42 protein-coding genes and 1 pseudogene are annotated in these 57671 nt (G+C 65.6%); 15 read left to right on the forward strand and 28 right to left on the reverse strand.

Features of this window, described 5'->3' with window-relative positions:
* The first annotated feature begins 84 nt into the window (after positions 1-84).
* From Rhe02_RS01705 to Rhe02_RS01715, 3 genes are all read left to right on the forward strand, one after another.
* Positions 85-1221 carry a sensor histidine kinase gene (locus tag Rhe02_RS01705; protein WP_203906188.1) on the forward strand — a complete coding sequence of 379 codons (1137 nt, stop codon included), beginning with the start codon at positions 85-87 and terminating at the stop codon, positions 1219-1221.
* Between the two features lie 137 nt (positions 1222-1358).
* Complete coding sequence (locus Rhe02_RS01710) at positions 1359-2336, forward strand: hypothetical protein (RefSeq protein ID WP_203906189.1); 978 nt, start codon at positions 1359-1361, stop codon at positions 2334-2336.
* Complete coding sequence (locus Rhe02_RS01715; protein ID WP_239123196.1) at positions 2300-2971, forward strand: response regulator transcription factor; 672 nt, start codon at positions 2300-2302, stop codon at positions 2969-2971. The genes Rhe02_RS01710 and Rhe02_RS01715 overlap by 37 nt, the downstream gene beginning before the upstream one ends.
* A 153-nt stretch (positions 2972-3124) precedes the next feature.
* Here the strand turns inward: Rhe02_RS01715 and Rhe02_RS01720 are convergent, their stop codons facing one another.
* Positions 3125-4012 carry a LysR family transcriptional regulator gene (locus tag Rhe02_RS01720; RefSeq protein ID WP_203906190.1) on the reverse strand — a complete coding sequence of 296 codons (888 nt, stop codon included), beginning with the start codon at positions 4010-4012 and terminating at the stop codon, positions 3125-3127.
* 94 nt (positions 4013-4106) lie between these two features.
* On the opposite strand from Rhe02_RS01720, the gene Rhe02_RS01725 reads away from it, so the two are divergent.
* Together Rhe02_RS01725 and Rhe02_RS01730 are read left to right on the forward strand one after the other, a co-directional pair.
* A complete protein-coding gene (locus tag Rhe02_RS01725) occupies positions 4107-4541 on the forward strand; it encodes a VOC family protein (protein WP_239123198.1) in 435 nt (144 codons plus the stop codon).
* Between the two features lie 132 nt (positions 4542-4673).
* Positions 4674-5108, forward strand: coding sequence for a YdeI/OmpD-associated family protein (locus tag Rhe02_RS01730; protein ID WP_203906191.1), 435 nt, complete (start codon positions 4674-4676; stop codon positions 5106-5108).
* 243 nt (positions 5109-5351) lie between these two features.
* Here the strand turns inward: Rhe02_RS01730 and Rhe02_RS01735 are convergent, their stop codons facing one another.
* The 10 genes and pseudogenes from Rhe02_RS01735 to Rhe02_RS01780 form a co-directional block, all read right to left on the reverse strand.
* Positions 5352-9275, reverse strand: coding sequence for an alpha-L-rhamnosidase C-terminal domain-containing protein (locus tag Rhe02_RS01735; protein WP_203906192.1), 3924 nt, complete (start codon positions 9273-9275; stop codon positions 5352-5354).
* 69 nt (positions 9276-9344) lie between these two features.
* On the reverse strand, positions 9345-11747 hold the full coding sequence (locus tag Rhe02_RS01740; RefSeq protein ID WP_203906193.1) for a carbohydrate-binding protein: 2403 nt from the start codon (positions 11745-11747) through the stop codon (positions 9345-9347).
* A 144-nt stretch (positions 11748-11891) separates the two neighbouring features.
* Complete coding sequence (locus Rhe02_RS01745) at positions 11892-14192, reverse strand: beta-glucosidase family protein (protein WP_203906194.1); 2301 nt, start codon at positions 14190-14192, stop codon at positions 11892-11894.
* 591 nt (positions 14193-14783) lie between these two features.
* Positions 14784-14970 (reverse strand): annotated as a pseudogene (locus tag Rhe02_RS49565) (ThuA domain-containing protein); the annotation flags it as partial.
* A 26-nt stretch (positions 14971-14996) separates the two neighbouring features.
* Positions 14997-17027, reverse strand: a complete 2031-nt coding sequence (locus Rhe02_RS01755; protein WP_203906195.1) for a bifunctional aldolase/short-chain dehydrogenase — start codon at positions 17025-17027, stop codon at positions 14997-14999.
* A 4-nt stretch (positions 17028-17031) separates the two neighbouring features.
* Positions 17032-18198: an L-rhamnose isomerase gene (gene rhaI / locus Rhe02_RS01760; RefSeq protein WP_203906196.1), complete on the reverse strand. Its 1167-nt coding sequence runs from the start codon at positions 18196-18198 to the stop codon at positions 17032-17034.
* Positions 18199-18270: 72 nt separating this feature from the next.
* On the reverse strand, positions 18271-19245 hold the full coding sequence (locus Rhe02_RS01765) for a substrate-binding domain-containing protein (RefSeq protein ID WP_203906197.1): 975 nt from the start codon (positions 19243-19245) through the stop codon (positions 18271-18273).
* 91 nt (positions 19246-19336) lie between these two features.
* Positions 19337-20353 (reverse strand): ABC transporter permease, encoded by a 1017-nt coding sequence (locus Rhe02_RS01770; protein WP_203906198.1) that lies wholly within the window; start codon positions 20351-20353, stop codon positions 19337-19339.
* Complete coding sequence (locus tag Rhe02_RS01775; RefSeq protein WP_203906199.1) at positions 20350-21312, reverse strand: ABC transporter permease; 963 nt, start codon at positions 21310-21312, stop codon at positions 20350-20352. Before Rhe02_RS01775 ends, Rhe02_RS01770 begins: the two co-directional genes overlap by 4 nt.
* Positions 21309-22844: a sugar ABC transporter ATP-binding protein gene (locus tag Rhe02_RS01780; RefSeq protein ID WP_203906200.1), complete on the reverse strand. Its 1536-nt coding sequence runs from the start codon at positions 22842-22844 to the stop codon at positions 21309-21311. The genes Rhe02_RS01775 and Rhe02_RS01780 overlap by 4 nt, the downstream gene beginning before the upstream one ends.
* Positions 22845-23082: 238 nt before the next feature.
* On the opposite strand from Rhe02_RS01780, the gene Rhe02_RS01785 reads away from it, so the two are divergent.
* From Rhe02_RS01785 to Rhe02_RS01800, 4 genes are read left to right on the forward strand one after another with little or no spacing between them, the layout of a single operon-like run.
* The gene (locus tag Rhe02_RS01785) at positions 23083-24117 is read left to right on the forward strand and encodes a LacI family DNA-binding transcriptional regulator (protein ID WP_203906201.1); all 1035 of its coding nucleotides are present in this window, start codon (positions 23083-23085) and stop codon (positions 24115-24117) included.
* Between the two features lie 4 nt (positions 24118-24121).
* Positions 24122-24952, forward strand: a complete 831-nt coding sequence (locus Rhe02_RS01790) for a (Fe-S)-binding protein (RefSeq protein ID WP_203906202.1) — start codon at positions 24122-24124, stop codon at positions 24950-24952.
* The gene (locus tag Rhe02_RS01795; protein ID WP_203906203.1) at positions 24949-26415 is read left to right on the forward strand and encodes a LutB/LldF family L-lactate oxidation iron-sulfur protein; all 1467 of its coding nucleotides are present in this window, start codon (positions 24949-24951) and stop codon (positions 26413-26415) included. The genes Rhe02_RS01790 and Rhe02_RS01795 overlap by 4 nt, the downstream gene beginning before the upstream one ends.
* A gap of 52 nt (positions 26416-26467) precedes the next feature.
* Positions 26468-27082, forward strand: coding sequence for a LutC/YkgG family protein (locus Rhe02_RS01800; RefSeq protein WP_239123202.1), 615 nt, complete (start codon positions 26468-26470; stop codon positions 27080-27082).
* Positions 27083-27128: 46 nt separating this feature from the next.
* Here the strand turns inward: Rhe02_RS01800 and Rhe02_RS01805 are convergent, their stop codons facing one another.
* From Rhe02_RS01805 to Rhe02_RS01835, 7 genes are all read right to left on the reverse strand, one after another.
* Positions 27129-28193: a LacI family DNA-binding transcriptional regulator gene (locus tag Rhe02_RS01805; protein ID WP_203906205.1), complete on the reverse strand. Its 1065-nt coding sequence runs from the start codon at positions 28191-28193 to the stop codon at positions 27129-27131.
* On the reverse strand, positions 28190-29413 hold the full coding sequence (locus tag Rhe02_RS01810; RefSeq protein ID WP_239123205.1) for a glycoside hydrolase family 1 protein: 1224 nt from the start codon (positions 29411-29413) through the stop codon (positions 28190-28192). Before Rhe02_RS01810 ends, Rhe02_RS01805 begins: the two co-directional genes overlap by 4 nt.
* A 67-nt stretch (positions 29414-29480) precedes the next feature.
* Positions 29481-32696: an alpha-L-rhamnosidase gene (locus Rhe02_RS01815; protein ID WP_239123207.1), complete on the reverse strand. Its 3216-nt coding sequence runs from the start codon at positions 32694-32696 to the stop codon at positions 29481-29483.
* 142 nt (positions 32697-32838) lie between these two features.
* Positions 32839-34098, reverse strand: coding sequence for an ABC transporter substrate-binding protein (locus Rhe02_RS01820; protein ID WP_203906207.1), 1260 nt, complete (start codon positions 34096-34098; stop codon positions 32839-32841).
* A 36-nt stretch (positions 34099-34134) separates the two neighbouring features.
* Positions 34135-36867: an alpha-L-rhamnosidase gene (locus Rhe02_RS01825; RefSeq protein ID WP_203906208.1), complete on the reverse strand. Its 2733-nt coding sequence runs from the start codon at positions 36865-36867 to the stop codon at positions 34135-34137.
* The gene (locus Rhe02_RS01830; RefSeq protein WP_239123209.1) at positions 36864-37685 is read right to left on the reverse strand and encodes a carbohydrate ABC transporter permease; all 822 of its coding nucleotides are present in this window, start codon (positions 37683-37685) and stop codon (positions 36864-36866) included. The genes Rhe02_RS01825 and Rhe02_RS01830 overlap by 4 nt, the downstream gene beginning before the upstream one ends.
* Complete coding sequence (locus Rhe02_RS01835) at positions 37682-38623, reverse strand: carbohydrate ABC transporter permease (protein WP_239123211.1); 942 nt, start codon at positions 38621-38623, stop codon at positions 37682-37684. Before Rhe02_RS01835 ends, Rhe02_RS01830 begins: the two co-directional genes overlap by 4 nt.
* A 296-nt stretch (positions 38624-38919) precedes the next feature.
* Here Rhe02_RS01835 and Rhe02_RS01840 point away from each other — a divergent pair, with 296 nt between their 5' ends.
* Both Rhe02_RS01840 and Rhe02_RS01845 read left to right on the forward strand, forming a co-directional pair.
* The gene (locus Rhe02_RS01840; RefSeq protein WP_203906210.1) at positions 38920-39954 is read left to right on the forward strand and encodes a LacI family DNA-binding transcriptional regulator; all 1035 of its coding nucleotides are present in this window, start codon (positions 38920-38922) and stop codon (positions 39952-39954) included.
* A 570-nt stretch (positions 39955-40524) separates the two neighbouring features.
* On the forward strand, positions 40525-41430 hold the full coding sequence (locus Rhe02_RS01845; RefSeq protein WP_203906211.1) for a dienelactone hydrolase family protein: 906 nt from the start codon (positions 40525-40527) through the stop codon (positions 41428-41430).
* Between the two features lie 118 nt (positions 41431-41548).
* Here the strand turns inward: Rhe02_RS01845 and Rhe02_RS01850 are convergent, their stop codons facing one another.
* The 4 genes from Rhe02_RS01850 to Rhe02_RS49570 form a co-directional block, all read right to left on the reverse strand.
* Positions 41549-42577: an aldo/keto reductase gene (locus Rhe02_RS01850; RefSeq protein WP_203906265.1), complete on the reverse strand. Its 1029-nt coding sequence runs from the start codon at positions 42575-42577 to the stop codon at positions 41549-41551.
* 132 nt (positions 42578-42709) lie between these two features.
* Positions 42710-43087: a DUF2255 family protein gene (locus Rhe02_RS01855; RefSeq protein WP_203906212.1), complete on the reverse strand. Its 378-nt coding sequence runs from the start codon at positions 43085-43087 to the stop codon at positions 42710-42712.
* Positions 43088-43118: 31 nt separating this feature from the next.
* A complete protein-coding gene (locus tag Rhe02_RS01860; protein WP_203906213.1) occupies positions 43119-43976 on the reverse strand; it encodes an aldo/keto reductase in 858 nt (285 codons plus the stop codon).
* A 14-nt stretch (positions 43977-43990) separates the two neighbouring features.
* A complete protein-coding gene (locus Rhe02_RS49570; protein ID WP_239123213.1) occupies positions 43991-44269 on the reverse strand; it encodes a hypothetical protein in 279 nt (92 codons plus the stop codon).
* Positions 44270-44451: 182 nt separating this feature from the next.
* Here Rhe02_RS49570 and Rhe02_RS01870 point away from each other — a divergent pair, with 182 nt between their 5' ends.
* Complete coding sequence (locus Rhe02_RS01870; RefSeq protein WP_203906214.1) at positions 44452-45327, forward strand: helix-turn-helix transcriptional regulator; 876 nt, start codon at positions 44452-44454, stop codon at positions 45325-45327.
* On the opposite strand, the gene Rhe02_RS01875 is transcribed toward Rhe02_RS01870, so the two are convergent.
* From Rhe02_RS01875 to Rhe02_RS01885, 3 genes are all read right to left on the reverse strand, one after another.
* A complete protein-coding gene (locus tag Rhe02_RS01875) occupies positions 45234-46301 on the reverse strand; it encodes a glucuronyl esterase domain-containing protein (protein WP_239123215.1) in 1068 nt (355 codons plus the stop codon). The two genes, Rhe02_RS01870 and Rhe02_RS01875, sit on opposite strands and share 94 nt — an antisense overlap.
* Before the next feature lie 125 nt (positions 46302-46426).
* A complete protein-coding gene (locus tag Rhe02_RS01880; RefSeq protein ID WP_203906215.1) occupies positions 46427-47440 on the reverse strand; it encodes a GDSL-type esterase/lipase family protein in 1014 nt (337 codons plus the stop codon).
* Positions 47441-48035: 595 nt separating this feature from the next.
* Positions 48036-48971, reverse strand: coding sequence for a LacI family DNA-binding transcriptional regulator (locus tag Rhe02_RS01885; RefSeq protein ID WP_239123219.1), 936 nt, complete (start codon positions 48969-48971; stop codon positions 48036-48038).
* Here Rhe02_RS01885 and Rhe02_RS01890 point away from each other — a divergent pair.
* Positions 48964-49275, forward strand: coding sequence for a hypothetical protein (locus tag Rhe02_RS01890; RefSeq protein ID WP_203906269.1), 312 nt, complete (start codon positions 48964-48966; stop codon positions 49273-49275). The genes Rhe02_RS01885 and Rhe02_RS01890 overlap by 8 nt on opposite strands.
* A 17-nt stretch (positions 49276-49292) precedes the next feature.
* Here Rhe02_RS01890 and Rhe02_RS01895 read toward each other — a convergent pair whose 3' ends face one another.
* Positions 49293-50636 (reverse strand): glycoside hydrolase family 10 protein, encoded by a 1344-nt coding sequence (locus Rhe02_RS01895; RefSeq protein ID WP_203906216.1) that lies wholly within the window; start codon positions 50634-50636, stop codon positions 49293-49295.
* Between the two features lie 1133 nt (positions 50637-51769).
* Here Rhe02_RS01895 and Rhe02_RS01900 point away from each other — a divergent pair.
* A complete protein-coding gene (locus Rhe02_RS01900; RefSeq protein ID WP_239123220.1) occupies positions 51770-53425 on the forward strand; it encodes a glycoside hydrolase family 30 beta sandwich domain-containing protein in 1656 nt (551 codons plus the stop codon).
* Between the two features lie 1683 nt (positions 53426-55108).
* Here the strand turns inward: Rhe02_RS01900 and Rhe02_RS01905 are convergent.
* Together Rhe02_RS01905 and Rhe02_RS01910 are read right to left on the reverse strand one after the other, a co-directional pair.
* Positions 55109-55501, reverse strand: coding sequence for a hypothetical protein (locus tag Rhe02_RS01905; RefSeq protein WP_203906217.1), 393 nt, complete (start codon positions 55499-55501; stop codon positions 55109-55111).
* 468 nt (positions 55502-55969) lie between these two features.
* Entirely contained in the window at positions 55970-56722 is a 753-nt protein-coding gene (locus Rhe02_RS01910) for a matrixin family metalloprotease (RefSeq protein WP_203906218.1), read from the reverse strand.
* Between the two features lie 183 nt (positions 56723-56905).
* Here Rhe02_RS01910 and Rhe02_RS50445 point away from each other — a divergent pair, with 183 nt between their 5' ends.
* Entirely contained in the window at positions 56906-57031 is a 126-nt protein-coding gene (locus Rhe02_RS50445) for a hypothetical protein (RefSeq protein ID WP_275411028.1), read from the forward strand.
* Positions 57032-57671: the final 640 nt, after the last annotated feature.

Here is a 57671-nt window from a genome sequence, read left to right on the forward strand (position 1 = left end):
GAGCGCCCGTTCTGGTATTTGTTTTCATGGCCTGAGCATGGGATCTGTGGATGGTTCAGCGGCAGACACCTCTTTGGGGGTCATGTGAGTGATCAATCGGTCCGGCGCACACCGCTCGAATACACGGCGGCCAGGATCTGCGTGTGGCTGAGGGCGGGCGAGGTTGTCGTCTGCGCTCCGGTGGCACTGATGACTGCCGTCGCACCGGTGAACCAGACCCGGCTGATCACCGCGGTTGTTCTGTTCGCTGGCTGGGTGGGCTGCTATTCATGGCTGGTGCTGCGGCGCGGGCTCACGACGCTGGCGGTGGGTGGGGACGTCGCTGTGACGGTCTTGCTCTGCCTGGCCCAGAAGACGCTGGTGCCACTGCAGATCGTGGACGACGGCTCGGGCTGGGTGTCGGTGGTGGCGTCGCTTTGTGTGGTCAGCCTTCCCGTCGCGCGCAAGCCGCTGTTCGCCGTCCCGGCCGGCCTGACCGTGGTGGCCGCATTCGGCGCGGGCTTCTGGCTCGCCGGCCAGCCGATGAGCAAACACGCCACGCTGATGGTGTTCCAGCTTGCCGCCGCCGTCACCGTCATGATTTTCGTGAGGCGTGCGGCCGGGCACGCCGACAAGGCCTTCGCCGACATGCAGACCGCCGAACGGCAAGCCGCGGTGGAAGCGGCGCGGCGCTTGGACGCCCGGAGGCAGCTGCGGCAGGTCCACGACACCGCGCTGACCACGCTGACTCTGGTCAGTGCGGGTGCCGTAAACGCAGGCACCCCGTCGCTTGTGCGGCAGGCGAGCGCAGATCTGTCTGCTATGGAAGAAATCTCGTCGGCACAGCATCCCGATGACTGGACCGAGACCCGGCTCGACCTGGCCCTGCGGCGAGTTGCGGCCGGCGTCCCGGCAAGCCTCACCACACACGTGGACCTGGCCGCGTGCGCCGCCCCCAACTGGGTCTGCGACGAGCTCGCTGCCGCGGTTGCCGAGCTGATCCGCAATGTGGCGCAGCACGCCAAGACCACGGAAGTGTGGCTGCGTCTGGCTCGGCAGGGGGCCGTTGTGACCGTGACCGTGGCCGACCGCGGCGTCGGTTTCGATGCACAGCACGTGCCTGCGCAACGCCACGGCACACGAGAGTCGGTTTCAGGGCGCATGCGTGAGATCGGCGGCCAGGCCGACCTGCGATCCGCGCCCGGGCAGGGCACCACCTGGACGCTGACATGGCCACAGTAACCGCTGCCGCTTTGGCAAGGGCCCAGCGCTATGCGCGGGGCCCGCTGATCGGTGCAATCGTCGTGGCAGGCGCCTGGCATGTCGGCAACGATCTGCTGGGCATCGCAACCGGCTGGCACACCTACCGGGCGGCGTGGGTGGCGCTGGCGGCCTGGTGGCTGTTCACGATCACCGGAACGTTCGCCTCTGTCCAGCTTCTGCGCGCGGCACCGATGTCGGCTTTGGTGCCTATAGCGGGGACGATGGTTCTGCTGGCAGCAGTGGCCGCGAACGCGGTCGCCATTTCGCCTCAGCAGAACTTCGCTCTGGCCCACTGGGGGTGGGCATCGTTCGCGTGGTTCGCCATGCTGCTTTGGTGGCGCCATCCCCTCCGCTGGCTGGGGGCGGCCATGCTGGCCAATATCGCGGTCACCTTCGCCGCCCTGGTGATTACCCGGGATTTAAGCCGCATCGACGTCGCTCGAATCATTATGGTGTTCTATGGCGCGGGCGCCATTCAGCTCGGGGTCGCCGCTGGCGGCAAAGCGCTCGAAAACACAGCCCGCCGAGCCTCCCAGATTTCGTCTGCTGAGATGGTTTTGGCGACCAATCGCGAAGCGGCGCAGCGGATTCACACCGACCGTAGGCGCCGCTACCGGGACATCGGTCATGATGTGCGCCAACTGCTGGCAGGCCTGGCCGCAAGCACCCTTGACCCAGGCGCAGAACATGTCCAGCAGCGGTGCGGCGTGCAGGCCGCCAGACTGCGCCGTCTCCTGGCCGAACACGACGACAGCCCAAGCCCACTGCTGCATGAGTTGCGGGCCTGTGCCACCAACGCCGAACGTAACGGAGTGGCGGTGACTCTCGAAGCCGTTGGCGTGGAACCCGATCTGCCGGTGAAGGTGCGGCGCGCCCTATGCGAAGTGCCGATCCACCTGCTTGCCGCCACCCGGACACAGGCCAGATTAACTGTCGTGTGTACGCAGGAACCGATCCAGGTCGACATCAGCGTAGTTGCTGACGCAGGTGCGCTGCCGCAGGCTATGCCAGCGCCCGCGGAAATCGAAATGTTCGCCAGTAGAGAGGAGGAATTGTTGTGGGTACGAACCCGCTGGGCGCCGAGGAGCTCGTGACCGTTGCCGTCGTGGATGACCACCAAGTCGTACTCGACGGCATTCGCGCGTGGATTCACCAAGACCAGCCAGCCCGCATCCACGTGCTCGCAGACGGCGGACAGATCGACTCAGTGCTGGCGGGGCCTGGCGGCCGGGCCGACGTTCTGATCCTCGACTTGGGCCTTTTCGGTGGATCGGTGGCGGACAGGGTCGCCGAGCTGGCCGAGCGGCATCGGGTCGTGGTCTTCTCGGCGGAGCGATCCGACGAGACCATCCGTGCAGTCCTCGCAGCAGGTGCCGTTGCCTATCTGACCAAGGACGAGGGCAAGGAACACTTCATCGGCACCGTGCTCGCCGCCGCCGAGGACCGGGCCTACGTCACACCATCGGTGGCGCGTGCCATGCTCGGCGATACGAGCCCGCACCGGCCGCGACTGTCCGATCAGGAACGCCGCGCTTTGCTGCTGTGGTTCCAGCTTCCAAAGAAACAAGCGGTGGCAACGCAGATGGGCATCAGCGTGGAAACAGTAGACCAGTACATAGGGCGTGCCCGCGCCAAGTACCTTGATTCCGGGCGGCAGGCCGGGAACAAGGCCGCCATGGTGGCCCGTGCGATCGAGGACGGATTGATACGGCCCGAAGATGTCCGATGAGATTAAAAGCACCCAAACGGATTTCATTGGCCCTATAGTCCGCCATAAAGGAAGCTCAGACAGTTCAGTTCATTGCCGCAGCGTCACCTATCGCGGCAGCGTGAGGAGACGTTTGCTCGGGCGCCCTCGGACCGACCCGTGTTCGGGTGTAGATCAGGGTCGGCGGGTGGCGTCCTGGGCGGTCTGTTCGAAGGCGCGGATCAGGGGCGATTCGGTGGCTGTCTGCCAGATCGGTGCATATTGGAGGGTGTGCGTGTCCGAGATGGGCACGTAGGTGATGCCGGGCCGGGGGTGTGACGTGATCGCGTGCTGTCCGACGAGTGCAGCGATTTCGCCGCCGGCGATCGCGGTGAGCGCCTCTTCGAGGGTGGCTACGATCTGCCCGCGGTGGATCGGCTGGCCGGTCGGTGTGGTGCGGGGTGTGTGCGCCTCCGTCCAGTAGTCCGGGACCGGGTTCTCTGTCACTGGGACGGTCAGCCCGGCGAGGTCTTCGATCTCGGCCGTGTCCCTGACTGCCAGTGGGTGCGTGGAGGCCACGGCGAGCACGAGCGGCTCGGTGTAGACGACGGCCCCGACCGTGAGATCGGGCTCGCGTACCGGGAGCCAGAGCAGTGCGATGTCGACGTGGCCGGTGCGCAGCGGTCCGAACGGATCGTTGAAGGTGATCTCCCGCATGCGCAGCTCGCACTGTGGATACCGCTGCCGGAACAGGTCGATGACCGGCGCGATCTTTTCACGGTGATTGACGAATGTGCCCAGCGAGAGGGTGCCGGCCGGGCCGCGTGCGGTCGCGGCTGCGGTGTCGATGCCGTTGCGGATGAGTTGGTACGCGGTTTTCAGATCGGCGTGGAGTTGCTGGCCGATCGGGGTTAGCGCCACGTGGTGTGGTGAGCGGTCGAACAGCGGCGCGCCAACGCGGCGCTCCTGCTTCTTGATCGCCTGGCTGACCCGGGCCGGGGTTACCCGCAGCCGCTGGGCGGTACGCCCGAAATGCAGCTCCTCGGCCAGTGTCAGGAAGATCTCGATGTCGCGCAATTCCATGGCCGCCACCACCTCTACGTTTAGCTTCAGGTTAACGCACCTTGCCAAGATCGGCGTTGCCCGGATGCTGGGACTCACCACATGCTTGACAACTATGAATCTTGAAACCCAAAGCATGAAAGCGCACGTCAGCTCGATCCTCCTGGGCGTCCAAGACCTGGACAGGTCAAAGCAGTTCTACACAGAGGGGCTCGGCTGGAAGATCAAGGACGACTTCGGAGTCTCCGTGTTCTTTGAATCGGATGGAAGCTCTCTTGTCGGCTTCTACGGCCGCGAAGGCCTGGCCGGCCTGGCTGGCACGAGCCCTGCAGGCAGCGGCTTCAGCGGGCTTGTCCTCACCTACGTCGTGCGTAGTGAGGCGCGAGTGGACGAGATCATCGCGGTGGCCGAGAAGGCCGGCGCCACGATCCTCAAGCCCGCCGCCGCCCTGCCGTGGGGCGGGTACGGCGGCTCCTTCGCGGACCCGGACGGCTACATCTGGAGTCTGGGCTACAGCGCCCAGGCAGCGGACCAGCCCTACGCCGAGTAACCGCCGAGGGAAGCTGCCGGCGGAAGATCACCACCTGCGCCAGCGGACCCACAGGCCCCACGCACAGTTCCTGGCCTCACCACTGCGGCGAGGCCAGGAACCCTAGAGTTGGCAAGGTGGAGGGAGTACATCATGAAATTTAGGACCCGCGTTGAGCCTCCGGAGCCCATGAGAGGGCTGGAAATTCCGCAAAAGATTGTGGAGGCGCTCGGTGCAGGCGGACGGCCGCCGGTGACGATCACGATCAACGGGCATTCATGGAAGAGCCGAGTCGCTATCATGCGCGGCCGGCACCTGCTCGGCCTGAGCAACGCCAATCGGCAAGCCGCCGGTGTCGTGACCGGCGACGAGGTTGAGGTCGAGATAGAACTTGATACCGAGCCCCGTGTCGTGATCGAGCCCCCGGACTTCGCCCGTGCTCTGGACGCCGACCCGGTCGCCCGGGCCGCCTACGACCGTCTCGCTTACAGCCACAAGCGCGAGCACGTGAGCGCTATCGAACGCGCGAAGAAGCCCGAAACGCGCACACGGCGGATCGAGAAGGCCATCACCACGCTGCGGGACTGACGACCCACATGTTTCGATCCATCCAATTCGGAGCTACACCGTTAGATCCACAGTCCCCGCCGCCGAACCCGGCTCACCCACCGCCCACCCCCTCGCTCTGCTTGCCTCCTGGCCACCACCAACGACACCCCGGCCGGAACAGACCACAACGCGCGGGCAATAGACACACGTTCCACGTAGTGGTCTGACCAAAAGGGTTGGTGGACAGCGTCTACGCCGCCACCAACCCCATGCCGGTTAGCGCTAGCCGGTGCTTCTCAGCGACGCGATGACGGCGTCAGTTTCTCGGACCAGGGCGTCGCGTGCGCCCGCATCCCTGACGACGTGCGGGTCGTTGGCGAGTCGCTTGAAGTCCTCCAGCTGCCTGATGGCTTCTGACTCACGGCCCAGCAGGGCAAGAATCGCCGCTACCGCGATCCGCACCTGCAACTTGACCGAGCCGATGATGCCGATCTTCCCCTGTGCGGTGAAGGCCGCCACGAGCTTGCTGAGCGAAGCGAGCGTCGCCGGCGCGGAGCTGAACTCGAATCGTCCTTCACCGACGCGGTACACGTCATAGTTGCCACTGCGGCGCAGCAAGGTGGCGCTGCCGGCCAGCACCTGGCTGGTGCTGGTGTCGGCGGTGGCCAGCGGCACCCAGACCTCTCCGCTCGTGCCCGACGGCGAGACGACCTGCATGTGGAACTGGCCGTCCGCGACATCTTGAGCCCACTTCACCGACAGGGCGCCATAGCGTGTCGGTACTTGTCCTTGCGCCCAGGCGAGGTCGGTGGGTTGGGGCTTGACTGTCCAGCTCCGGTAGCCCGGATCGACTGCTGTCGAGCCGAGGACAGCCTCGGTGAGGATCTGCGTCGGGCCGGCGCCCCACGCGTGGGCCAGGCTGTCGAACCCGCGGCTGGGCAAGCCGTTGCTCAGGACGAATTCCCAGAAGGTACCGGTGTAATAGCCGCTGTTGGGGTCGACCTGCAAACCCCATAGGCGCCGCAACAGTTCCAGCGCACCGGCCGCGTCGTTGCTGCGGATGCGGGCCATCATCTCCCAGGTGTTGTTCAGGGGTTCGATGGTGTGGCCGAAGGGATCGGTCATGCTGGGCGCCGGCTGGGTGATCTCGCTGCCGTGCGGCTGCCACCGTTCCTTGAAGTAGGTCAGGATGGGGGAAACCTTGTCCGGCGCGGCGACACCCAGCCGGATCGCGTTCATGTTCGCGTCGAGCGGGAAGACGTTGGGCCGGGTGTCGGTGTGCTGGTACAAACCGGCGGTCTGGTTGAACAGCCGCGAGTTGATGGCCTCCTTGAGTGCGGCCGCTTTTTGGGTGTACTCGGCCACCTTCTCCGGTGTGCCGACGTGGCTTTCCAGCCACGTCATCTCCTGGAGCAGCTCGTAGTAGGCGAGGCTGTATTCGGTGACCTCGCCGGTTTGGGTGGTCTGCCAGTAATCGTTGTCGTTGGTAACGATCAGGCCGTTGGCGTTCACTCTCGACCCGTGATAGGCCGTTGCTGCTTCGAGTTTGGGCAGCAGCCCGGCCAGGTATTCGGTGTCGCCGGTGTAGCGGTAGTACTGGACCGCGATGATGGCCGAATAGGCGGAGTAGGTGACCGCGTAATCGAAGGCGCCACAACCTCGGAAGCCGACCGCGCTGGTGAGGCGGCCGGTTGCGGCCTGTAGGTTGACGATGCTGTCGATCGATCCCCTGACATAGGGATGGCTGTTGGAGCCGATCGAGATCATGGCGACCGGGTCGGTGACCATGAGGTCGCCGGACCATACCGCCCGGTCGCGTTTGGCGCCGTCGAAGAAGACCGGCACGGTGAAGCAGGGCGCCACGCCTACCGGCACCATGTCCATCTGCGCGGTGTAGGCGCCCGCGTACCACATCCGGTTGAACTGGTCGTCGCTGGACAGGAACCAGCCCTCGTACTTGTCCGCCGGTGCGCGGTAGGCCTTGAAGTTCAGGCCGGCGCTGGTCAAGGTGACCGTGCCCGGGGTGGTCAGTTCGATCGATTCGAAGCGGAATCCGCCGCGGAGACCGCCGGTGTAGGTCTGCGGGGTGGTGATGGACAGGTTGATCTGCGCGCCGTTGTCGTTGACGTAAGTCCCGGTTCCGGTCAGGGTCGTCCCCGCCGGGTAGGGGTTGGTCAGTGCGGGGGTGAACGAAATCCCTGAGCCTGCACTGGAAACGGTCTCCCCGGTGCGGTGCGCGCCGGTGAGCGCGGGCGTGAAGGTGATGCCGCTGCCTGCGCCGCGGATCGTGGTCCCCGACGCGTGCGCAAGGTCCAGCGCTGGCGAGAAGGTGATACCCGTGCCGGGTGAAGCGAGCGTGCTCAGCGTGGTGTGCGGGTTGGCCAGTGCCGGGGTGAATGTCACGCCTGTCCCTGGTTTGGTCAGATCCAGCACGGCCGCGCCCACGTCGTACACATTGGACAGTGGTGTGGTCAGGGTGAGCCCGGAGCCGGTGGGCCCGGCCGTGCCGACGGTCTGGATGACTTTGGTCTCGCGGCTCGCGCCAGCACCGACCGAAATCGTGTCCCCCACGGCGAATCCCGCCACGCTCGCCACCCTCAGTGTGGTCGGCCCGGGCGGCTCGGTGACGTTGAAGTTCCAGGGCGCGATCCCGTAGGCACCGCTGATCGCCGCCGCGGGCCACGAGGAGTCGTCGAAGCCGGCGGTGTTCCACCCGGCCGGAGGTGTCGCAGGTGTGCCGGCCAGCGCCTTCCACGAGGCGTCGGTGACGATCCGGGTCCCGTCGAGTTCGGCTGCCGCGATGACGCTGCCCGCACCGCCGCTGTTGAACGGCGCGATGGCGATCACGTTGGTACCCGGCACGAGCAGAGACTTGATGTCCGAGATCTGCGAGGTGCGCCAGGCGTTGTTGGCCCCGGCGGAGCTGGACACCTGAACGCCGTTGACGTATGTCGCATGTCCATCGTCGGCGTTGACCCGCAGCACAGCGCTAGCCAGCGCCGCCGGATCGGCAACGTTGAACGTCTTGCGCAGATAGATGGTCCCGGGCGGCGTGACGGTGCTTGCCCCCGCGACGTTCCAGACCCAGTTCGCACCGGCCAGCGCGGGCACCGGCTGTCCGGAGTTGACGTTCTGTGCCGCTACAGTGCTGTTGGTGCCCGCGGTGCCGACCTGGGTGATGGTGACATGGTCTTGGCCCGGCCCGGGATCGATGTCGATCTCGCCGCCCACCGTCAGGCCGCTGACACTCGTCACTTTAACATTCGTGTCACCGACGGCCGCCGCATCGAACAGCTGCGATGTTGTCGCGGCAGTACCGACGCTGCTGACCGTGCGCACTTCAAGCCCGGCACCGGAATCGAGCAGCAGACGCTGACCGGTGGCGAACCCGGCCACGTTTGCCACCTTGAGGTTGGTCGCTCCCCCGGCCACCGGATACACCACGGTGGTCGGAGCGCCTGCGGAGGTGCCCACCGCCGTGATGGTGACCGTCTCGGAGCCAAGGGTCAAAGGACTGCCTATGGTGTACCCGGCAACGCCTGCGACATTGACATTTGTGTCCCCCGGCGAGGCCAGCAGGACCAGCGAGGTGTTGGGCGCGGCGGCGGACCCGACCGCGGTCACGGTCCGGGTCTCGGTGCCGAGCACGATTGGGGAGCCGACGTAGAACGGCGTGGCAGCAGCGACTTTGACGTTCACCGCACCGGCGTTCGCCTCACGCGACAGCGTCGTCGTGGTGTTGGTGTTGAGGAAAGGCAGGGCTTCGCTGGTGGAGATGCGCAGGTTGTTGGTCGTGGCGGGCGGTGCCGGCGTGCTTGCCGAGACAACGGCGAACGGTGTTCCTCCCATCTCCTGGCCGTAGTCCAGGACGATGATGGCGGGCTGCCCGCCGGGTTCCACTGTCATCACCGTCGCGCCACTGCCATCCGTGAGCGCCTGCGCGTTGGTCACGGCGCCATGGGTGCGGACAATTCTGACCGGCTTGACGTCATCGTTGGACGGTCCGGGCACAAGGCGTTGCCAGTCAGGATTTTCCGGCCAAGTAGGCAGACCGCTTGCGTCATGTAGGCCAGAGGTGGGTGCTTGCGAACCGGCCGAGGCCGAGCCCGCGGGAAGCACAGCGACGAGCATTCCGATCAACGCCATGACCGCGGTGCGCCGCCCGTGGCGATCTAAGCGTTCCCATAACATCCCGTGAAGCCGCATGGGATCTCCTTCGTTTGCAAAGGGCGATGGCCGGCCAGGGCGCAGATCCCGCCCCGGCCGGCCGGTGTATCAGGACTTGACGAAGGTGAATTCGTCGACGTCGAACAGGTTGCCGGTACCGGCGAAGGTCAGGTAGACGTTCGCGGTGCCGGCGGGCACGCCGGAAAGCGTTGTGGTGACGTTGGTGTAGGTGTCCCAGCCGCCGGTGGAGGGCACGCTGACCGAGCCGATGATGGTGCCGGTCTGCGACCCGGTGCGCACCTGCAACGTGCCGCCGTTGCCGCCTGAGGAAACCCGCGCCCGCAAGGACACGGCCCCACCGACGTTGACGTTGTTGTAACCCGCCCAGTCCCCCGCGGCGATGTAGCCCAGCCGCGCGCCGCCATTGGCGCCGCTGGCGCTGACGGCCTGCACCCCGCTCTGCGAGCTGAAGGATTCAGCCTGCACGGTCACGTTGGTGCCGGGCTGGCTGGACGGGGACGAGGTGGGCGAGACCGACGGAGACGGCGTCGCTCCCGAAGGCCCGGAGCTGAACGAGAACGTTCCGGCGCCCACCGTGTAGATGTCGTAAAGCCCGCTGCGCCGCACGAAGTTGGCGCCGGCCGTCAGCGCGGAACTGACGCTGCCCGCCGAGGCGAGCGGCACCCACACCTCCCCGCTGGTACCGCTCGGTGAGGTCACCTGGAGGTGGAACTGGCTGGCGGTGTCCTGTGCCCACCTGACGATCAGGGAGCCGTTGGCCGTGGGAACCTGGCCCTGGGCCCAGGCGAGGTTGGCCTGATGCGGCTTTACCTGCCAGGTGGAGTAGCCCGGGTTGACGGCGGTGGCCCCCAGGACCGATTCGGTGAGCACCTGGGTCGGGCCTGCTCCCCAGGCATGCGCGAGACTGTCGAATCCACGGTCGGGCAGTCCGTCGCTCATGACGAATTCCCAGAACGTGCCCGTGTAGAACCCGCTGTTCGGATCGACCTGAAGCCCCCAGAGGCGGCGCATGAGCTCGAGCGCGCCGGCGGTGTCGTCGGCCTGCATCCGCGCCATCATTTCCCAGGTGTTGTTGAGCGGCTCGATGGTGTGCCCATACGGGTCGGTCATGCTGGGAGATGGTTGCGTGATCGGGCTTCCGTGGGCCTGCCAGCGGCTCCTGAAGTAGCTCAGGATGCCCGGCACGCTTGCCGGTGTCGCCACCCCGAGGCGGATGGCGTTCATGTTCGCGTCGAGCGGGAAGACGTTGGTCCGAGTGTTGGTGTGCACGTAGAGGCCGGCGCTCGCGTTCCACAACCGGGAGTTGATCGCGGTCCTGAGCGCGTTGGCCCGGTTGGTGTAGTCGGTGACCCTGGCCGCCGTACCGACCCTGCCCTCCAGCCAGATCATGTTCTGGAGCAGCTCGTAGTAGGCGAGGCTGTACTCGGTGACCTCGCCGCTCTGGCTGGTCTGCCAGTAGTCGTTGTCGTTGGTGACGATCAGGCCGTTGGCGTCGAGCCGGGTCGCGTGATACGCCGTCGCGTTCTCCAGCCTTGGCAACAGCGACGTGATGTACGCGGTGTCGCCGGTGTATCGGTAGTACTGGACCGCGATGATGGCCGAGTAGGCCGAATAGGTGACGGCGTAATCGAAGGCGCCGCATCCCCGGAAGCCGACCGCACTGGTCAGCCGGCCGTTGGACGCCTGCAGGTTCATGATGGCGCTGATGGAGCCCCGAACGTAAGGCCCGCTGTTGGTGCCCAGCGACAGCTGCGCCACCGGATTGGTGATCATGAGGTCGCCGGACCAGATGGCCCGGTCACGCTTGGCGCCGTCGAAGATGACCGGCTGGGTGAAGCAGGAGGCGACACCGGTGGGGACCATGTCCATCTGGGTGGTGTAGGCCCCGGCGTACCACATCCGGTTGAGCTGGTCGTCGCTGGACATGAACCAGCCCTGGTACTGGGCTGGGCCGGCGCGGTAGGCCCGGAAGTTCAACCCGGCCGCGGTCAGGCTGACGGTTCCTGCGGTCCGCAGCTCGATGGCCATGAACCGGAAGCCGCCGCGCAACGCACCGGTGTACCGCTGCGCGCTGGTAACCGTGAAGTTGATTTGCGAGCCGTTGTCGTTGACGAACGCCCCGCTGCTGTTGGTGAGAAATCCGATCGCCTCGCTGGTGGATATCCGGACCGTGTTCGACGCGGGCGTGGACGCCGACACCGTGACGTAAGGCGTTCCGCCCACCTCTTTGCCGAAGTCGAGAACGATCGCGGCGGGCTGGCCTCCGGACGGGACGGTAATGACGGTGGTACCGGTGCCCTGGACCAGCGCCGCGGCGTTGGTCACCGAGCCTTGTGTGCGCACGACGCTCACGGGCCTTACGTCGTCGCTGGACGGCCCCGGCACAAGGCTTTGCCAGTTCGGGTTCGCCGGCCAGGTCGGCAAGGCCGCCACCGAAGGGCTTGCCGGCATCAGAATCGTGACCGCCACGGCCACCACCACACTGACCACGGCGCAGATCAGAGCTTTGGCAGATGTCCGCAAGCGCGGGTGTTGCCTTGAGAATTCGCCATCGTGCATGAGGATCCTCCTGTGTTTCGGCAACTGCAGTGCCGGCTCACCAGGCGTGGGCCGGCCAAGCCACGCAGGCGGGTATTAGCGCGACTGTCGTGGTTGGATTCGTTGGGTCAGATCGGCGATGACCGCATGGTCGATTCCTGTGCCGGGGAAGGCGGCCAGGCTGTCGAGCGGGAAACCACCGATGACCTTGATGAGTTCCTCGTCGGCGAGGATGCCGCGGGGCCGGCCATCTTCGTCGGCGCCGAGCACTTCTTTGATGGCGGCCGCGCCGGCAGGGTCGGCGAGCCACTCGTGCAGGGTGGCCATGCCATCGAGCCGAATGGCAAGCGGTGGCGTGCTGACGTCGACCGCCGTGATAAGACGAAGGTCGCGTGAGGAAGCGCCGATGGCGATCTCGAACACGCCACCTTCGCAGACCCATCGATGACTGGCAGTCGACCAGTAGGACAGGTCACGTGCGTCGAGGTCGAACGTGACGCCGATCGCCTCGCCCGGCGCGAGGCCGACTTTCGTGAAGGCCTTCAGCTCGCGGACCGGCCTGGCCACCTGGGCCTGGGGGTCGCCGACGTAAAGCTGAACGACTTCCGCGCCGGCCCGCTCGCCTGTGTTGGTGACCGTGCAGGTCACCGTCAGAGCGAGATCGCCGTCTTCGGCTTGGCCGCTGACGGTGGCCGACAGATCGGTGTAGTGGAAGGTCGTGTAAGACAGGCCGTGGCCGAAGGGGTAACTGACCTCGCGGTCAAGCGCGTCGAAACCGCGGTAGCCGACGAAGACGCCTTCGCCGTAGCGGACATGGCCGGACTCGCCGGGGAAGTTGAGGTATGAGGGGCTGTCCTGCAAGCGCAGCGGCAGTGTCTCGGCGAGGCGGCCGCTGGGGTTTGCGGTGCCGAAGAGCAGATCGGCGACGGCGCCGCCGGCGGCCTGACCCGACAACCAGCACTCCAGAACCGCCCGGGCGTGATGTTCCCAGTCCGACAGCTGGATCGCCGAGCCGTTGGACAGCACGACGACCAGGTTCGGGTTGACGGCGGCAAGCCGTGGTATCAATGCGGTCTGGTTCGCCGGAAGCTCAATGTGCCGCCGGTCGAAGCCTTCCGACTCCTCGGCCGGGGGCAGGCCGAGAAACACCACGACAGTGCGGGCACGGCTGGCCAAGACGACGGCTTCGGCCGCGAGTTCGCCGTCGTTGACATCGGCGTCGACGCCGAATCCGGCGGCGAAACCTATCTCCACACTGGCTGGCGCCGCCTTGCGCAGCTCGTCCAGCGGTATGTCGAGCGTGGTGGGATTGACCTGGGAGCTTCCGGCTCCCTGATACCGCGGCGTGCGGGCGAACTCGCCGATCACCGCGACGAGCTCACCCGCCTTTGGGCGCAGGGGCAAGATGCCCGCCTCGTTCTTCAGCAGCACCGCGCACTCGGCCGCAGCGGCTCTGGCCAAGGCGTGATGGGCGTCCACGTTCACTCTGTCCGGTGTAGACACTGTGATACGGGCCTTGTCGACGAGTTGCAGGACGCGAAGAACCGCCTGGTCGACCACGCTTTCGTCGAGGGTGCCCGCACGCACCGCGGTCACGATCGCGACGTCACTCACGCCGAAGTTGGGTGGCATCTCCAGATCCAAACCCGCGGCAAGGGCGGCAACCCGATCGCGCACCGCACCCCAGTCGGACATCACCAGGCCGCTGTATCCCCATTCCTGGCGCAGGATCTGATCCAGCAACCACTCGTTCTGCGACGCCCAGACACCGTTGATCTTGTTGTAGGCGCACATCACCGCCCAAGGGCCGGCTTGCGTGACGACGCGTTCGAACGCGGGCAGGTAGATCTCGCGCAGCGTGCGCTCGTCGACCTCCGCGCTGACGCGCAACCGGTCAGTCTCCTGGTTGTTGGCAGCGAAGTGCTTCACCGTGGCCCCAACACCTTGGCTCTGTATGCCCGCCACCACGGCCGCACCCAGTACCCCAGAAAGGAAAGGATCTTCAGAGAAGTATTCGAAGTTGCGGCCGCACAACGGGGAGCGCTTGATGTTGATCCCCGGACCCAGCACCACAGCGACACCTTGGGCGCGCGCTTCCTCACCAATCGCTTGGCCGATACGAAACACCAGCTGCGGATCCCAGGACGACCCCAAAGCGGAGGCGGTCGGGAAACAGGTGGCCGGCAGGCTCCCGGAGATGCCGGCCTGATCCCCCTGATCGGGCTTGCGGCGCAGCCCGTGCGGCCCGTCGGAGACCATGATGGACGCGATGCCAAGCCGCGGCACAGCCGTGGTGTGCCACATGCCCGAGCCGAGACACAGCGCCGCTTTCTCCTCAAGGGTCAGCTCCGCCAGCAGGTCGGCAGCGTCGGCGTGCGCTTCGTGGGCGAAGGTCATTTTGAGTCCATCTCGTTTGAAACGTTTCATTTGTCGGGCGTGCAGCACTAATGGCCAATGCGGCATGAGCAGATCCGCACCAGCCCTGTTGGGCCCACCGTGATCTCCGGAATGGCGCCGCCTTGCACCGGCGGCCGAGCATTTGATACGGGGAACGTTTTCCAAAATGTTGCGACCGACACTAGGAGTTCACGCCAAAGACGTCAAGAGGCGTATCTAGATTCAGAGTCGTGGACCATGGGCAACGTTTCCCGATTTAGTCCGAGATCTCCCGGGAGACGGCCGCCGGGAGTGGGCCAGCACAGCCGCCGACAGGGGTTTCAAGTTGCCGCCCCTGGCCCACTCACGGTCGTCTAGCCGAAAACCCGGCGTGATCCGTGCACAGTGTTTGCTGTCCACGTTGGACAAAATCATCGAGAGAGGGGCGGGCCTCCAAATCCGGGAAGACGATGGAGGCCCGCCCGGCCGGCTACTGCTTCACGAACGTGAAGTCGTCGACGTCGAAGAGACTGCCGGTGCCGGCGAAGGTGAGGTACACATTGGCTGTGCCGGCAGGCACGCCGGTGAGCGTGGTGGTAACCGTGGCGTATGTGAATAGGTCGCTTGAGTGTGGCCCATTCCGGTGTAGAACGACCGGCCGCCCACGTATTCCTTGCACCAGGTGATGGGGTGATCGCCGTTCATCGTGCCGCCGGAGTAGGAGGGACTCGTTGAGCGTGGCGAGGACACGTGCCGTGGAACGCGGGTTGGTGCGGTAGTTGTACCACTCGTCGAACTTGGTGTAGCTGGCCGGAAGGACCATACTCAGCGCAGGAACGCCGCCGCGACGCCGGCGTCGACGGGCACGTGCAAGCCGGTGGTGTGCGACAGTTCCCCGGCCACGAGAGCGAACACGGCGTTGGCCACATGCTCGGGCAGGACTTCTCGCTTGAGCAAGGTGCGCTGCGCGTAGAACGCGCCGAGTTCGGATTCCTCGACACCGTAGACGGCGGCGCGCTGGGCGCCCCAGCCGCCGGCGAAGATGCCCGAGCCACGGACCACACCGTCGGGGTTCACGCCGTTGACGCGGATGCCATGCTCCCCGAGTTCCGCGGCGAGAAGGCGTACCTGATGAGATTGGTCGGCTTTGGCCGCGCTGTAAGCGATGTTGTTGGGGCCGGCGAAAACGGCGTTCTTGCTGGATATGTAGACGATGTCGCCGCCCATGCCCTGGGCGATCATCGACCGAGCGGCTTCGCGTGCGACAAGGAACGACCCCTTGGCCATCACGTCGTGCTGCAGGTCCCAGTCGGCATCCGTGGTATCCAGCAAGGGCTTGGATATCGACAGCCCGGCATTGTTGACGACGAGGTCCACGCCGCCGAAGGCGAGCGCGCAGGCCTCGACCATGGCGGCCACGGCATCGGCGTCGGTGACGTCGGCGCACACCGGCACCGCGACGTCGGTGCCGCCGATCTCCTCGGCGACCCGCGCTGCGGCGGCCTCGTCGCGGTCGGCGACCACGACACATGCGCCTTCGGCGGCAAGGCGATGGGCGATGGCCCGGCCGATGCCCGACCCGCCTCCGGTGACCACCGCGATGCGTGCGGCCAGCGGTGCGGGTTTGGGCATCCGGGCCAGTTTGGCCTCTTCCAAAGCCCAGTATTCGATGCGGAACTTCTCCGCCTCGTCGATCGGGCGGTAGGTGGAAATGGCCTCGGCACCGCGCATCACGTTGATGGCGTTGACGTAGAACTCCCCGGCGACCCGCGCGGTCTGTTTGGTCGCCCCGAACGAGAACATGCCCACCCCGGGTATCAGCACGATCGCGGGATCGGCGCCGCGCATCGGCGGTGATCCCGGCTCGGCATGGCGCGCATAGTAATTCGCATAGTCCTCGCGGTAAGCGCTGTGCAACAGCGCCAGCCGCTCGATGATCTCGCTCAGCTCCGCCGTCGGCGGCAGATCGAGAACCAGCGGCTTCACCTTGGTACGCAGAAAATGGTCTGGGCATGAAGTCCCCAGATCGGCCAGCCGCTGGTGTTTGTCTCTGGACAGGAAGTCCAGCACGACCTCGCTGTCGGTGAAGTGCCCGACCTGGGGCCGGTCGGTGCTGGCCAGCCCACGAATGACGGGTGCCAGCGCGGCGGCCAGTTTTCTGCGCCCAGACTCAGGCAGCGCACCGTATTGCGGCATCACGGCACCAAGGGGTTCGGCGACGCCGCGTTCTTCGATGAACGCTTGCGCCGTCGCGATGATTTCTAGCGTGTTGGCCTCGCACTGGGCACTGGTCGCGCCCCAGGCGGTGATGCCATGCCCGCCCAGGATCACGCCGATGGCCTGCGGGTTCTGGCGTTGCAGCTGGGCGATGTCCATGCCCAGCTGGAATCCGGGCCGCCGCCACGGTGCCCAGAGCACGCGGTCGCCGAAGCACTCCTTGGTCAGCGCTTCCCCGTCGGCGGCGGTGGCAAAAGCGATTCCGGCATCGGGGTGCAGGTGGTCGACGTGCGCGACATCGAGCAGACCGTGCATCGCGGTGTCGATCGACGGGGCCGCGCCGCCGCGGCCGTGCAGGCAGTAGTCAAACGCCGCAACCATTTCGTCTTCGCGTTCGACGCCGGGGTACGTGGCGGCAAGCGCCCGCAGCCGGTCTAGGCGCAGCACCGCGAGGCCGGCAGCGGTCAGCGTGCCCAGGTCACCGCCGGAACCCTTGACCCACAACAGTTCGACGTCCTGCCCGGTCGCCGGGTCAACGTCTGTTCCCTTCGCGGAGGTGTTGCCACCGGCGTAGTTGGTGTTTCGCGGGTCCGCGCCCAGCCGGTTGGATCGCGCGACAAGTTCAGCGGGAGTGTGCATCGGCTCAGGCACCCCATCCGGCCTGGCTGCCGCCCACCCGCTCGGCTTCGATGCGCTGCTGGTATCCGCTGGCGTGGTAGGCGGCTACCGGATCGGGGTCCAGGCCAATCTCCGTGCGCATCTGCGCCAGCAGGGGCCGCACATCGGTGGAGAAGGCGTCGGTCAGCACCGCATGCGCGGCGAGGACGTCTCCGTTGGCCTGCGCCGCCGCCAACGCGTCGGCGTCCACGAAAAGCGCTTTCGCGGTGGCCTCCTGCACATTGAGCACAGATCGGATCAATGCCGGGACCTTCGCCTCCAAGTTGTGGCACTGGTCGAGCATGAACGCCACCTCCGAGCCAGCGCCGATCGCGCCCGTGCGAACCAGCTCGTGCATGATGCGGAACAGCTGGAACGGGTCTGCGGCACCGACCATCAGATCGTCGTCGGCGTAGTTGCGGCTGTTGAAGTGGAAGCCGCCGAGCTTGCCGAAGCGGCGCAGCACGGTGACGAGGAATTCTATGTTGGTACCGGGCGCGTGATGCCCGGTGTCCACCAGCACCTGCGCCCGCTCCCCCAGCGCCACGCAATGCGCATACGAAGTGCCCCAGTCGGGAAGGTCCATGGTGTAGAAGTGGGGCTCGAACAGCTTGTATTCCACCAGCATTCGCTGGTGCGGGCCGAGCCGGTCGTAAACCCGTGCCAGCGCGGCGGCGAGGCGATCCTGCCGGGCGGCAATCGAATCCTGCCCGGCATAGTTCGTGCCGTCGGCGAACCACAGCGACAGGATCGTCGACCCGGTGGCGTCCATGATGTCGACGCACTCCAACAGATGGTCGAGTGCTTTGCGGCGCACCGCCGGATCCGGGTGGCAGACGCTTCCCAGCTTGTAGTCGTTGTCCTGGAACACATTGGGGTTGATCGCGCCGATCGCGATGCCCTGATCCTTGGCGGCGCGGGCCAGATCGGTGTAGTCGTCGACCCGGTCCCACGGAATGTGCAACGCCACGCTGGGCGCGGCCCCGGTGAGGCGGTGCACCATCGCGGCGTCGGCAACCTTCTCGTACGCGTCGCGGGGCACGCCCGGCTGGGTGAACACCTTGAACCTGGTGCCCGAGTTGCCGTACGCCCACGATGGCGTCTCGATGGGCATGGCTCGCAGCGCGGCCTTGATGTCAGCGTGGTCGTTCATATCTTCTCCTGTATTGCCCCATGGCCGAGCGGGGGTGCGAGCGACTGAGCGCCGCTCGCACCCCCGCCGGAATTACTTGATGGTGGCGACGTTGTCCTTGGTCACCAGCAGAACCGGGTTGAAGACCTCCCGCTCGGCCGCGTTGCCGAAGGTGATGGTCTCCTTCTTCAGCGCCTGGTCGGCGAGCTTGACGGTCAGCGCGCCCATCGCGTTGGGGTCCTGCGCGACGGTGGCGGCCAGGCCGCCAGCCTTGATCGCGGTCAGTGCCTCCGGGTCGGCGTTGAAGCCCACGGTCACGATGTCGGTCACCGGGTTCTTGCCGGCGTCCTTGACCGCGTTCGCGGCGGCGACACCCATCGGGTCGTTGCAGGAGAACACCCCGGCGACATCCGGGTTCTTGGCCATGATGTCCTTCATGACCTTGTAGCCCTCTTCGGCCTTGGAGTTGCCCGACAGTTCGGCGACCACCTTGAAGCCCTGCTTCTCGATGGCCTCCTTGAACCCGGCGTTGCGCCGCGCGGCGTAGACCGCCGAGGGCTCACACGTGATCGAGGCGACGTTCTTGCTGGTCTTGCCATTGGCGACGATCTGCTTGGCCATGTAGTCGGCGGCCAGCTTGCCGCCGCCGGCGTTGTCGGAGATGACGATCGCGTCGTAAGGCGCGCCGCCGCCACCGATGTCGTCGACGATGACCGGCACACCTTTGGCCTTGGCCTTGGCGATGATCGGGCCTAGCGCGCTGGGCTTGAACGGGCTGATGATCAGCACGTCGACACCTTGGTCGATGAGCGCCTGGGCGCCGGTCACCATCTCGTTCTCGTCGCTCTTCTCGTCGTGCAGCTTGAACTCCCAGCCCTTGGCGACGGCAGCCTCACGCGTGCCCTTCTCCATCTTCTGGAAGAACTCGTACTGCATGTCGTACACGGAGAAGCCGACGACGACCTTGCCCGACTTGCTCGGGGTGTCGCTGGGCGAGTTGGAGTCCGAACAGCCCGCCATGACCAACGCGCCGACGACGGCGAGAGGGAGGAGACCCTTTCTGAACATACTGATGCCCTTCCATGGGACGCTTGAACCTAGCCGAAGTGAATCGTTTCAAATATGCTGTAGCGCGCATGCGCCACCGGTTGGTGCGTGATTACCGGGCGAGGCCCGTTTTGGGCGTTCTTCCGCCCAGTCCAGTCACCGCTCGCCGCAGAGAACCTGGTGCGGCGAAGCGGGTCCGTAGCCCGTCGATGGTCAGGGCGATGATGAGTACGCCGCCCAGCACGATGCGCTGGTAGGCGGACGGGACACCCTCGCTGACGAGCATGTCGTTGAGCACGCTGACCAGGAGCACGGCGGAAAACGTGCCGATCAGGGTGCCCTTGCCACCCTTGAGGCTGGTGCCCCCAAGGACGACCGCGGCGATCACTTTGAGCTCGAACCCGTCCTGGGCCGAGCCATCTGCGGTCCACACCCGGGTGATGTAGGTCAGCGCGGCGATGCCGACGCTCACCCCCACCAGAGCGAAGACGAAAACCCTGAGCCGGGTAGGCGAGATGCCGCAGAACCGGGCCGCCTCGGGTGAGGAACCGTAGGCCAGGACCCGCCGGCCGGTCGCGGTGCGCCGCATGAGCAGCCAGGCCGCCGCGTACACCGCGAGCATGATGAGGAAAGGCACCGGCAGACCGGCCACGTTCAGCCCACCGATCTTGACGAATGGCGAGCCGATCTGGTCGTAGGGAAGGGTTTTGGGCCCGTCCTTGGTGAGGATGTACGCCACGCCCCGGAACACGAACAGCGTGCCGAGGGTGGCCACGAATGGAGGCACCGCCAGCCTCGTGATCAGGCTGGCATTGACCAGCCCGCACGCCAGCCCGGTGGCCAGGGCGGCGGCCACCGCGAGCACCGTGCCACCCGCGGCGAACCCCATCAGGGAGACCACGCTGCACAGGGCCAGCTGCCCGCCGACCGACAGGTCGAACGCGCCGCTGGCGATGGCGAAGGTCATGCCCGCCGCGACGATGCCGAGATAGGCGCTTTCCCGCAGCACCGACTGGGCGTTGTCCAGACTGAAGAAATCCGGTGTCAGCACTGGCGCTACGGCCAGCAGCAGCAACAAAATCGCGGTGATGCCCCAGGTGTCCCAGAGCCCGCCCAGTGATCGTTTCATCGGGTTGCCTCCGGCACAACGGTTGGGGCCACAGGGATATCGGCTCTACGCAAGCCTTTGATCGCGAGCGCCGCGATGAGCAGCAGCCCGACGCTGACGCGCTGGTAGGCCGGAGGTGTGTTGAGCAGGTTGAGCCCGTTGCGGATCGTCTCGATGAGCAGCGCCCCCAGGACGGTGCCGACGATGGAGGCGCGCCCGCCGAGCAGCGCGGTGCCGCCGATCACGACGACGGTGATCGCGTCCAGCTCGAAGCCCATGCCCAGCTGGCCGTTGCCCTTCTGCAGCTGGCTGGAGATCAGCAGCCCCCAGACTCCGCCCGCGACACCGACCAGCACGTAGACAGCGATGCGGATGCGGTCCACCGGCAGGCCGGAAACGCGTGCCGCTTCACGGTTGGAGCCCACCGAGCAGACCCAGCGGCCGAATCTGGTGCGGTTCATGGCCCACCACGCCACGACGGTCGCGATGACCGCCAGCACGATCGGCATCGGGATGCCCAGCGGGCGTCCGCCGACGAGATACTTCAGCCCGGTGGAGCTGACGATCTGATCGTGCCCGCCCGAGTAAGCCAACGAAATCCCGCGGACGATGACCAGCGTCGCCAGCGTGGCGATGAACGGGGTGACCCCCAGCTTGGTGACCACGAGCCCGTTGGCCAGGCCGATCGCCGCGCCCGCAGCCAGCGCCAACGCCATCGCTACGAACAGCGGCTGCCCGGCGATCAGGGAGCTGCAGCAGATGACGCCGGCCAGGGAAACCGTGGAGCCGATGGAAAGGTCGAACTCCCCCATGGCCAGACAGAACGTCATCGCCAGGCCCGGCAGCGCCACGATGCCCGCGGCCACCAGCACGTTCTCCACATTGCCGCCGGTAAGGAAGCTGTCCGTCGCCAATCCAAGGACGAGAACCACCACAATCAAAGGCAGCATCAGGGGTACGCGGCGCAGCACGGCGGTCATGACGCCGCCTCGGAGAAGATCTTCCGGCCGGTGGTCGCGCACAGCATGACGTTTTCCTCGGTGCGATCGTCGCCGGTCAGGTGGCCCACGATCTGCCCCGAAGCAAAGACATAGACGCGGTCGCTGATGCCGAGCAGCTCCGGCAGGTCGCTAGAAATCATGATCACACCGGCTCCGTCCGCGGTGATCTCATTGATGAGGTGATGGATCTCGACCTTGGCGCCGATGTCGACTCCCCGGGTGGGTTCGTTGAGGATGAGCAGCCGCGCACCCGGGGCCAGCGCCCGTCCAAAAAGGACCTTCTGCTGGTTGCCGCCGGACAGTTGCCCGATGAGCTGGTCCGGGCCGGTGGTGCGGATGGCCAGGCGGGCACGGTAGGTGCTGAATATGTCGAGCTCTGCGCTCGGCGACAGCAGCCGGCCCAGGGCGCCGCGCACCTTGTCCAGCACCGAGATGGTGAGGTTGTGACGCACGGTGAGGTCGGGCAGGATTCCGGCCGTCTTACGGTCCTCGTGCAGGAAGCCGACCCCTGCCTTCATCGCGTCGGCCGGCCCCTTCGGCCGGTAAGCGTTGCCCCCCAAGCGCATTTGCCCTGACTTCAACGGAACAGCACCGAAGATCACCTGGGACAGTTCCGGTTGTCCCGCCCCGGCCACGCCGCCGATCCCGACTATTTCCCCGGCTCGCACGGTCATTGACACCTCGCGCAGCTGACGGCCGGCGCTGACCCGGTCGAGCTCGAGCACGACGTCGCCGTCGGCTACGTCGTCGCGGTGAAACATCGAGGCGATGTCGCGGCCGACCATCAACCGCACAAGCTCATCGGTGCTGGTGCCGGCCAATGGGCTGGTACGCACATGCTTTCCGTCTCGCAGCACGGTCACGCGGTCGGCGACGGCGAAGACCTCATCGAGGCGATGGCTGACGTAAATGACGCTGCGCCCCTCAGCCCGCAGGCGGCGCACCACATCCAGGAGCCGGGCCACCTCGTCTGCCGACAGGGCCGCCGTCGGCTCGTCCATGACGATGATCCGGCCGTTGACCGACAACGCTTTGGCTATCTCCACGAGCTGCTGCTCGGAAACAGTCAGGCTGTTTACCGCAGCGGCGGGATCGATGCTCACGCCGAGGGTGGCGAAAAGGGCGGCAGCGCGGCTATTGATCTCGGCGTACCGGATGCCGCGGCTGAACCGGTGAAAGGGTTCGCGCCCGGAAAAGACGTTCTCTGCCACCGACAGGTCGGGATAGAGATTGAATTCCTGGTAGATGACAGCGATCCCGGCGTGCATCGCATCGGACGGCCGCCGCGGACGGTAGGCGTTGCCGCCCAGCCGGATCGCACCCGCGCTGGGCCGGTGCAGCCCGCCGAGGACCTTCAGCAGCGTGGACTTGCCTGCGCCGTTTTCGCCGACGAGGGCGTGAACTTCGCCGGCCGCAACGTCGAAGTGCACGTTGTCGAGGGCGCGTACGCCGGGGAACTCGACCGTCAGCCCTTCAACCTCGAGCAATGCCCGCCTCCCGCTGTTTGCCATCCACCTCCCCCTTCCCGCGATCCACGTCCTAGATCAAATTGAATCGTTTTACATCCTGAGTGAGACGTACGCTACGATCTCGCTGCGAGCCTGTCAACAGATTGGCACTCCACCTGGTGGACCTGCACTTCAACACATACGGTTGGTCGCTGAAATGTTTGACACGATTCATTTCCGGCGTAATCTGAATCCGCCGCGGCCCCCAGGGCTGCACCCATTTGCCACACCGCGAGGAGCCATGGCGACCGTCAGCATCAAGGAGGTTGCCCACCGGGCAGGGGTCTCGGTCGGGACGGTGAGCAATGTGCTCAACCATCCCGACACCGTCGCGATTGCCACCCGGCGCAGAGTGCTCAGTGTCATCACCGAGCTCGGCTATGTGCGCAACGACTCCGCGCGCCAGTTGCGCGCCGGCCGGAGCCAGACAGTCGCGATGGTGGCGCTTGATCTGGCCAACCCCTTCTTCACCGATGTCATGCGCGGCGCCGAGATCGCCGCCGAGGCCGGCGGTGTCAACGTCATGATTTTCAACAGCGGCGAGGACACGGCTAGAGAGCGACGTCATCTCGACATGCTTGGCGGGCAACGGGTTCTCGGCGTCCTGATCACCCCGGTGGACGAGACCAACAATGCGCGCCTGGACAGGCTGGTCGAGCGTGGCATCCCCGTTGTTCTGGTCGACCGTGGAAGCGGAAGCCACGAACGCTGCTCGGTGGCCGTCGACGATGTCCTCGGCGGACAGCTTGCCGGACAACACCTTCGTGAGCAGGGCCACCACCGGATCGCTTTCGTCGGCGGCCCTTTCTCCATCCGCCAGGTCTCCGACCGCCATACCGGGTTCACCGCCGCACTCAACGATGGGCCGGACGTTCGGCTCTTCAGCACCTCGAACCTCACCGTTGCCGCCGGCCGCGAGGCCGGGCAAACGATCGCGGAACTGCCTGCTGCCAAACGACCCACAGCGGTGTTCTGCGCCAACGATCTGCTCGCGCTGGGCGTCCTGCAAGAAATGACCACCCATGGGGTAAGCGTTCCGCGCGACATGGCCATCGTCGGCTACGACGACATCGAGTTCGCCGCCGCAGCAGCCGTGCCATTGTCCTCGGTGCGCCAGCCGCGCGAGCAGCTCGGCCGCGCGGCCACCCAGCTTTTGCTGGAGGAAGTCAACGAGCCCCAGTCGCACGAACACCGCCACGTGGTGTTCCGGCCCGACCTCGTCGTGCGCGAATCCAGCGCCACCAAGGTCACGGCGTCCGCGAAGCGCGGGAAGTGACGCGATGCGTGTCGCGCTTTTCGTCACCTGCCTGGCCGACACGCTGTTCCCGCGCGTGGGGCAGGCCACCACCAGGTTGCTGGAACGCCTTGGGCACGAGGTTGTTTTCCCGCCGGCTCAGACCTGCTGCGGCCAGATGCACATCAACACCGGCTATCAACGCCAGGCCCTGCCCCTGGTTCAGCATTTCGCCGACGTTTTCGAAGCTGCCGAGGCGATCGTGGCCCCGTCCGGTTCCTGTGTCGGGTCGGTGCGCCATCAGCACGCTTCACTCGCGCGCCGCCTCGGTCACCCGCGGCTGGCCGAGCGTTCGGCCGCGCTGGCCGCCAAGACCTTCGAGCTGTGCGAGTTCCTGGTCGATGTCCTCGGCGTCACCGACGTGGGCGCCTACTTCCCGCACCGCGTGACCTATCACCCGACCTGCCACTCGCTGCGGATGCTGCGGGTGGCCGACAAACCGTTGCGGCTGTTGCGAAATGTTCGAGGGCTGGAGCTGACACCGCTGCCGGATGCCGAACAATGCTGCGGTTTCGGCGGAACGTTCGCGCTGAAGAACAGCGACACTTCCACCGCCATGCTCGCCGACAAGATGGGCCACGTGCTCTCCACCCGCGCCGAGGTGCTCACCGCCGGGGATGCGTCGTGCCTGATGCACATCGGCGGCGGCCTCACCCGTCTATCGGCCGGCACCCGCACGCTGCACATCGCCGAAATTCTCGCTTCCACCGAATCCGGCCCAGGCGGCGCCGTGCCGCTCGCCGTTACGGCTGAAAAGCAAGGCCGCGTAGCGCCGTCCGCCAGGAACGCAGGCGCGGATAGGGAGGCCGGGTCATGAGCAAAGTGTTTGTGGGGATGCCCGCGCATGCCCCGGCGGGAGTCGGGGCCTTGCACGCCTCGGAGTCGTTCCCCGCCGCCGCCCGCACCGCGCTGGCCGACACCCAGCTGCGCCGCAACCTTGGCGCCGCCACCACCACCATCCGCGCCAAACGCGAAGCCGTGGTTGGCGAGCTGGCCGACTGGGAGCAGCTGCGCCTGGCCGGTCAGGCGATCAAGGCCGCCACCATGGCCCGCTTGGACGAACATTTGATACGGCTGGAAGAGGAAGTCACCAAGCGCGGCGGCGTCGTGCACTGGGCACGCGACGCCGCTGAAGCCAATCGGATCGTCACCGGCCTGATCCAGGCCACCGGCGCAGACGAAGTCATCAAGGTCAAGTCCATGGTCACCCAGGAGATCGGCCTCAACGAGGCGCTGGCGGAGGCCGGCATAGCCGCGTGGGAAACCGACCTGGCCGAGCTGATTGTCCAACTTGGACACGACAAGCCGTCGCATATCCTCGTCCCCGCCATCCACCGCAACCGGGCCGAGATCCGCGAGATCTTCCTGCGTGAGATGCCCGGTGTCGAGGCTAGTCTGGCCGACGAACCCCAAGAGCTCGCCATGGCGGCCCGAGCCCACCTGCGGCGCAAGTTCCTCACCGCGAAGGTGGCAGTCTCCGGCGCGAACTTCGCCATCGCCGAGACCGGCACGCTCGTCGTGGTCGAGTCGGAGGGCAACGGCAGAATGTGCCTGACCCTGCCCGACACGCTGATCACGGTCATGGGCATCGAGAAGGTCATCCCGTCCTGGACCGATCTCGAGGTCTTCCTGCAGCTGCTGCCGCGCTCGTCCACCGGCGAGCGGATGAACCCTTACACGTCAATGTGGGCGGGCATCACCGAAGGCGACGGGCCGCAGGAGTTTCATCTGGTGCTGCTCGACAACGGGCGCACCGCTGTCCTGGCCGACGAAGTGGGGCGCGAAGCATTGCACTGCATCCGGTGCAGCGCCTGCCTGAACGTCTGCCCGGTCTACGAGCGCACAGGCGGCCACGCCTACGGGTCGGTCTACCCCGGCCCCATCGGGGCGGTGCTCACTCCGCTGCTGACCGGCGTGCTGGAAAACCCTTCGCTGCCATACGCCTCCACCTTGTGCGGCGCGTGCTTCGACGCCTGCCCGGTGCGCATCGACATCCCCTCAATCCTGGTGCACCTGCGTGCCCGCAGCACGGAGCAAACACGGAAACCGCCTTCAGCCGAGGCGATCGCGATGACCCTCGCCTCCTGGGTAATGTCGTCTCCCCGCCTGTTCGGCTGGGCAGGCCGGGCCATGCGGGCCGGGAGGCTGCTTGCCCGCCGCGGCCGCATTCGCAGGCTGCCGCCGCCGCTGTCCGCGTGGACCGCCGCCCGGGACGCGCCCTCACCGCCGAGGCAGACTTTCCGCCAGTGGTGGCGGCACCGCGATGGAGGCACGCCGTGACGGCGCGCGCTTTCGGCCAGTGGCGGCGGCGGCACCGCGATCGAGGCACGTCGTGACGGCGCGCGATGAGGTGCTGGCCAGAATCCGCTACGCCTTGTCGGCCCCGGCGGATCCGGTCGACCCGCCGCGCGACTACCGGCGCACCGGTGAGCATGCGCCCGGCGCACCACAACTGTTGCAGTTACTGACCGAAAGGCTCACCGACTACAAGGCGACCGTCCACTCGGCAACGCCGCAGACGCTCGGCTCTGTCCTGGCAACCGCGCTGCACGGCACCCACCGGGTCGTCGTTCCGCCTGGCCTACCCGAGGAATGGATGCCGGCATCCGCCGTGGTCGATGACGGCGATCTGTCCTATGCAGACCTCGATACCGTCGACGCTGTCCTGACCGCGTGTGTGGCCGCAGCCGCCGATACCGGAACCATCGTCCTGGACGCTGCGGCCGACCAGGGCCGCCGCGCGATCACGCTCATCCCCGATCGGCATGTGTGCGTGGTGCGCGCCGCCCAGGTGGTGCAGTCCGTCCCCGAGCTGCTGACACGGGCCGACCCCCGCAGGCCGCTCACGTTCATCAGTGGCCCGTCGGCCACCAGCGATATCGAACTGCAACGAGTGGAGGGGGTTCACGGCCCCCGGAACCTCATCGTGGTAATCCTCAACGATTAGCGAAGAAGGGGAAACGAAAAGCGGCTCCCCGAACCGGACATGGCGATCAGCGCTGCGGGCGGATCACCCGATGAGCCGATCTGACCGGATCCGGCGCTGTCGTGGAGGAGGCGCGCACAACAAGTTTGGGAGGAAACTGGATGTGCTGGTGATTGTGGTCAGAGCCCGCCTCCGCCTCCATGAGAAGCAGTCTCGCGGCACTGCGCCCGATACTTAACCGGGGTTGGCTGACCGACGTCAGCGGGACAGCCGCCGCGGCGGCGAACTCGATGTCGTCGTAGCCCACGATCGCCATCTGGTCGGGGACGGCAATGCCCCGGCTGGTCATCTGCTGCAGCACTCCCAGTGCCAGCAGGTCGTTGGCACATACCGTCGCGCTAGGACGACGGTTTACCGGCAACCCGCCAAGCCACTCACCGGCCCGGCGGCCCTCGGCGACGTTCGGAGCATCCGTGATCACATTGACGAGCGTTTCCTCGGCAAGCCCGAGACGGGCGATGCCGCGCCTGCAACCGAGCAGGCGGTCAGACACTTGGGTGATGGATAACGGCCCGCCGACGAAGGCGATGCGACGATGTCCCTGTTTGAGCAGGTGGGTGATGGCCAGGTCGCCACCCTGGACATCGTCGACGCCTACGCTGCACCAGTCGGCGGACTCCTGCGGTGCCCGGTCGACCAGCACGACCGGCACCCCGAGTGCCCGCAGCGCCAGCAACTTGGGGTTGGCGTAGTCCACCGCGGTGATGAGAGCCCCGTGCACCCGGTGCTGCAGCAGCTGATCGAGATACTCTTCCTCCCGTGCTGGGTCCTGGTCGCTGTTGCACAGGAACAGCGCGAAGCCCGCGTCGCGGGCGACCTCGTCGATGCCCCGGGCGACATCGGTGAAGAACGGGTTGCCCGCGTCGAGCACCACGTAGGCGAGCATGCGGCTGCCGCCTGAGCGCAGCTGGCGCGCGGACTCGTTGCGCACGAAGCCGAGCTCGTCGATCGCGGCCAGCACCTTGGCCCGGGTTTCCGGCCGCACGAGTTCGGGCCGGTTCAGGACATTGGAGGTGGTGCCGACCGAGACGCCCGCCCGCCGTGCGACGTCTTTGATACTCGCCCCGCTCATGCGGTCGCCCGGCCATGGCCGAACAGGTCGAGGCGTCCTGTGGTGGCGACGTTGGCGAAGGCGTAAGCGCTGGGCTTTGGCACGCGCCTGAAGTCGTTGTCGTGCTCGACGGCGATCAGCCCAAATTTGGGACCGTATCCTTCGCTCCACTCGAAGTTGTCGAACGCCGACCAGTGCAGGTAGCCGCGCACATCAACGCCTTCGGCTCGGGCCTGGGCCAGCGCGGCGAGGTGGGTGTGCAGGTAGTCAAGTCGTTCGGTGTCGTCTTCGGTGGCGATTCCGTTCTCGGTAACGTAAAGCGGCAGACCGGTTGCGCTGGCCCGGTGCAGAATCTGGCGCAGGCCGTCGGGGTGCACGGCCCAGCCCATCTGGGTCAGCTGCGAGCCTTCCGGTGGGTCCGCGAATATCGTGGGCGATGCCGGATCCACCCATTGCTTGCGGTAGTACTGCACCCCGAGCCAGTCCCCGCGATCGGGTCCGATGAGGCCCTCCAGGTACAGGTCGACGATTTCGTGTTGCATGACGCGGTGAAGCGCATGGCAGGCCTCGTCGTCGCGGATGGGGGCCAACAGGGGCAGCTGCAGCGCCAGTCCCACCGATGAGCTGCCGGATGCGCTGCGAATCGCTTGCACCGCAGCATGATGCGCCTGCAGCAGGACCCGGCCGACTCGCTTCCACAGGGTGGGGTTAGTGATCCCGGGCGGGTGGTAACCCTCCAGATAGCCGTGCAACGCGACCATTTGCGGTTCGTTGATGGTGCACACGAACGGCATCAGGTCACCCAGCTCCGCGGCGACGTGGTGACAGTAGCGGGCGAACAACGCGACGGCTTGCGGGCCGAGCCAGCCGCCCTGGGCGGCGAACCAGCGCGGCAGGGTGAAGTGGTGCAGGGTAACGAATCCGGTCAGTCCCGCGTCGGCAAGCGCGGCGAGCACCCGCCGGTAGTGCGCCATTGCGCCGCGGCTGAACTCACCCGGCGCGGGCTCGATGCGCGACCACTCCAGCGAAAGCCGGTGGGTATTATGGCCCAGCGCTTTGAGCAAAGCGAAGTCTTCCCGGTACCGGGAAAAATGATCGATAGCGTCCAAAGACGACTCACGGGCCGCGGAGCCCGGATCGTGTTCGAAATCCCACCAGTCGTTGTTGACGTTGCCGCCCTCCACCTGATGCGCGGAAGTGGCCGCCCCCCACAGGAAGTCGGCCGGAAAGTCGCGATCCACCAATGACTCCAATACGGCATGTGCTTGGTCTCCACGTAGCCACCCCGTGGAGACCAAGCACATTCCCTTAGCTCGGAACGGATACGAAGGTGAATGATCCGGGCGGCACTCGGTACACGGCGTAGTCACCGTCGAGCCGCACGAACTCGGCCCGGCGAGGCTCACGCACGACGCGCCCGCCTTGGCGCGGAACCCATATCTCGGCGGTGGTGTTGGGGGGCACGGACACCGAAAGCTCGAACCGGTTCGGCCCCTTGCTCCACTCTGAACGCACGATGCCTTGTGGCGTCTGATAGCTGCCCTTCACCGACGTCAGGTCGCCGACAATCTTCGGCTGGATGACAAGTGCCCGGTAGGCGATGGAGCCGCTCGCTTCGCGGATGCCGGCCAGGCCGGTGTGGAACCATTCCTCGATCTGCGCCAAGATCATGTGGTTCTTGGAGTCACCGAGGTTCCAGCGTTCGCCCATCGTGGTCAGACCGTTGGGGTTGGCGGTGGTCGATGCCATGAAGAACCCGTAGCTGGGCTGCTCATCTTCCTGTATCAGGTCCCACAGCACATCGTCGCGCCCACCGGCGGCAAGGGCCCGGATGGTCGGGGCCATGCCGATGGTGCCGCCGCTGAAGTGCGGGCCGTCGCCGGAGGGATGGAAGGCGTACACGAGCTCGACGAGCGCGTCGAGGACGGCCTGGCGTTCGGTGTCGGGCACCAGCCCGGAGTCGAGCGCGAGCGCCTGCGCCGCCTGGGTGGCGCCGGTGGTTCCCGCGTCGCCGTCGGTGGTGTAGCGGCGCAGGGTGGTGTTGTAGAAGTGCGCGTGGAACGCGGCCTTGATCTCCTGCGCCAGCGCCTGGTAGCGCTGGGCGTCGGCCTGGTGGCCGGTCAGCTGCGCCATCGTGGCCAGCTTGCTGATCATGATGTAGTAGCCCCAGGTACCGGTGATGCGGCCCGACGTCTGGTCGGCGGAGACCCAGTCGGCCAGGGCGGCGTCGACGATGTGGGCGTCGGCGCCCGTCCCCACCTTTTGACGCTGGACGTAATCCGCGAAGTCGATCATCTGGTCGTAATAGCGGCTCATCGTTTCGGTATCACCGTAAAGCTCATAGAGCATCGACGGCACGAGAATGATCGCGTTGCCCCAGTTGATCTCATCGCCGAAGCGGCCGGTGTAACCCCAGTCGTAAACGGGGGTTTTGAGCGCCACGTTGCCCGCCATGGGGCTGTCGGCGATGGACTGTCCCTCGACCAGATGATGGATAGTGGTTTTCAGGTAGGCCGCGAGGTCGTAGTTGCGGTGGATGGAGCCCATGGGCATCGTGTAGTCGGCCGGGTAGGACAGTTTCTCGCGCCCGGGGCAGTCGGTGAACGTCGACATGATGTTGCTCGCGAACGAGTACCGGGCCATGGTGTGGATGCGGTTGATGCGCGCGTTGGAAGTGGTGACCGTGCCGGCCGTGGGCGTTGCCGCCTGCAAGCGCAGGCCCTTGATGGTGTCCTTGGTGGGCACGTAGCCCTCGGGCAGCCCGGTCAGCTGGATCCACTGCATGCCGAAGTAGTTGAAGTCTGGCGTCCAAACCTCCCCGTCGACCAGTCCCGCGGTGGTGTAGGTGTTGAACAGATCCACCCCACGGCGCCCGCCGCCGCCCATCAGCGACTCCTGGTTCACGGTGCCGTCGGCGTTGAGCGACTCGGCCGGCGAAATCCGGATCGCGGTGCCGCCGGGAACCCCGCGGCCCAGACGCAGTTGCGGCCAACCAACGATGTTTTGCCCGAAGTCGAACACCCACGTGCCGGGCACCGGGTTCGTTACCGAAACGGGTGTGAACGTCTCCACCACTTTGACTGGTTCGGCGTTGCGGGCAACGAGCTTGGTGGCGAGGTTCGGCGGCGGGGCGATGCCCGCGTCGATCCAGCCCATGGCGGAGCCGTCGCGCCGTGTCGCCGTGGCCGAAAGGTCGGCGCGTGGCGCGTCCCAGCCGACTTGCTCGCGGCGCGCGTCGTAGTCGGCACCGGAATACCAGCCGTCGGTGACCAGAGCGCCCAGCGCGCTGCGCCAGCTGCGATCGGAGACGATGACCTCGCTGGACCCGTTGCTGTAGGCGATTTCCAGCCGCGCGATCAGGCGCGGGGTGACCGCCGCGCCTGCGCTCGGGTCGGAAGCGGCGATGTTGTTGCCCGAGCCGGTCACCGAGGCGCCGGCCGTGTGCGGCTTGGCCAGGCCGGGGGTGAACGTGATGCCGGTTCCGTCCGCGCCGGCCGTGCCGATCACCGTGATGGTCCGCGATTCGAGGCTGTCGCCGCCATTGCCCGTGTCGACGTTAATGGTGCCGCCGACGTGATAGTCGGCGACGCTGTCGAGTTTCACAGTCGTGGCGTTGGCCTCCGCGTCAGCGGCCAGGACGCCGTTTCCCTTGGGCTGGCTTTGCCACCAGGAATAGGGCGACGTCCGGCCGACGGCCGGGTTGGTGACGCTGCGGCGAACATAGGCGGTGCCGTTTCCCAGCTGGACGCCGAAAGTGTTGTCGCCCTTGCGAAGCTTGCCGGTGATGTCGTAGGTCCGGTACTCGCTGGACAGCTGGTAGTTGGAGTTTCCCGGGGCGAGCACCTCGTCGGTGAGTTTCCTGCCGTTGAGGGTCGGCAGCTGCAGGCCGACACCGGACAGGTACAGGCGGGCGTTGCTGACCTGTTTACGCGGGTCGATGCTGAACTGGCGCGCGAAGATCGGCATGGGCTGGGTCTCGGTCCGCCCCGGATACTCGATCCAGCGCGCCGCCCCCCAGTCGCTTTGCTTGAGCAGCCCCATTTCCCACGACGACGACTCGCTCCAATCAGATGCTTTGTGGTCAGCGTCCCAGACCCGCACCTGCCAGACCACCCGCTGGCGGGAAGCCAGCTGTGGCCCGCCGTAGCGGACACCCGACTGGATCGCCGAGGCGACCTTGCCGGAGTCCCAGATCAGCCTGCCCTTTCTCAGGTTCGCTTCGCTGGTCGCGGCCTGGATCTGATAGGCGGTCTGCCGGTCGCCCGGGCAGGCCGCTCGCGAAAACGGCCGATAGCAGGGGTGAGCCGCGGCATGCCTCGTCTCAGCCATCTGCCATCCCAGCAAGGGATTGGTGTTGTCGATGCCCAGCGCCCTGCCGTGCCTGCCGTCAACCCGAAGGTTGACGACTTCGACATGGGGTTGGCCTCCGACGGCGGCGGCCGGGGTGGCGTTGAGTGCTTGCGACATGACCAGGGTCAATGACATCCCCAGCCCGGCGAGCACGCGATGCGTGGCTGTCGACACGGTGACTCCTTCCTCGCCCGGCGCAATCAGCCGGGCGAGTAATCGGATTTCAGTGTTTTCTGGCCGGACAGCGGGGTCACCGGTCATTCAGGGCGACCTGGTGACCCCGCCCGGCCACGGAGACCGGCCGCGGGCGTGGCGGTCAGGCTCCGGCCTTGTAGTTGGTGTCCATGGCGGCGAGGACCTTGTCCGGTGTGGACTGTCCACTAAAGATTTCCTGCAGACCGCTGAGCATGGTCTGCTGCACCTTGGCGTTAGGCCACAGCTGGTCCATGAACGGGACAGTGCGGCCGTCGTTGATGAACTTCGCTACCTCGGCCAGCGAGGGATCGATGGTGTAGCCGGTGTTCGGCAGGGCCGGCAAGCTGCCCTGCTTCTTGTTGAACACGGACATGCCTTCCGGCGACATGATGTAGCTGATGAACTTGAGCGCGAGTTCCTTGTTCTTGGCCTTGGCGTTGACGCCATATCCGGCGCCTGCCGCGCCGGGGATGAAGAACTTGGCCGGATCGTCGGTGGCGGGCAACGCCTTGAGCACGAACGTGCCCGCGGGGTTCTTGCCCTTGAGCAGGGCGACCACCCAGTTGCCCTGGATGATGCCCAGCGTCTTGCCGGTCGCCGCGAGGTCCTGGCTGGCCTCATAACTGGTGCCCAGCCCGTTGGCCTGGAAGCAGCCGGTCTTTTCCATCTCGATGTACTTGGCCATCGCGGTGCGCCATTCCGAGTTGGCGAAGGTGGCCTGGCCCGCCTGCATCTTCGTGTCGAAGTCCTTGTCGGCGGAGTAGACGGTGGTGGCCACCAGGGCGTACAACGCGATCTGCGTCACCCAGTTGTCCTGGTTGCCCAGAGCGAAGGCCGGCGTTCCCTTGGCCGCAGCGGCCTTGCAGAAGGCCAGAAGTTCGGTCCAGGTGGTGGGCGCGGTCAGCCCGGCCTTGCTTAACGCCTCCTGGTTGTAGATGGCGCCGATCCCGTTGAGCCCGAAGACGGCGTTGTAGGTCTTTCCGTCGTACTGGGTTACTCCCTTGACGCCCGCGGGCAGCTTGGAGGCCCACGGCTGGCTCGACAGGTCGAGCAGGTAGCCCGGTTTGGCCAGAACGTAGGTGGCGCCAGGGTTTCCGTTGCCCGGCCAGACCGACATCACGTCGGGCGCGGTTCCGGAGGCCAGCTGAGTGCGGATCTGCTGCTGGTACTGGTCTGCGCCACCCGTGGTGAAGTTGACCTTCACACCGGGGTTGGCCGCCTCGAACGCCTTAACGACGTCTTCGATAGAACCTTGATCCACCGACGCCAGGGTCAGCACCTTGGAGTCGCCACTTTCGGCATCGGGGCCACCGCTACAACCGGTCAATACGGTGGCGGCTGTCAACGCCGCCAAGACGGCCGAGGGGATGCGTATGTTCATATTGTCTCCTGCGAGGAAAGAGAACGGTTTCAATCACTAATCGGTGAAGGTGCCGCCAGGCGCGACGGCGGTGAGGGTGTAGCGGCCGGACGTCAGCCGCAGGATTGCCCCCGCGGCTGACGCCTCGACCCCGAGAACCCCGGGCTGGTCCGCCGCGACCGCGTCGCTTTCGCGCACGCTGCCCGGCTCGGGTGTGGGGATCTCCAGTGATGCTGTGCTGCCGGGCGGCACGGTGACCGTCACCGTGATCCGGCCATCCGCGATCGACCATCCGCAGGCGACCTGCCCCCGCACGGTCTCCTGCTCTGCGCGGGCCCAAGTCAGCTTGCCGCCGGGCAGTGGCCGCAGCAGCAGCTCGCGATAGGCCACCGACCCGGACGCCTGGTCGATGCCGGCGACCCGGCCGAAAAGCCAGTCTCCGACGCTGCCGAGGCTGTAATGGTTGAAGGAGTTCATGGTGGCCGATTGGAATCCGCTGTGGTCGGTCCAGCCGTCCCAGCGCTCCCAGATCGTCGTGGCACCGTGGCGGATCGAGTACCCCCACCCAGGGAACTCCGTCTGGTGCAGCAGGGCGTAGGCCAGATCGGCCCTTCCGTGGTCGGCCAGGACCGGGCACAGCAGCGCCACCCCGACGAATCCGGTGGTGAGTTTGTTGCCCCGTTTCTCGATGTCGGCGGCCAGATGTTCGACCGCCTTCGGCACCAGTTCCTGCGGCAGGAGCCCGAAAGCCAGCGCCAGCAAATATCCGGTCTGGGTGCCGCCTTCGACCGTTCCGTCGTCACCGACGTAGGACTCGATGAATGCGGCGCGGATCGCCGTGTGCAGGGCCTGATGTTGTGCCGCCTGTTCGTGGCGGCCCAGCACCTCGGCGGCTTGCGCGACGATCTGCGTGCTGCGGGCGAAGTATGCCGTCGACAGCAGGTCTCGCGGGGTGGTGACCTCGAGCTGCAGCCAGTCGCCGTAGGAGTTTCCGGTGCGATGCCGCCACCGCAGATCGGGGTTGTGCCGCTTGATATGTGCGACCCAGGCCGCCATCGCGTCGAAACAGCGCTCAAGCACACGCCTGTCGCCATACGTGCGCCACAGATGCCAGGGGATGATCACGGCACCGTCGCCCCACGCGGGCGCCGCCTCGCGGCTCAGCGAAACGACCGGGGCGACATCACGGAACGCGCCGCCAGCGTCCTGCCCGTCGACGACATCGCGCATCCAGCGGGCGAAAAACGCTGACACGTCGGCATTGCGGCTCGCGGTCGGGGTGAATATCTGGGCGTCGGCCAGCCAGCCGAGGCGCTCGTCGCGCTGCGGGCAGTCGGTGGGCACCGCCACGAAGTTGCCGCGCTGCCCCCAGGCAATGTTGGACTGCAGCTGGTTGACCATCTGGTCGGAACACTCGAAATGCCCTGTCCACGGTGTGTCGCTGTGCAGGACACGGGCCACCACATCGGTTCCGGCGAGCTCACCGGGATAGTTGTCGACTTCGAGGTACCGGAAGCCGTGAACGGTGAACTGCGGCTCGAACACCTCGACCTGCTCGCCACCGGCGGTGTAGACATCGGTGGCCCGGGCACGGCGCAGGTTGTCCAGGTAAAGCTCGCCATCGGTGAGGATTTCGGCGTGCCGCAACACGATCCGTCGCCCAGCTGCAGCGTCTCGCACGGTCAGCCTGACCCGGCCGACCAGATTCTGCCCAAAGTCGACGATGAACCGCCCGGCCCCACGCCGGTTCACCTGCATCGCCGGCAGATCACGGGTGACGCGCACCGGATGGTCCGGCTCGGCCACCAACGGCCCGGGTTCGGTGTCGAGCACGGCCACCGGCTGGAAGCCGTCCCCGCCACCGGGGGAGTCCCAGCCGGCAACATGCTCGCGCGCGTCGAAGTGCTGACCCATCAGCAAATCGGCGGACCTGATCGCTCCAGGACTTTCAGCCCAGCCGCCGTCGGTGGCGACCACCCGCTGCGAGCCGTCGGCGAAGTCGATGACGAGCTGGGCCAGAAATCCCGGGCACTCACCGTAGTGCTGCGCCGGGCGGCGCGGGTCGAAGCCGACATGCCCGCACCACCAGCCGTCGGCGACGATGGCGCCCAGCGCATTACGCCCTTCCCGCACCAGGGAGGTGACGTCGTAGGTTTGGTATTGAAGCCTTTGCTGGTACTCGGTCCAACCCGGCGCCAGCTCGGCGTCGCCCACGCGCGAGCCGTTGAGCCGGGGTTCATAGATGCCGTGCGCTGTCGCGTACAGCCGGGCCCGCACCGGCGGCTGCGCCAATTCGAACTCGCGGCGCAGGTACAACGGCGGTGCCTCAAAACCGTTGGCCTCTTCGGGTTCGCGGTCCTGCGGCGGGTCGACATGGGGCAGGCTCGCCGGGTCACGGCCGATCCAGACCGCGGTCCAATCGTCGCGGCGCAGCAGACCGGTCTCGAACCAGCTCTGCGCCTGGCCCGCTGCGGCTCCCGTCTCGTCCCAGACCTCCACGCGCCAGTGGTATCGCGTGGCCGACTGCAGCACCGGGCCGTCCCACCGCACGAGCAGCCCATCGCCGGACTCACGCCGGCCGCTGTCCCACAGCAGGCGTGTCGCGTCGTCCAGATCGGCGACCCGTTGCGCGGCAGTGATTCTGTAGGCGCTCTGCGCGGCGCCGCGCCGGTCGCTTTGCAGCTTCCAGGACAGCCGGGGGTGATGCTCCCCCACCCCCAACGGTTCATGCCTCTGCTCGGTCTGCAAGCCGTAAGGGCGAAGCAGGTTCTGTTCCAAGGTGTGTGTCATCCCTTCAGTCCTCCGGCGAAACCGTTGATGATGCTGCGCTGCAACGCGAAATAGATGGCCAGAATCGGCACGATGCTGATCACCAATGCGGCGAAGATGAGGTTCCAGTCCGACACGTACTGCCCGACGAACCCGGCGATCGCCACCGGCATGGTCTGCTGCGCGCTGCCGCTCAGATACAGCAGCGGGGTGAAGAAGTCGTTCCAGACCGAAACCGCGTTGAGCACCAACGCTGTCACCGTCACCGGTTTGAGCATCGGGAACACCACGAACCGGAAGGCCTCAAGCGAGGTACACCCGTCAATGAGCGCCGCGTCCTCGAAGTCGCGGGGCAGGGCACGCAGGAATCCCACGTAGAGGAAGACGGTGAACGGCACCTGAAGGCCGGAGTAGAACAGGATCAGCGCCCATGCCGAGCCGAGCAGACCCAGATCGCGCATCGTCTGGTACAGCGGCAAGGTCGCGAGCTGGAAAGGCAGCACCAGCCCCAGCATGATCAGCAGGAACATCCCGCGCGACCAGGCGGCAGTCGCCCGCGCCAGCGGGTAAGCGGCCAGCGACGAGATGGCCAGCACGACAATGACGCTGCCGACCGTCACCAGCATGCTGTTGAGTAGCGCACCGCCCAGGCCGCCCTCCTGCCACGCCTGCGCGAAGTTGTCGAACGTGGGCGAGGTGGTCGGCCGGATCGGCGACGACGTGTCCGACGGCGCCCGCAGGGCCAGGTTGACCAGAACGTAAATCGGAAAGCCGATAACTGCGGCTATCGCGACCATGGCCAGTTCCAGCCCGAAGGTGCTCCAGCGATAGCGGTTCACGACGCTGCCCTCTCGTTGCGGGCCAGGAAGAAGTACTGCCCGGTGGAGGCGACCGCGACGATGATGGTGAGCACCACCGCGAGCGCGATGCTGTAGCCGAACTCCCCCAACGTGAAGGCGTCCTTGTAAATCAGCGTCGAGATGGTGTCGGTGGCGTGCCCCGGCCCGCCCCCGGTCAGCGCGTACACCTGGTCGAAAAGCTTGATACCGCCGATGATCGACAGCATCAGGTTGATGGTGAACGCCGGAGCCAGCAGCGGCCGGGTGACCGACCAGAACCGCCGCACCCGCCCGCCCCCGTCAATGGCTGCCGCTTCATAAATTTCTTTGGGTACCGATTGCAGCCCGGCCAGGAAGATGACCATCGAATAGCCGCCGAACTGCCACACGATCACCGCCACGATCGACCACAGCGCCAGCTCCGGATCGCCGAGCCAGTTCTGCCGCCACGAGTCGAGCCCCACCGCCCCCAGCAGGCTGTTGACCGCGCCCTCCGGCCCGAGCAGGTTGCGCCACAGGTAGGCGGTCACGATCGGGGTCACCACCGCCGGGGCGAAAAGGAACACCCGCAGCACATTGCGTGACTTGATGATGGTGTTCACCCCGAGCGCCAGCAGCAGCCCGAACCCGTTCTGGATGATGGTGATCGCCACCGCGATCAGCAGGGTGTGCCAGATCGCCTGCATCGCATCGGGATCGCTGGTCATGTCGGTGAAGTTGCGCAGGCCGATGAAGGCGTAGTTCGGGTCCAGACCGTCCCAGTCGGTGAAGGCGTAGTGCACGCCCCTAGCGCTGGGCACGAGGACGACGAAGGCGAACAGCACCATCGCTGGCAGCGCGAACCACCACGGCGGGCTGACCCGGCTGCGGCCGGGGGTGACGGCAATCGGATCGGGAGCAACCGGATCAGGAGCCTGAACGTTCGGGGCGTCTATCACTGGCGGGTCTACTTTCATTGAAACGTTTCAGTTCATGGTCGCGCAGAGCCAATGCCAACGCGGTACGACCAGGTCCCGCACTGCTTGGCGGATCGTCGTGACTCCGGGGGCAGTGCCGCTCTGCCAGGCGTCCAGCCAGGCACATTTGCAATGGGGAACGTTTTCCAAAATGTTTCGACCGACACTAGGAGGTCATGTCAGCGGCGTCAAGAGGTAGGCAAGATCCCCGGGGTGGGCAACGAACATCAACCGCCCTAGACTCTGGGCAACGTTCCCCGATAACCCGAGGTGATGGGATGGATCAGCCGTCAGCTCCGCGACGGATCACCATCGTGGATGTCGCTCGGCACGCCGAGGTCTCCACCACGGCCGTGTCCAAGGTATTGAACAATGCCTACGGGGCCAGCCCCGCGATGCAGGCGAAGGTGCGCAAGGCCATCGCCGAGCTGGGCTACCGCCCGCACGCGGCGGCCCGGGGCATGCGCGGCCAGACCTACACCATCGGCGTGATGCTGCCCGACATCCGCAACCCGTTCTTCCCCGACATCCTCGACGGGATGGAAGAGTTTCTTGAGGGCACCAACTACCAGGTGCTGCACGGAGCTGGCTGCAACGGCGAGGCGGCCGAAGCCCGGGTCACCGAAGCGATGATCGACCGCAGCATGGACGGCCTGGTGCTGATCGCGCCCATCTCGTCACGATCGCACCTGGAACACGTCGCCAGAACGGTGCCGACCGTGGTCATCGGCCGCCATGGGCAATCCGCCTTCTACGACACGGTCGCCGACGACGACCTCACCGGGGCCGCACTAATCGTCGATCACCTCGCCGGGCTTGGGCATCGCCGCATCGCCCACATCGAGCACCTCGAAACCGACCCTGCCCGCATCGCTGAAATGCCGAACGCTATAAGGGCCGAAGGCTATCGGCGGGCGATGCTGGCCAATGACCTCGCCGACGAAATCAACATTGTCTCCACCACCTACACCCAGGCGGGCGGCTACCGCGGCGCGCAACAACTCTTGGCCCGCGGCCAACGTCCCACGGCCATCTTTGCCGGCGCCGACATCGTGGCCATGGGCGTGCTCGAAGCACTCGCCGAAGCGGGCCTGTCGGTGCCTGGCGACATCTCAGTGGCCGGCTACGACAACACCACCTTCGCCTCCTTCGGCCCGATCTCACTGACCACCGTCGACCAAGCGGGCCACCAGATAGGCGTCAACGCCGCCCGGCTGCTGCTGGACCGCATCGCCGAGCGCAACAAGCCCTCGGCCCAGATCAAGCTCTCCCCCACCCTCGTGGTGCGCCGAAGCACCGCTCCTCCGCCCTAAAGCAGCCGCCACCTCGCAAACGGCGGGAGATTCGTTTCCTCGGCAGTGACCGCGCCCAGGGGCGAGGCGGCGCGGACGCCTCCGGCCCATCGCGCCGCATCCAGTGGATCGCATGCACGCCTTGGCAATGGTCCCATCGCGCTTCGTCCAATGGATCGCGTGCGCGCCTCCGCACTGGCCGCTCACGAGAAACGTGGCTATTGACCGATCCCCATGCGTTGTCCTAGTGTCATCACATAGGCGTTTATGAATCGATTCAAATCGCGCGAGCGGCGCAATAGTAGGCGTGGGCCGTCCTCGACAGCCTGAGAGTCGCTGCGCCGCTTGGATTTGATGAATCGCTTTGCCTATGGAGCCCGCCCTTCGTCGCGTCCTGCCCCACCCGAACCTCGATCGAAACCGGCACATAAATGAATCGATACAGCTTGCCACGAGCTCCGCCGTGTCACCCAGCCAGCATCGATCCCTTGTCACGACGGTCGCCGCACCGCGCGCACCCGCCGGTGCGGCGCCCTGCCGTCGATTCGTCCCCGTGGCATCCCTCGCCACACCCACCTAGGAGGAACCCTTATGTCGCAACACGAGAGCACAGCGCTGGCCAGCCGGCCGGCGCGAGCCTGGCTCGCCCGCAAGGCTGTAGCCGGGACCGCTGTCGTCCTCGGGCTGGTCGCCGGCATGGCGGCACCGCAGCCTGCACTCGCCGCCGACAACCCGTATCAGCGAGGCCCAAATCCTACGGCCGCAAGCATCGCGGCAACCACCGGACCGTTCGCCATCGCCTCGGTCAGCGTGGCCCGCGGCAACGGCTTCGGCGGCGGCGTGATCTACTACCCGACCGACACGAGCCAGGGCACCTTCGGCGCGATCGCCATCTCCCCCGGCCTCAACGGCACGTGGCCCGGCATCGCATGGCTAGGCCCCAGGCTGGCCTCGCAGGGCTTCGTCGTGTTCGGAATCGAAACCAACAACCTCAACGACAGCCCCACCAGCCGTGGAACCCAGCTGCTCGCGGCGCTGGACTACCTGACCCAGCGCAGTTCAGTGCGCACCCGAGTCGACGCCACCCGGCTGGCGGTGGCCGGACACTCCATGGGCGGCGGCGGCGCCCTCGACGCGGCCCTGCGGCGTCCCTCCCTGCAAGCCGCGATCGGCAACGCTCCCTACCTGCCGTCAGGAAACCTTTCCACTGACCGGGTTCCGACCCTCATCTATGCCATGCAGAACGACACGCTGGTACCACCATCGCGCCTGACCACTATGTACAACACCATTCCCGCCACCACCGAGCGCGGCTACATCCAGATCACCGGCGCCGGCCACAACTACATCGGCCAGCCGAGCACCAACCTCGCCCGTACCATGATCCCCTGGTTCAAGATATTTATCGACAACGATACCCGTTTCAGCCAGTTCCTCTGCCCGCTGTCCAACATGTCGGGCATCTCGCAGTACCGCAACAGCTGCCCGCTCATCTGACATAAACAACTCTGCCTGACACCCTGAACCACTGGTTCAGGGTGTCCTCCATGTCACTTCGCGATCGCGCGGTGCAGCTTTAACGCTGCACATCGGGCATCGGCACTCCGAACAATGGTTAGTTGCGGCGTCGGGCGGCTGGTTGCAGGTACGGACTTGTCCAGCCGTTGTCGGCCGGGTTGATGGTGATCCCGGGCGCGGCGATCTGGTCGACACGGTCCAGGACGTCGTCGGTGAGCGTGATGTCGGCGACGGTCAGCTGGGATTCGAGGTGTTCCATGGTGCGTGGGCCGATGATCGCCGAGGTGACAGCCGGGTGGCGCAAGACGAAGGCGATCGCCAGCTCGATCAGGCTCAGGTCAGCGTCGGCGGCGAGTGCGGCCAGGGCGTCGGCGGCGTCGAGTTTGCGCTGGTTCTCCGGCAGCGAAAGGTCGAAGCGGTTGGCCAAGCGTTGCCGTGCCACAGACGTGGGCCCGGTCTGGTCGGCGTCTTTGCGGTAGCGGCCGGACAGCCAGCCGCCGGCCAGCGGGCTGTAGGACAGCACGCCCATGCCGTAGCGCTGGCAGACGGGCAGCACTTCGTTCTCGATGCCGCGGGTGAGGATCGAGTAGGTGGGCTGTTCGGTGACGAACCGCTCGCGGCCGCGGTCACGGGCGATCCACTGTGCGTCCACAATGGTGGATGCGGGAAAGGTGGAGTGGCCGATGTATCGCACCTTACCTGCGCGCACCAGATCGGTAAGCGCGCCAAGGGTTTCGTCGAGATCCACGGCGGGATCCCAGCGGTGCATCTGGTACAGGTCGATGTAGTCGGTGCCCAGGCGCCGCAACGAGTTGTCGGCCGCTTGAATGATCCAGCGCCGTGATGCGCCGCGGTGATTCGGGTCATCATCAAAGGGCATAAAGAATTTTGTCGCGAGTACGATATTGTCGCGCCGCCCTTTGAGCGCCTTGCCAACGATGACTTCCGACTCGCCTTGAGAGTAGACGTCTGCGGTGTCGACGAAGTTGATCCCGGCGTCGAGGGCTCGGTGAATGATTTTGATGCTGTCGTCGTGGTCCTTGGTGCCCCAGTCCCCGAACATCATGGTGCCCAGGCACAGGTTGCTGACCATGACGCCGGTGCGTCCCAGCGGTCGGCTTTGCATCACGGGGTCTCCTTGCTTGGTGTGGCGCGGGTTAGCTTGTCTTATTGCCGCCGCCCGATGCAGCCAGTGTTTCGTCGATGAGTTCGTCGTGATTCTTACGGGCCTGTTCGTTAGGTGCCACAACGCTTCCTCTCATGAGGCAGGCATGAGGCGGATGGTGACCGGCGCGGCATCGGCGCCCACCACTGTGCCGACGATGGCTGGCCCGTAACGGTCGTACTTGGCGTGGTAGGCCACGTCGATATCAGCGTGAGCGTCTTCGGTGGCGCCGGCGAAGGCGACGTCTCGTTCCACGCCGCCGGCCCGGATCCGCCCGACGCCACTGGCCTTTGCCCTGCGGTACCAAGGGTTGCCAGGCCCGTGGGCCGATCGCACATATAAATCGTCCCCGGCGCGGACCACCCACATCGTGACGTATGGCCGCATTGTTCCGTCGTCACGCTGGGAGGCAAGCTGCAACTCTTCTGCCTTGCCGATCCGGTCGAGGTCTTCCGCTTTCCACATGCTCATGTCGTGCGTTCCTTCCCGGGAGCGGAGGCCGTCAGTCGACGCGTCGTCCGCCGAGCCACTTGACCATCTGCGGGTCGCGGTGGTCGAAAAACAGTGAGGTGCCGGTGTCGAGGGCGGCAATGCGCGCCATCTCGTCATCGGTGAGCGCGAAGTCGAACACGTCCAAGTTCTGGGCCATCCGTTCGGGCTTTACCGACTTCGGGATCACCACGACATCGCGCTGGATCAGCCATCGCAGGACCACCTGCGCCACCGATTTGCCGTGTGCGGCGCCGATGCCGGTCAGGGCCGGGTTGGTGAACAGGTCGTTCTTTCCCTCGGCGAACGGGCCCCACGACTCGATCTGCACCCCGTACTCGGCCATGAGCTGCTGGTCGGCGGTGCGCTGGAAGAACGGGTGGGTTTCAATCTGGTTGACCGCTGGGACGATGTCGTTGTGCGTGATGAGGTCGACGAGCCGGTCCGGGTAAAAGTTCGACACCCCGATCGCTTTGACCCAGCCCTCGCCGTATATCTTCTGCATCGCCCGCCACGAGCTGTAGTAGTCCCCCAGCGGCTGATGGATCAGATACAGGTCCACATAGTCCAACCCCAAGTGCCGCAACGACTTCTCGAATTCGCGTTTGGCGGTGTCCTCGCCGGTGTGCTGAATCCACATCTTCGTCGTGACGAACAGGTCCTCCCTCGCGATGCCGCTGGCGGCGATCGCCCGGCCGACCGCTTCCTCGTTGCCGTAGGAGGCGGCCGTGTCGATAGCCCGGTACCCGGCCGCCAGCGCGTCAGCGACGACCTGCTCGGTCTGCTCACCGGGCACCTGGAACACACCGAAGCCCAGAATGGGCATCTGCACACCGTTGTTCAGGGTGACCGAACGATTCTGCGTACTCATGACGTTTCCTTCACTCATGGCGTAACGAGGACTTTGAGGGCTTCCCGGCGGTCCATCGCCAGATATCCGTTGGGTATCTGGTCGAGGCTGACCGTGCGGTCGAACACCTTGCCTGGGTTGGTGCTGCCGTCGAGGATGCCGGGCAGCAGCTGGTCGATGTAGGGATGCAGGTCCGAGCCGCAGATGCAGGTACGCACCACCCGCACGATCGCATCGGTCGGCTCAGCCAGCACGGGGCCGGGCACGATCTCGACCCGCACGTCTCCGGCGGCGTACATCATGGTGGCGCGCATGAAGACCTCTCCGATTGTCTGTTCACGTGTAGTAGACCTGGCCGGTATACGGCGGCGGGATCTTTTCGGGTTACCCGCCTTGGATCCAGCTAATCCGCTGCGCGCTCGCGGTGGCAGTGCCTGGTCTTCCAGGTACCGCTAGTACCCCTCACCCGGGCCGTCGAGCACGTAGCGTCAGGTGCATGGACAGGCGTAACGAGATCGGCGACTTCCTCACCTCCCGCCGCGCCAAAATCACCCCTGGACAGGCAGGACTACCCCAGTACGGCACCGGCCACCGGCGCGTGCCCGGCCTGCGCCGCGAAGAGGTCGCCCTGCTGGCCGGGATGAGCGTCGACTACTACACCCGCTTGGAACGCGGCAACGCAGGTGGCGTCTCCGACGGCGTCCTGGAAGCCCTCGCCCGCGCCCTGCAGCTCGATGAAGCGGAGCGTGAGCACCTTTTCGACCTGATCCGCGCCGTCAACGCCGGCACCGCCACCCGCGCCCGCCGCCGACCGGCCAAACAGCAAGTCCGACCGGGGGTGCAGCGCATCCTCGACGCCATGATCACCGCACCGGCCTACGTGCGCAACGGGCACCTGGACATCCTGGCCGCCAACCACCTCGGCCGAGCCGTTTTCTCCCCCCTGTTCGCCCATCCCGGCCGCACACCCAACATCGCCCGATTCATCTTCCTCGACCCAGCCGCCCCCGACTTCTACCTCGACTGGGAACAACTCACCGCCGACACCGTCGCGCTGCTACGCGGCGAAGCCGGACGCGACCCCTACGACCGGGCATTGACCGACCTGATCGGCGAACTTTCCACCCGCAGCGACCGGTTCCGCACCTCATGGGCCGCCCACAATGTGCGGCTGCATCGCACCGGCGTCAAACGCCTGCACCACCCCGAGGTCGGCGACCTCACCCTCACCTACGAATCCATGGAACTGACCGCCGATGCCGGCCTACGACTCAACGCCTACACCGCCGAACCCGGCACCCCGTCCCTGGAGGCACTCAACCTCCTAGCCAGCTGGACCACGCCAAACCCCGTCGAACGCGTCGAGAAATAGCGGACTGTCCACATACGACGCAAAGGAGATGCTGTGGAACTGAAACCAGTCGCCACCACCGTGTTCGGGTTGCCGGTGAACTGGCTGAACGCGTCGCCCAGCCACGGCTGCTCGTTGTAGGCGCTGCTTAGCGGCTGAGAGCCCGTTTCGCCGGGGATTCCACGGAAGATGGGTGCGCCGGCGCTGCCGGACTCGATGGGCATGGTCAAAGCGATCCGCTGATCGAACACGCCGATCGCGAAGGCGCTCTTTCCGTACCGCGAACAGCCGGTGACGCCCATGGCATCGGCCTTGAGAATGCTGCCGCCGGACTGCTCGATGACATCGATGATCCGGCTGACGCCCCAGGCCCAGGCGGCCAGCAATCCTGTACTGCTGGTGTTGCCGTAGATGGTGTAGAAGGCACCTTGCTTGTTGTTTCGCGGTGTGCCTTCTCGGCCAACCGCGAGCGGGTCGTAGCTGATGACAGCGGCTCCGGCAGCCCTGATGGTCGCGGTGTCGGCTCCGAATCCGCCCACGACGACGACGGCCGGGAAGGGCCCGGTGCCGCTGGGCAACTGAACGCTGGCCGAGAAGCTGGCGCTTCTTCCGTTGTGATTGACGTTCACCGTGATGTTGGTGCCGGAGACCGTACCGGTAACCGATGTGGGCTTTGCGGGTTTGTCACCGTAGACATATCGCTGCGCCAGTTCGCTGATTTCCGCACGCCGGCAGCGCCAATCGGCCTTGGTCGTGATGCGCGTGCCGTTCAGTCTCGTGAACGGGTCGGGAAGCCTGGAGTCGGAGGTCAATGAGCCGGGGAGGGTGACCGCGCAGTCAGCGCCCTCGTCTTCGACAGGCGCGGCCGCAACACTTTCCGCGGCGGCGGATGTGGTTCTTGCCAATACTGTTACCGCTCCAGCAACCGTGAGTGCCGCGACTGTCAGCGCGACAACCGTCGAACGGATCTGAAAACGGCCCAAGCTGATGGACACTAGGGCTCTCCTTCGAGGTAAGTAGTGCAAGGTAGGTGCAGCAAGGGATGCGGCGGGCTCCCGCTTCGGGACTGGCGATGGGGTGGCTGCCTCCACGGCCCATCACTGGGATGGATTGGCGGTGCCTATGTCGCGGTACAGGAACGGACCTGTGGGCGGGTGAAGTTGCCGCTGGCAAGCGTCGTAATGCCGAACACGTTGCCGTTTCCGTTGAACCGCAACGTCACCAGATTCCCGCTGACGCTCGCGCTGGCGTTCCACGCCGAGGAGAACCGTTGCGGTGGCGTCAAAGCGACCACGACTGTCCAGTTGGTGGCGCCGCTGACAGTGATCTCGGTGTTGAACCGGTCAGCCCACCTCGTGCCATCCCGCAACGTCGTCGTGCAGCTGCCGCCCGGCGGCGGAGACGACGGCGGAACGGCGGTGGGTGAAGGGGTGACGGGTGGGTCGAGGCTGCCCGGCACCGACTGCAGCGCGTTGAACCAAACGGTGGCCATCTTGTTGTAGCCGCCGGAATTGGGGTGCACTCCGTCAGCCAGGTCGGCGGTGGTCAGCGCGTTGAACATGTCGACCAGATGCACCCGCTTGCCGGCGTTGGCCCTGGCCTGTACGGCGTTGATCAGCCCGGTGTTGAAGGCTCGGACTCGGGCGTCCTGACCCGACAGCGGGATGATGGTCGCCACGAACAGTTCGGTGTTGGGTGCCTGCGCGATGATGTGGTCGAGCAGGGTGGCCAGGCGAGCCGGGGCGTTGGTGGGGTTCTGGATCATGTCGTTGGTGCCGATGTGCAACAGGATGGTCCGCGGAGTCCTGGCGCTCAGCCAGTTGGAGATGTTGGCGTCGATCTGGTCGATGCGCCAGCCGGAGTGGCCTTCATGGTCGTGGTCGCCGAGGCTGGCCGGTCCGTTGAACAGCGACCCGACGAAGTCGACGGTGCGGCCCCCGGATACGAGTCGTTGCCACAACCCGATGCGGTATCCGCCGGGCACGGTGAGGCCGTCGGTGATGGAGTCGCCCAATGGCATTACTCTTACGCCGCCGTTGGATTCGGCGTTGGCGGCGCTGGTCGCGAAGAGCACCGCGGCGATCAACGCCGTCGCGGCTGCTACGGAGGCCAGCAGGCGTTTGTGTTTCGTCATGAAGCTTCCTTCCGAATCAATGGCAGATGCGTGGTGCGGCTGGCGATGGTTGCCGAAGTTCGTGCGATGGCTCTGCGGTTTGGTGCGTGATCAGCCGGCTTTCGTCGCCTGATTGCAGACGTGTCGAAAACGTGTACGGCGAGCGGGCCACGATGCGCTCAGGCGGAGCGGGCCGACCCGTGATGGGGCGGCTGCCTCCACCGCCCAGACGGACATCGGTGCCTTTGCCGCGTGCCGAAAGCGTTACAGGCTAATTTCGAAACATTTCTATCAGACATATGTACCGGAAGTTTTCCGAAAGTTCAATGCCCCTGAGCGATCGGTCTGAGCCAATCCATGTACGGGCAACCGGTCTTTCCAGAACGCGCATTGCCTTGGGAGAGAGCGTTATATGCATGCAACAGGTTGCCGTCACCGCGCGTCACAACCAGCGGCCACCACGGCTACTTGATCAGTACAGTGGCTGAAAGTTTCGGAGCACCCGATCTTGGGCAGCAGGCCCATTTGGGCGTTTTAGTGCACCGTCATGCGGCTGGCGCGCGCCCTCATTCGTACTGAAAATGTGAAATGTTTGCAGGCGCGGTTAGACACGGTCTCAGCGGTGGGCGGGTGGGGCGGTGCTGCCACGCACTATGAGCGTGGTCGGCAGCTCCACCCGCGTCTGGTCCGGGGCTTCGCCCGTGGCCAGCGTGAGGACCATCCTGGCAGCGGCCGCCCCCATCTCCTCGAACGGCTGGCGCACCGTGGTCAGCGGCGGACCACACCAGGGGGTGAAGTCCAGGTCGTCGAAGCCGACCACACTCAGATCGCCCGGGATATTCAGGCCAGCTTCTCTCGCCGCCTCATAGACGCCGAGCGCCTGCAGGTCGTTGCCACAGATGACGGCAGTCGGCGGCGCTGCCACGTTGAGCAGATCACGCCCCAATTCCAGACCGTCCTCGAAAAGGAAATGTCCCGTGCGGATCAACCGCTCATCGAGCGGCGCACTCGCCGCATCCATCGCCGCTCGGCAGGCATCCAGCCTTGCCCGCGCAACCAGGGACCTAGCCGATCCGCCGATGAGAGCGATCCGTCGATGACCAAGTTCCAGCAGGTGCCGGGTGGCCGCAACCCCACCGTTCCAGTTAGTGGAACCCACCGATGGGACCGTGTCCGGCGGCATCTCAGACGGGTCAAGCGCCACCAGCGGGATACCGCTGGCCGTGAGCAGGGCGTGTTCCTGCGAGGTGAAATAGGAGTGCACTGCGATCACCCCGACCGGGCGGCGCGTCAGCAGCTGCTCGGCCCATGGGCGCTCCGTGGCTGCCCGGCTGCGCACCTCGGTGAAACCGACCACGAGCTCCTGCTTACGGACGACTTCCTCCACGCCCCGCAGGATCGAGACGGTCAGGTGGCTTCCCAATCCGTGGAACACCACCTCGACGCTGGGTACCGGCGCCGCCCCGTTCGGCCGACGGTAACCATGCTCGCGAAGCACCGCCTCCACCTGCCGCCGGGTCTCCGAGGCCACGCCGGATCGGCCGTTGAGCACGCGCGATACCGTCGGCGTCGATACCCCCGCCAGACGGGCGATCTCGGCCATCGTCGGTTCATCTTTGCGGCTGCCACGGCTCGGACCGCTCGGGATCGTCCCCGTCACGCGGGCAGTCTACGACGACCACCAGAACGGGATCCACACCACCAGTGCTGACACGCACTACGCCGCCCATCATGCTGGTGTGCTCGCCGACACCGTCGTCCAGCATCGTGAGGCCCGTCGTCATGGCATTCTCGCGATCTGCCGGCGGCCGCTGCCCAATGGCCGCCCGGCAGATCGAGCAATGCCTATGAAGTGATGTGCGCCGATGGGTCGTCAGGTCGCGGTACAGGAACGGACCTGCGGCCGGGTGAAGTTGCCGCTGGCCAGCGTCGTAATACCAAACACATTGCCGTTACCGTTGAACCGCAACGTCACCAGATTCCCGCTCACACTCGCAGTGGCATTCCACGCCGAAGAGAACCGTTGCGGCGGCGTCAAAGCCACCACCACCGTCCAGTTCGCCGCCCCGCTAACCGTTATCTCAGTGTTGAACCGGTCAGCCCACCTCGTACCATCACGCAACGTCGTAGTACAGGAGCCGCCCGGCGGCGGAGACGACGGCGACACACTCGGCGATGGTGATTGCGAGGATGGCGGTGACGGGCTCAGCGTGGGTCCGGTGTTGAGCGCGCTGAGCGTGGTGTTGTAGGCGGCCTTCTTGTTGCCGGAGTTATCGAACAGCAACGGGTTTTGGCCGGTGCGCCACGAGTCGCTGTCACGGATGCCCCACACGGTGATGCCGTTGCACCGGGCAACGGCAAGGCAGGCCCGGGTAACGGTGCCGTAGACGGCGGCCTGGTTGGCTCCGGAGATGTCCAGCTCGGTGATCTGCACATCGACACCGAGGTTGGCAAAGCGCTGCAGGTTGGCCTGATAGTCACCGGGCACCGAATTGGTAAGGTGCGATTGGAATCCCACGCAGTCGATGGGGACCCCACGGTTCTTGAAGTCCTGCACCATATTGAATATCGCGGTGGACTTCGGGTTGACCCCGTCGGTGTTGTAGTCGTTGTAGCACAGCTTGGCGCCCGGGTCGGCCGCGCGGGCGGTCCGGAACGCCACCTCGATCCAGTCGTTGCCGGTGCGCTGCAAGTTGGAATCGCGCCTGCCGCCGCCCGTGCCGTCGGCGAAGGCCTCGTTGACCACATCCCAGGAGAAGATCTGGCCACGGTAATGCGTGGCAACGTTGGTGATGTGATTGACCATCGCCGAGCGAAGCGCGCTGCCGCTCATGTTTTGCGCCCAGGTCGGCTGCTGATTGTGCCAGGTGAGCGCGTGACCGCGGATCCGCGATCCGTTGCCCCGTGCCTGGTTGGCGATGCGGTCACCGTTGGCGTAGGTGAAGTTGTTCTGGGACGGTTCGGTGGCGTCCCATTTCATCTCGTTCTCAGCCGTGACCATGTTGAACTCGCGGTTCAGGATGGACACATAGACAGAGTCGCCGAGCTTGCTCGCCGCAACAGCTGTGCCGAAATAACGGCCGCGTTCAGCGGCCGAAGCACCGAGGGTCGTGCCGGCGCTGGCTGAGCCGCTCAAAATGAACGCGGTGCCCGCGGTCAGGACCGCGGCAATCAGGGTAAGCAACGCGGAACGCTGCACGATTTTTCGGTTTTTCATTTTGGGTACCTTTCGCAGTTCGCGAAATCGGACGCATGACAAACCCGTGGGTAGGGATGTCGCGGGCAAGCGGGAGCCCAGCCGCGACGCCTCTCGAGCTCCCGGCCGAAGGCGATCGCCATCTCGCCGCACTGCTATCGACCGATCTGCACCCCTACGAAGTAGGTGCAGCCAGCCACGGCAGTCTGGAGCGGCTGTCGCCCGTGGACGGTTGGACCCCATCCGCGCCCGGCACGAAGGAGCGAGCCGAAAGGCCATGTGAGCGTTGACTATTCCGATGGCCGAACGCGCTGCCTCGCGCTGGCCACCCGCGAGATGAAAGAGGTGCGGGTGAAGAATTTGATCGCGATGAAACGGTTTCTTGTTTATAGCGAAATATTTCAATGCAGGACAGGGGCGATGCGCCGAGCGGCCCATATTCAGCGCCGAGCGGCACCGCTTCCATGGTCAACGGGTGCCTCTCTCCCAACCGCGACAGATCTGCACATACGACTGCGACCAGCCGCGCCGTGGCGTGGACGCTGGCCGCCAGGCCCGCACCTCATTGTCAACCAGAAGCTCGTCGTCCATCGGTCATGACTGGTCTGCCCGATGTCCCTGCGTCGATCCGGGCGCTCTGGGGTGCTGCCACCTTGAGGACCTGCGGCGTCATCCCTGCTTGGGAAATAGATCTGTTGGTCTGCTCACGACACCCGCCGCGCTCATGCCACGCCAACCCACCATTCCCATGCGATCCGGGGCTTGCGCCATGAAAGGTTTCGATCAATACTTGGAACTGTTTCTACGAGCCGATCGTCGTGGGCGCCGGGCAGCCTGGATCGGTTCTGCATGTTGGCTTGGCCTCACTGTGCCTGCCGTTGAGTCGCAGCGTGCACGGTGGCGGTTCAGATCCATCGACTGGATCCAGAGCAGCCACCCGTTATGCGATCTCGATTCGCAGTGCCATGACCTCCAGCGAACTTGCCTGAAATCGGCTGCACAGACGTTGCGTCTCGGAGCCTGAGCCGTGGTCCCTCACCGATCGGGCCGCCGAGGAATGGTCGCACCAGCGAAGACTAGGCGCTCTATGCCTATCGGGATTCTCTGGGGCGAAACCTCTCGATGCCTAGGACATCATCCGCAAGGGAGTCAATGTGAAGAAGTCCCGGATTTTCTTAACGGCCACAGCGGTCGCCGTGGTCACCATGGCAGCCAGCGCGCTTACGGCCTTGCCCCTACAGGCCGCGACGCCCGACATCACCGTCAACACCGCCACGACATTCCAGACGATCGACGGCTTCGGAGCCGCGACCCCAATCTTCAACGGCTCCGGCAGCCCGTGGACCACCAGCGAGACCCAGACGCTCGTCGGCACGGGCGAAGGACAGCTCGGCCTGTCCATCGTCCGCACCGTCATCTCGCCGGTGTCCAGCGAGTGGAGCCTGTACGCCGATAGCCTGAGAACGGCCAAATCCACCAGCTCCGACGTCAAGATCCTCGCCTCGCCCTGGACTGCTCCCGCCAGCTTCAAAACGAACAACAGCCGCACCGACGGCGGCAAACTGCGCACCGACTTTTACGACGACTACGCCGCGCACCTCAACAGCTATGTCCAGTTCATGCGTCAACAGGGTGTGACGATCGACGTCACCTCGGTGCAAAATGAGCCGGACTGGCACCCGAACTACGACTCGATGGACTGGACCGGCACCGAGATGCGCGACTGGGTTCGCAGCCAGGGAGCCAACGTCCAGAACACCAGGCTGCTGGTCGGCGAATCTCTCAGGTTCAACCGCGCTTACACCGACCCCACGCTGCAGGACGCCACCGCTCGCAACAATATCGGCTACGTCGGCGGCCACCTTTACGACGCCGAGAACAGCGGAAACCTGTCTGCCTACCCGCTGGCAGCACAGAACGGCAAGAACCAGTGGATGACCGAATGGAACCTGCACGCCGCCGACGGCGCCGGCTCCAACATCTGGGGCAACCCCAGCAACCAGACGGTCTGGAACGAGACCCTCGACGACATCATGCGCACCGTACACAGGTCGATGGAAGCCAACTGGAGCGCCTACATCTGGTGGTACGGCCGCCGCTTCTACTCGTTCATCGGTGACGGCGACACACAGTTCGGGACAACCAAAGGCGCGGTCCTGCGCCGCGGCCAGGCATTCTCGCAGTACGCCAAATATGTTCGCCCCGGCGACCGGCGCGTGGCCCTGACGAAGAGCTCGCGAACCTCTCCCCTTGAGGTAACCGCCTACCAGGGCAGGGACAAGATCACGCTCGTGATCCTCAACCGCTCGAACAGCGCGATCAGCAACGCCGTCATCCAGACGCCCCAGAACATCGCGAGCGCACAATACATCGCCACCTCGCAAAACCTCGGCGCCGCAGCACAACCGGTGACCCTCGGCAGCGGCCAGGCGACCGTCAACATCCCCGCGCGCAGCATCTCCACCATCACCATCACCCAGGGCACCGCCCCGACCGCCTCGCCGTCCCCGTCAGCCAGTCCGTCAGCAAGTCCGTCGCCTGGTGGCAACTGCACCGTCACCATGCGGGACGGGACCAGATGGGCCGACCGGTTCAACACCGAGGTCACAGTCACCGGCACGAACAATTGGACGGTCGTGCTCACCTTGGCGTCGGTGCAACGGTTCTCCTCCGCCTGGAACGCTACCGCCACCGTGAACGGGACCACCATTACCCTGCGGCCCAACGGTAACGGCAACGTGTTCGGCATCACCACTCTGGCCAACGGCAACTTCACCCGACCACAAACCCAATCCTGCACTGCCACCTAGGCAACGCGGTCTGAGCCGGTGGTGGGCAATGGAGGCAGCCTCCACCCCGCCACCGGCCCCGCTACAGCTGCGGCACCGCCTATGTCATGGCCTACTTCACCGAGTCACCGTCCTTACAGGGAGCGGACTTACCCCTGCACCTTGCGATCCTTTCTCATTCCGCAAGCAGGACAACACGTTTGTGTTCGCATAGACAGAAAAGATTCGCTCGTTATGCCTTGCCGTCGTCCTGCTGGCTTCGCTTGCGGCGGTGTCGGTACTGGCTATGCGACCGGTTCGAACAACAAGTAGATCCGCAACGCGTGCTGCCCGATCCGGTAGGCCAACAGCGTGCCGCACACGCCCTCCAGGCCTACATGCTGGCATTGGCCGAAAGTCGGTCCAGGCACGACGCCGAAAGAAAGTAGTTCTGGCCGGAACACATGCCCCGGCCAGAAACTGTCTGCGTGCCGGCTAGATCCGCTCCCCGATCCTCAACCGGCGCGCAGATGGCGGTCCCAGTCGCGCAGGAAACCGGCCCAGCTCCGCGACAGTCCTTTCGCCATCTTGTCGATGTCCAGCAACGGCATCGGGTCACCTCACCGAGTCAAGGAGTCCAGCAACGGCATGCTCGACCTCGGCAAGATCACCAAACGCGAAAAGAGGGCCTCCGCATGGTTCTGACCTGCGGAAACCCTCTCGCTGTCGGGATGACAGGATTTGAACCTGCGACCCCTTGACCCCCAGCTAAAACTAGGTTCAGCGACGTGCTCAGTACCATTTACCGAGGTCGCCATCCATCATAAACGGCCGAGTAAAGGTGTCCACGCCAGACACCGCGAGTTGACCTCTGCGGGGGCAGGCCGCGGTGCGCAAAATGCAAACTCACCACGGCCAGCCACTACCGCTGCCAGTACCCCAATGAATACGCCCCAGGCCAACCACCTCCGCCGGCGAAGCCGAGCCAGGCTACAAGCTCACGATCGGCGATCTTGAAACACTGTTCGGCGCCCAGAACAGACCCGCGCCGCCATCCAGCACGCCAAGCCAGACGACGAGGCTGCCGTCTGCCACAGCCTCAACATCACCATGACGTGACATCCTGAGCAAACAAGGGTCCTCGAAGCCAAGCTCAACGAGGACGAGCGTTGGGCATTGGTACGTGTTCGAGGGCGTGCGGGCAAGGGTCCGTAGCCGGATCGCCGCACGGCGACCACTCACTCAGCGTGTCCGCGCCTCCGTAGCTGTCGGTCTCGCGTGAACATCCTTCTAAAGAGGAACTTGACTAGGTCTGTCGCGACATTGCCGAGCAGCCCGCCGAGGACGGCTAGCCCAACCCACGCCGCTATCTCGCTAATCGCTGGTGATCATGTGCCCGGGCTCCTTTCGCTGCAGGCATTTTATCGACCCATTTCAACCCTACGTCTCTCGAAAGGACGAGCTACTCGTTGGCAGGCAGAATCCCTGCGGACCGCCAGGTAGTTTGTGAGCGAATGACCGTCGCCGCAGTCTCGACAACGCAGCCGGGTTGAGCACGGGGAGGGCCGCGCCTCGGTTTGATCCATTCATCGCGCCGGGCTAGCGTGATTGCGCTGACGGCCGCAACGATGCAAAGGAGTCCGCTGCGGCGGGGCACCGGGTCGATCCCGGCCTGGTGCAGGATCTTCCAGACCGTGCTCGCCGCGATCTGGTAGCCCAGACGGTTCAGCCCACCCTGCACGCGGCGATGGCCCCAGTCGGGTTCTCCGATGCTAGTCGCAGCACCAGCGAGCGCAGTTCCCGGTCGATCGGTGGCCTGCCGGGACGTGCGTGGGGATAGGTCCAATATTGGGCGATCAAATTCCGGTGCCAGCGCAGCAGCGTGGCGGGGGTGACGAAGAACGCTGGCCACTGTGGTCGGGGCAGCAGACGCGACAACGCAGCCGGCACCAACCGGTCGGCTGGTTGCAGATCGGGGCGGTGAACCTGCCGGCGCAGCACCGCCACCTGATGCCGCAACACGAGCAGTTCGACCTCCTTGGCGCCGCCGTCGCGGGCGAGCTGGGTGAGCATCTGAAAGATCTGCCGCAGGACCATGTACGCCAACGAGGCCGACATGCCCTGCATGGTCACCGCCTAGATGCGCTGGACCGCGCACAAAACCGCATGTCGCGGCAAACGAATCGGATTTACGAGCCCCACAGGGTGTTGATGGCGCTGCCTTCCTTAGTCATCGGAAACCTCCAAGGAACGTTTTGTTGTTTGTCCTGCGAGGACTGGGCATGATGCGGCGTTCTTGAGGTGACCGGCGGAGACCTGATGCCAGCGAGGGCACGGAGGATGAGGTTCCAGAAAAGCTCGAATGTGCGTTAGAGTATTTGTCCAACGACGTCGGTACCGGATGCGGATAACCGACGCTTGGAGGCTGTGGTGCGCGTCGTATGTGTGCACGGAATCGGAAAGCAGCACCGTGGCGAGCGGACCCTGGCCGCTTAACCACTGCCCCGTCTCACGTGTCACGTAAGTGTCCTACAGCGCACACAGGTCAGGCCTGCTGCGACGCAGCAGGCCTGACCGCCTGGGGTGTCAGTAAATGTCTTCCAGCATCGCAAAGTCGCCCCAGTTGGGGTTGACGGTGGTGCTCATCCTCGGAGCGTAGTAGAGGCAGCTGTCGTTCCACACATTGTGGTCCAGGCCCAGAGCATGGCCCATCTCGTGACAGGTAACCTTCTGGTTGTTGGCGAGGTTGCTGGTGAAGCCGGTGTCGATCCTGATATTCGCGTCGACGATGGTCAACCCGCTGATGGTGTAGTCGGTGCACCCAACCCAGGTGTTGGGCGGCGCCGACGGGCCGCAATCGTCGTAGTAGTTCAAGGCGTTCACATCAACACAGTTGTAGCCTGGGCCGGGGCATGCCCAAGGTCCTCGGTAGCCGACGTTGAGCGCGGTCGACTGGTTCCACACGACCGCAGCTTCGTAAACCGGCCAATCCGCTCCGGTGTAGTCGATGAAATAGATGGTCGGGTGCCAGCCCGACCAGCGCACACGGTTGACACCGCAGAGTTGGCCATGGGCGTAGGCGCCCCCGATCGAGCATTCGACCGGCTCCATGATGACCGCGCCGCTGCCGGCCGCGGGCGGGGTTTTGGCGCCGTCGGCCAGCGTGGCGACGAAGACGTGGCTGGTCCCGTCGGACTTCGTCACCACTGTGATGGCATGTCCTTGAGAGTAGTAGACGGCGGTGACCGACTGGGCGGCATAGGACTGGCCGGCGAGGGCGCCTGAAACGATGAGACACAACGGCATCAGCAAGGTCATCAGACGGGTTCTTCGTGACATCTGAACTCCTTCCGGTAGGTGGTGGGCGCCTCACACCATGCCGAAGATCGATATATGTCTTCTATGTTTTTGATATGCGGCCGGCCTGCGATCTGGCACACATTCGAAATTGATTCCGTTGCCAAGCGGTCGCGTTCGCCCCTTACCGTGGTGCTCAGCCGTTTCACTTCAAGGAGATTCGTGATGTTTGAGCAGACGAGCATAGAACCGCAACAGCTGTTGCTGTGCGGCTGCTCGGTGCTGAGTGTCGCGGCCCGACCCATTCTGTCCGGCAACGGGATTTACCACCCGGCCTGGCGGCGTATCTAGACGCATTCCCGCGACTGACGCCGCCCCTCCGGGAGACCCCGGGCCGGGCGGCGATTTCGTTTTGCCCCAGCAGTTCGTTACCCTGACATCCAGGCGCGGAAGCGACCGCGCCGTTGTTCAGCGCGGCCTCCAGGTGTTGCACTTGAGCCTGAGCCAGTGTGCGTGCCGGGGCTGGTGGACTTTGGACGCTAATGCCCGCGTGCCTGCGCTCTTCCACGTGCGGCACCACTGGTAGCCGGACTTGGTGGAGACTACGAGCAGGGCGGCCAGCTCTGTCGGGTGCATCCCGGCGTCGAACATGAGTCTGCTTGAGCTTGTGGGGCTCGTAAACCCCGATTCGTTTGCCGCGACGTGCGGTTTCGTGCGTGGTCCTGGGCGTGTAGGCGGTGACGATGCGGGGCATGTCGGCCTCGTTGGTGTACATGGTCCTGCGGCAGATCCTTCAGACGCTCACGCGGCTCGCTCACGACGGCGGCGCCAAGGACGTGGAATTGCTGGTGTTGCGTCATCAGGTGGCGGTGCTTCGTCGGCAGGTAGGCCGCCCTGATTTGCAGCCTGAGGATCGGTGGTGCTGGCTGCGCTATCGCGCCTGCTTCCCCGACCGCAGTGGTCGACGTTCTTTGTCACCCCGGCGACACTG

Source organism: Rhizocola hellebori (genome assembly GCF_016862955.1).
In the GTDB taxonomy this organism is placed as follows: domain Bacteria; phylum Actinomycetota; class Actinomycetes; order Mycobacteriales; family Micromonosporaceae; genus Rhizocola; species Rhizocola hellebori.

Coding starts and splice junctions, on each gene's coding strand:
- Rhe02_RS01720 (WP_203906190.1), bottom strand. CDS start 4,012: ATGGAATTGCGCGACATCGAGATCTTCCTGACACTGGCCGAGGAGCTG.
- Rhe02_RS01725 (WP_239123198.1), top strand. CDS start 4,107: ATGAATCTTGAAACCCAAAGCATGAAAGCGCACGTCAGCTCGATCCTC.
- Rhe02_RS01730 (WP_203906191.1), top strand. CDS start 4,674: ATGAAATTTAGGACCCGCGTTGAGCCTCCGGAGCCCATGAGAGGGCTG.
- Rhe02_RS01735 (WP_203906192.1), bottom strand. CDS start 9,275: ATGCGGCTTCACGGGATGTTATGGGAACGCTTAGATCGCCACGGGCGG.
- Rhe02_RS01745 (WP_203906194.1), bottom strand. CDS start 14,192: ATGACCTTCGCCCACGAAGCGCACGCCGACGCTGCCGACCTGCTGGCG.
- Rhe02_RS01755 (WP_203906195.1), bottom strand. CDS start 17,027: ATGCACACTCCCGCTGAACTTGTCGCGCGATCCAACCGGCTGGGCGCG.
- rhaI (WP_203906196.1), bottom strand. CDS start 18,198: ATGAACGACCACGCTGACATCAAGGCCGCGCTGCGAGCCATGCCCATC.
- Rhe02_RS01765 (WP_203906197.1), bottom strand. CDS start 19,245: ATGTTCAGAAAGGGTCTCCTCCCTCTCGCCGTCGTCGGCGCGTTGGTC.
- Rhe02_RS01770 (WP_203906198.1), bottom strand. CDS start 20,353: ATGAAACGATCACTGGGCGGGCTCTGGGACACCTGGGGCATCACCGCG.
- Rhe02_RS01775 (WP_203906199.1), bottom strand. CDS start 21,312: ATGACCGCCGTGCTGCGCCGCGTACCCCTGATGCTGCCTTTGATTGTG.
- Rhe02_RS01780 (WP_203906200.1), bottom strand. CDS start 22,844: ATGGCAAACAGCGGGAGGCGGGCATTGCTCGAGGTTGAAGGGCTGACG.
- Rhe02_RS01785 (WP_203906201.1), top strand. CDS start 23,083: ATGGCGACCGTCAGCATCAAGGAGGTTGCCCACCGGGCAGGGGTCTCG.
- Rhe02_RS01790 (WP_203906202.1), top strand. CDS start 24,122: ATGCGTGTCGCGCTTTTCGTCACCTGCCTGGCCGACACGCTGTTCCCG.
- Rhe02_RS01795 (WP_203906203.1), top strand. CDS start 24,949: ATGAGCAAAGTGTTTGTGGGGATGCCCGCGCATGCCCCGGCGGGAGTC.
- Rhe02_RS01805 (WP_203906205.1), bottom strand. CDS start 28,193: ATGAGCGGGGCGAGTATCAAAGACGTCGCACGGCGGGCGGGCGTCTCG.
- Rhe02_RS01820 (WP_203906207.1), bottom strand. CDS start 34,098: ATGAACATACGCATCCCCTCGGCCGTCTTGGCGGCGTTGACAGCCGCC.
- Rhe02_RS01825 (WP_203906208.1), bottom strand. CDS start 36,867: ATGACACACACCTTGGAACAGAACCTGCTTCGCCCTTACGGCTTGCAG.
- Rhe02_RS01840 (WP_203906210.1), top strand. CDS start 38,920: ATGGATCAGCCGTCAGCTCCGCGACGGATCACCATCGTGGATGTCGCT.
- Rhe02_RS01845 (WP_203906211.1), top strand. CDS start 40,525: ATGTCGCAACACGAGAGCACAGCGCTGGCCAGCCGGCCGGCGCGAGCC.
- Rhe02_RS01850 (WP_203906265.1), bottom strand. CDS start 42,577: ATGCAAAGCCGACCGCTGGGACGCACCGGCGTCATGGTCAGCAACCTG.
- Rhe02_RS01855 (WP_203906212.1), bottom strand. CDS start 43,087: ATGAGCATGTGGAAAGCGGAAGACCTCGACCGGATCGGCAAGGCAGAA.
- Rhe02_RS01860 (WP_203906213.1), bottom strand. CDS start 43,976: ATGAGTACGCAGAATCGTTCGGTCACCCTGAACAACGGTGTGCAGATG.
- Rhe02_RS49570 (WP_239123213.1), bottom strand. CDS start 44,269: ATGCGCGCCACCATGATGTACGCCGCCGGAGACGTGCGGGTCGAGATC.
- Rhe02_RS01870 (WP_203906214.1), top strand. CDS start 44,452: ATGGACAGGCGTAACGAGATCGGCGACTTCCTCACCTCCCGCCGCGCC.
- Rhe02_RS01880 (WP_203906215.1), bottom strand. CDS start 47,440: ATGACGAAACACAAACGCCTGCTGGCCTCCGTAGCAGCCGCGACGGCG.
- Rhe02_RS01895 (WP_203906216.1), bottom strand. CDS start 50,636: ATGAAAAACCGAAAAATCGTGCAGCGTTCCGCGTTGCTTACCCTGATT.
- Rhe02_RS01905 (WP_203906217.1), bottom strand. CDS start 55,501: ATGTCGGCCTCGTTGGCGTACATGGTCCTGCGGCAGATCTTTCAGATG.
- Rhe02_RS01910 (WP_203906218.1), bottom strand. CDS start 56,722: ATGTCACGAAGAACCCGTCTGATGACCTTGCTGATGCCGTTGTGTCTC.
- Rhe02_RS50445 (WP_275411028.1), top strand. CDS start 56,906: ATGTTTGAGCAGACGAGCATAGAACCGCAACAGCTGTTGCTGTGCGGC.